Raw genomic sequence first — 55,523 nt, forward strand, 5'->3', positions numbered from 1 at the left:
CACCACATGCAGCAGCGGCGACAGCTGGCCATAGTGCTCCGGCATCCGGATCACGTGCAGGCCTTCGCTGCTCTTGATCTTCGTGTCGCCATCGGCCAGCACATACAGCACGCCGCCGCGCGCGCGCACTTCCTGCAGGTTGCTCTTGAGCTTTTCGAGCAGCGCATCGTTCGGCGCGACAGCGACGACCGGCATCTCGCTCGTCACGAGCGCGAGCGGGCCGTGCTTGAGTTCGCCGGCCGCGTATGCCTCGGCGTGGATGTAGGTCACTTCCTTGAGCTTGAGCGCGCCCTCGAGCGCGATCGGGTAGTGCAGCCCGCGGCCGAGGAAGAGCGCGTTGTCCTTGCGCGCGAAGTCCTCGGCCCAGCCGATGATCTGCGGCTCCAGCGCGAGCACCGACTGCAGCGCGACCGGCAGGTGGCGCATTTCCTTCAGGTAGCGCGCCTCGTCGGCTTCGGTGAGGCGCCCCTTGGTCTGCGCGATGGCCAGCGTCAAGAGGAACAGGCCCGCCAGCTGCGTGGTGAAGGCCTTGGTCGATGCCACGCCGATCTCCACGCCGGCGCGCGTGATGTACGCGAGCTTGCACTCGCGCACCATCGCGCTGGTGGCCACGTTGCAGATCGTGAGGGTCTGCTCCATGCCGAGCGAGCGCGCGTGCTTGAGCGCGGCGAGCGTGTCGGCCGTCTCGCCCGACTGGCTGATGGTGACCACCAGCGTCTTGGGGTCGGGCACCGATTCGCGGTAGCGGTATTCGCTCGCGATTTCCACCTGCGTCGAAATCTTCGCGATGCCCTCGAGCCAGTACTTGGCGGTGCAGCCGCTGTAGTAGCTGGTGCCGCAGGCCAGGATGAGGATCTTGTCGATGTCCTTGAACACGCGGTGCGCGCTCGCGCCTGTGGCGCCGTCCTGCCCGATGCCGTCGAACAGCTCGGGCACGATGCCCGCGACGCCCTCGAGCGTGTCGCCGATGGCGCGCGGCTGCTCGAAGATTTCCTTCTGCATGTAGTGGCGGTACGGGCCGAGTTCGGCCGCGCCGCTGTGGGCCTGCACGGTGCGCACCTGGCGCGTCACCGGCTTGTGGTTCTTGTCGACGATCCAGTACTTGCCCGGTTGCAGGTCGACCACGTCGCCTTCTTCGAGGTACACGATCTGGTCGGTCACGCCGGCGAGGGCCATCGCATCGCTCGCGAGGAAGTTCTCGTTGCCTTCCTTGCCCGCCCCGAGGATCAGCGGCGAGCCGGCGCGCGCGCCGACCACGCGCTGGGGCTCGTCGCGGCAGATGACGGCGATGGCGTAGGCGCCGTGCAGCTGCAGCACCGCGGCCTTCACGGCCTCGAACAGGTCGCCGTCGTAGAGGCTGTCCACCAGGTGGGCGATGACCTCGGTGTCGGTCTGGCTCTCGAACACGTAGCCCTTGGCTTCGAGCGCGGCGCGCAGCGTTTCGTGGTTTTCGATGATGCCGTTGTGCACGAGCGCGATGCGGCCGGGGCGCGTGCCTTGCGCGTCGGCGCCGGGGCCGTGACTGAAATGCGGATGGGCGTTGTGCACCGCCGGCGCGCCGTGCGTGGCCCAGCGCGTGTGGGCGATGCCGGTGAGGCCTTCGACCTTGTCGTCGCGCACCTGCGTGACGAGGTCCGCCACGCGCGAGGTGGTGCGCGCCCGCGTCAAGCCGCCTGCATGCACCGCCACGCCGCAGGAGTCATAGCCGCGGTATTCGAGCCGCTGGAGGCCCTGCACGAGGACCGGAACGATGTTGCGATGGGACGCTGCCCCGACGATGCCGCACATGGTGAGCTGCCTTTGGATGAAGAGGATCGGTCGATGGTAGGTAGGGGAAAGAAAAATATGCCATCGAAATTCGATAGATTTCGGAGTTTTATTTCACCATTTCTTTGATTTGGATTTTTATTCCATAATTTATAGATATATGGAATCAATCTCCCTCGATGCAATAGACCTCCGATTGCTCGACGCCCTCCAGCGCGACGCCTCGCAGACCAACCAGCGGCTGGCCGCCGACGTGGGCATCTCCCCGCCCACATGCCTGCGCCGCGTGCAGCGGCTGAAGGACGAAGGCCTCATCGAGCGCCAGGTCGCGCTGCTCTCGCCCGACCGGCTGGCCGCGGTGCTGGGCCACGGATTGCAGGCGGTGGTCGAGATTTCGCTGGACCGGCAGGACGCTGGCGCGCTCGACGCCTTCGAAGCGCGCGTGATCGCCGACGACGCGGTGCAGCAGTGCTGGCGCGTCTCGCCCGGCCCGGATTTCGTCCTCATCGTCGCGGCGCGCGACATGCCGGGCTACGGCGCGTTGACGCAGCGCCTCTTCACCGCCGACGCCAACGTGCGCAACGTCAAGGCCTTCTTCAGCCTCAAGCGCGCGAAATTCGAACCCGCGGTGCCGCTGGGCTGAGGCCCCGGTTTTCCGTCAGGCCTTGGGCTTTTTCTGTGGCCGCTTCCAGTTGGGAAAGCTCACCGGCTTGCTGCGCGCCACGGTCAGCGCGCCCGGCTCGGTCGACTTGTTCACGGTCGATCCGCCCCCGATGGTGCCGCCCGCGCCGATGGTGATCGGCGCCACCAGCACGCAGTTGCTGCCCACGTGCACGTCGGCTTCGATCACCGTGCGGTGCTTGTTCGCGCCGTCGTAGTTGGCGGTGATGCTGCCCGCGCCGTAGTTGACGCGCTCGCCCACCGTGGCATCGCCCAGGTAGGCCAGGTGGTTGGCCTTGGCACCGGCCGCGAGCGTCGAATTCTTCACCTCGACGAAGTTGCCGATGTGCACTTCGGCGCCGAGCTGCGCGCCGGGCCGCAGCCGCGCGAACGGGCCGATCAGCGCCCGCTCGCCCACCGTCACGCCGGCCTTTTCGCCTTCGATGTGGGTGAACGGATGGATCACCGCGCCGGCTTCGATGCGCGCATTGGCGATCACGCAGTTGGCGCCGATGCGCACGCCCTCGCCCAGCGACACCTGGCCTTCGAACACGCAGTTGACGTCGATCTCGACATCGGCCGCGCATTCGAGCGTGCCGCGCAGGTCGAAGCGCGCCGGATCCGCCAAGCGCACGCCCTGCTCCATGAGCGCGTTGGCCTGGCGCAGCTGCCAGGCACGCTCGAGCGCCGCGAGCTGCGCCGGGCTGTTGATGCCCGCCACCTGCAGCGCATCGGTCGTGATGTGCGCCACCACCGGCACGCCGTCGGCCGCGGCGAGCTTCACGACGTCGGTCAGGTAGTACTCGTTCTGCGCGTTGCGGTTGTCCAGCCGCGCGAGCCAGCCCTTGAGCAGGCGCGCGGGCACGGCCATCACGCCGCTGTAGATCTCGCGGATGGCGCGCTGCGCGTCGGTGGCATCCTTTTGCTCGACGACGGCGGTCACCGTGCCGCCGGCCGACGTGCGGATCACGCGGCCGTAGCCGGTCGGGTCGTCGAACTCGATGGTCAGCAGCGCGAGCCGCTGGCCCGCGCTCGCGGCCACGAGGGCGCGCAATGTGTCTTCGCCGATCAGCGGCACGTCGCCCGAGAGCACGAGCACCGTGCCGTCGTCCGGCAGCAGCGGCACGGCCTGCTGCACGGCGTGGCCGGTGCCCAGCTGCGGCTCCTGACGCGCAAAGCGCAACCTGGTGCCATCCATGGCCGCCTCGACTTCGGCCGCACCATGGCCGGTCACGACCACCACGTGGCGCGCGCCGATGCGCGCGGCGGTGTCGGCCACATGCGCGATCAGTGCGCGGCCGCTCAAACGATGCAACACTTTGGGCAGTCTGCTTTTCATGCGCGTGCCCTTGCCGGCCGCCATGATGACCACGTCGATCGGCCCCTGGATGTCTTGCTGCTGCGGAGTCTGATTCATGCTTTCTTCTTTCCGGATTCGTTGCGCGGAGCTCGCGCGGATTATCGGCGTGCTGACATTGGTCGCCGCGCTGGGCGCCTGCAGCGCGATCAAGCTGGCCTACAACAACCTGCCCGAGGTGAGCTACTGGTGGCTCGACGGCTATTTCGATTTCGACAGCACGCAGACGCCCAAGGTGCACGACGAACTGGCCCAGCTGCTGGCCTGGCACCGGCAGAACGAACTGCCCAAGGTCATCGCCCTGCTGCAGGACGCGCAAGGCCTGGCGCCTGGCGAGGTGACGCCCGCGCAGGCCTGCAGCTTCGCCGACGGCATTCGCGATCGCCTGCTGGCCGCGGTCGAGCACGCCGAGCCTGCAACCGCTGACCTCGCGCTGACCCTGAGCGAATCGCAGCTGCAGCAGCTCGAGCGCAAGTACACCAAGCTCAACAACGAGTACCGCAAGGACTGGCTCGACCGCACGCCCGCGCAGGTGCAGGACAAGCGCTACGACCAGTTCCTGGACCGCATGGAAGACTTCTACGGCCGCCTGACGGCCGAGCAGCGCGATCTGCTGAAGCTTCAGGTCGCGCAGTCGGCGTTCAACCCGCAGCTCGCGGACGCCGAGCGCCGCAAGCGCCAGCAGGAGGCGCTGGCGATGCTGCGCGGATTCAATGCGAAAAAGCCGTCGCCGGCCGAGGCGCGCGCGGCGCTGCACGCCTACCTGCTGCGCATCGCCGAACCGCCGCCCGGGCCCTGGCGCGACCAGCAGCAGGCGTTGCTGGAAGAAGGCTGCCGCAACCTCGCGGCCCTGCACAACGGCACCAGCGCCAGCCAGCGCGAGCAGGCGGTGCGACGGCTGCAGGCCTACCAGAGCGATCTGCGCCAGCTGGTGGCCGCGCGCTGAGGCCGCGGCGCGGGCACTTTTGCGTCAGATCAGGGGAACGGGCCGCAGGGGCCGTTCGAAGTAATCGCCCAGCGCTTCCAGCGCATGCGGCTCCAGGATGCGCAGCCACCCCGCATCGAGCTTGTAGAGCCCCAGGCGCTGCAGCCGCCGCAGCGTCTTGTTGGTGTGCACCAGCGAGAGCCCCAGCGCATCGGCGATGTGCTGCTGGTTGAATGGAAACTCCACCCAGCCGTCGCGCACCATGCCCACGCGCTCGGCGCGGCGGTACAGGTGCATGAGCAGCATGGCGATGCGCTCGCCCGCGTTGCGCCGGCCGGCGGTGACGAGGTTGTCGTCCACCATCTTTTCCTCGCGCGCGGCCAGCCAGGTGATGTCGTAGCCCAGCTTGGGCTGGGCGTGAAAGAGCGGCCAGAGCCGGTCGCGCGAGAAGGCGCAGAGCGTGGCGTCGGTGACGGCCTCGACGCCGTGCGTCTGGCCCTCGGCGAACTCGTCCTGCAGGCCGATGAAGTCGCCGGGCAGGAGGAAGCTCAGGATCTGCCGGCGCCCGTCGGTCAATGTCTTGTAGCGGAAAGCCCACCCCGAATAGAGGGTGAACAGCTGCGCGCTGGGCCGGTGCTCCTCGACGATGGCGCCGCCCGCCGCCACGCGCCGGGCTCCGACGCGGAACGACTGGATGGTCTTGAGTTCTTCCTGCGACGCGGGCAGGAACGCATCGAGCCGCCGCAGTGCGCAGTCGTCGCAGGGATTGGCACCTTGCGGCGGGGAAGCGGCTGCGGGGTAGTCGTCGAATCGCACGGCTCACTATAGGCGCTCCGGCCATGTCTTTTTACATTTCCCCGTACGTCGCGGCTGCCTAGACTGCGCACCGCTTTCCCCTTCCAGACGCATGACAGAACCACAGACGCTTCACGAGATTTTTTACTGCAGCGTGCTCGCGCAGGACCTGCCCGCCAACGCCGTGGGCGCCATCGTCAGCCAGGCGCGCGCGCGCAACGCGGCGCAGGGCATCACCGGCCTCCTGGTCTTCGACGGCCTGCGGTTCTGCCAGCACCTGGAGGGTCCGCGCGAAGCGGTGGCGGCATTGATGCAGCGCATCGAAGCGGACCCCCGGCACATCGACGTGCGGGTGGTCCATCAAGGCCCGCTGCAAGCGCGCCGCTACAGCGGCTTCGGCATGGGGCTGGCCGAGAGCGAAGGCCCCGACCTCATGGCCGGCGTGCATGCCCTGGAGGGCGAGGCGGCCCTCAAGCACTTCCTGGCGCTGCGCTCCAGCTTCGACATCAACGGCTGAAAAAGAAAAAACGGGGCGAAGGCCCCGCGCAAAAAGAAAAAGGCGGCCGAAGCCGCCTTTCCCGTCCATGGGAGCGCGTGGCCGTTCAGGCCTGGTCCCATGTGTAGGTGGCACCGTAGCCATCCCATGCTTCCATGACGATGCGCTGGCCGGCGGCCACCGCCATCGATTCGCCCGGTGCGAGCACCAGGTCTTCGCTGGGGTGGGCCAGCGTGGCGTCGGGCGTGATCCACACCCGGCCCTGCTTGACGCGCAGGACGCTGGCCGCGCGCGCCTTCAGGCTCATCGCCTCGCCGGGAGCGATCTGCCAGGCGCCGCGGCGCACGGCCGCAGGCACGGCGACGGCGGTGCGGGCGGGAATGGACAGGGAAGCGAGCGATTCAGTGGTGCAGACGGCGGTGGACATGATGGAGACTCCTTGGGCTGTGCCGAAGTGCGATGCCAGGACGGTGGCAATGGCGCAGTTCGGGAATGAATGATCGTTTCTATGGCGTTGTGGGTCCAATGAAAACGAAGTAGCCTACTGATGCTGATACCGCATCAATCGACCCGACCGCCGGGCCGCCCCCGGAAGCCCCATCCATGCAACATTCGCAAACCCACCTGCGCTCCCGCCCCATCTCGGCCGGGCACCTGCGCGCCTTCGAGGCTGTTGCCCGGCACCTGAATTTCCGCGCCGCGGCCGAGGAAATGGCGCTGACCCAGTCGGCCGTGAGCCGGCAGATCCAGTCGCTGGAAGAGGAAGTGGGCGTGTCGCTGTTCCTGCGCCACACGCGGGCGGTGGAGCTGACCAGCGCGGGGGCGCAGCTGCTGCTCTCGGTGCAGCAGTCGCTGCCGCGCATCGACATGGCGGTGCGCCAGATCCGCCAGAGCGCGGGGCGCAAGAGCGTGTCGCTCACCACGTTCGCGTCGTTCGCCTCGATGTGGCTGATCCCGCGGCTGGAGGTCTTCCAGCGCGACAACCCCGAGATCGACATCCGCATCGACGCGAGCGACGTGGCGGTGGACCTGGAAGTAGCCGACGTGGACATCGCCCTGCGCTACGGCCCGCGCGAGGCCATGCCGCCCACCGCCGTGCGCCTGTTCGGCGAAAATCTGACGCCGGTGGCCAGCCCCTGGCTCATCAAGAGCAGCCCGCCGATCAAGACGCCGGAAGACATCACCCGCTTCACGCTGATCGAGGCGGGCGACGCGCACCGCACGCACCTGGAATGGCTGACGTGGCGGCGCTGGTTCGAGGTGAACGGCCTGGAACGCGCGCAACCCAAGCGCTGGCTCTATTTCAACTACGCCTACCAGATGGTGCAGGCCGCGCTCACCGGCCAGGGCGTGGTGCTGGCGCGCAGCTCGCTGATCGCCGAGAGCCTGGCCAACGGCGACCTGATCGAGGTGCTGCCCCAGCACCGCATGGATTCACCGATGTCCTACTGGCTCATTGCCGGTCCGCGCAATGCGTTGCGGCCCGAGATCAAGGCCTTCTGGGACTGGCTGCTGCTGCAGGCCGGCACCACGCGCGGGACCATCGGCGAGGTGCCCGATCCGGACACGATCGACGATATCGATTGAGGTTTTTCAGCTCGTCGGCCAGACGACGCCGTTGTCGTTGAGGATCGCGTCCAGCGGCAGGTCGTGCGCTTCCGGCTCGAAATCGTCGAGGAAGCCGTGCGTGAATCCGAGCCCCACCGTGAACGGCCGCGGCTCCAGCGCCGCCAGCGTGCGGTCGTAGAAACCGCCGCCGTAGCCCAGCCGGTAGCCGCCGGCGCTGTAGCCCACGCAGGGCACGAACAGCAGGGTCGGCACGATCAGTTCGGTGTCCTTGGGCTTGGGAATGCCGTAGGCGTCTTCTTCCATCTGGCAGCCGGGGTACCACGCGTGGAAGGTGAGGGTCTTGTGGACCTTGTCGATCACGGGCAGTCCGATGCGGCGGCGCTGGGTTTCTTCCATCAGCTCGCCGTCTTCCTTCCAGCGGTGCAGCGCGGGCAGCGGATCGAACTCGCCCTTGATCGGCCAGTAGGCGCCGATCACGGTGTCGGGCCGGCCGACCAGCCAGATGCGCATGACGCGCTGCAGCAGGTCGGCGCGCGTCATCCGATCCGGCATGGCCAGGCGTTGTTCGATCAAGGCCTTGCGCAGTTGGTCCTTCAGAAAACTCGCCGTCGCCGAAGTGTCGGCACCCTTTGACTTGTCCATAATCCCCCGATGCAGTTCCCAAGCATTTTGGCATCCACGCGCAACCGCCCGCGCAACGCAACGCCAGCCGTTGCTTTTTCCCTCGTCCTGACTGCCGCCGCACTGCTCTTTCACCCCCCCGCCAGCGCACAGACCAACACCAACGACGACGTGCTGGTGCAGATGAAGCAGGCCTTCGGGCGCGGCGACAAGGCCCGCCTTACCGCCCTCCTGCCGCAAGCCCGCGGCCACGCGCTCGAGCCCTGGGCCGCCTACTGGGAACTGAAGGCCCGCCTGCAGGAAGCCCAGCCCAACGAAGTGCAGGACTTCTACGCCCGCTACCCCGGCACCTACCAGGAAGACCGCCTGCGCAACGACTGGCTGCTGCTGCTCGGCCAGCGCCGCGACTGGGACGGCTTTGCCGCCAACGTGGCCGGCTACCGCATGGGCGACGACGCGCAAGTGCGCTGCTACGCGATCCTGGCCGAGACGCTGCGCTCGGGCACCGCCACGCAGGCCCAGGCCGACGACGTGCGCCGCGCCTGGCTCGGCCAGAAAGAGGCCGACGACGGCTGCCTCACCGCGGCCGACCGCATGGTCGCCTCCCGCCTCATGTCGCCCAACGACGCCTGGAAGAAGGCGCGCCTGGCCATCGAGGCCAACCGCCCGCAGGCCGCGCGCGGTGCCGTCACCATCGCCGCGCCCGATGCGCTGCCGCTCTTCGAGGAACTGAACGCGAGCTCGGCCAAGTTCCTCACCGGCCGCGCCTTCGTGGCCGCCAAGTCGCGCAAGGAGCTGGTGGTGCTCGCGCTCATCAAGGTCGCGATCGCCGACCCCGACATGGCCGCCTCGCAACTGGACAGCAAATGGGGCCCGATGCTCTCGGCCGAGGAGCGCAACTGGCTCTGGGGCGCCATCGGCCGCGCGGCCGCCAACAAGCTCTCGCCGCAGGCCGTGGGCTATTTCGCCAACGTCACGAAGAACGGCGACCTCTCGGACGACATGCTCGGCTGGCGCGTGCGCGCCGCGCTGCGCGCCGGCCAGTGGAAGGACGTGGCGCCCGCGATCAACGCGATGAGCGAGACCGCCCAGCTCGATCCGACCTGGGTCTACTGGAAGGCCCGGGCGCTCGCCACCGAACGCAGCGACGAGCGCCGCGCCCAGGCCCGCGAGCTCTACACGAGCATTGCCGGCACGCGCGGCTTCTACGAAATGCTCGCGCTCGAAGAGCTGGGCGAGCGCGTCGTCACGGCCACCCGGCCCGCACCGCTCACGCCCGAGGAAAAGGCCGCCGCGCGCAGCAACCTCGCGCTCAACCGCGGCCTCTACGCGATCGCGATCGGCCTGCGCTCCGAAGGCACGCGCGAGTGGAACTACGCCACCAACCTGCACGACAAGGGCGGCATGGACGACCGCGCGCTGCTGGCCGCGGCCGACTTCGCCTGCCAGCGCGAGGTGTGGGACCGCTGCATCAACACCAGCGAGCGCACCAAGGGCGCGATCGACGTGGAGCAGCGCTTTCCGATGCCCTTCCACGACACGGTGCTGCGCAAGAGCCAGGACATCGGCCTCGATCCGGCCTACGTCTACGGCCTCATCCGCCAGGAGAGCCGCTTCATCATGGACGCGCGCTCGGGCGTCGGCGCCTCGGGCCTGATGCAGGTCATGCCCGCCACCGCGCGCTGGACGGCCCGCAAGATCGGCATGGCCGACTTCACGCCCGGCCAGATCAACGACCGCGAAACCAACATCACCATCGGCACCAACTACCTGAAGCTGGCGCTGGACGATTTCGACGGCTCCATGGCGCTGGCCGCCGCCGCCTACAACGCCGGCCCGGGGCGCCCCCGCAACTGGCGCAACGGCCCGGTGCTCGACGCGGCGATCTGGGCCGAGAACGTGCCCTTCACCGAGACCCGCGACTACGTGAAGAAGGTGCTGGCCAACACCACGAACTACGCGGCGATCATCAGCGGCCGGCCGCAGTCGCTGAAGGAACGCCTGGGCCGCATCGGCCCGCGCGACGCCGCCGAACCGGAACCAAACAAGGACCTTCCCTGAGATGAGTTGGCACGACGAGGTGCTCGACACCATCGCCTCCGAGTTCTCGGACGTGACGGACGTCGCGCAGCTCACGCGCATCGTCGTTCGCCTCATGCTCGCGGCCATCCTGGGCTTTGTGCTGGGGTTCGAGCGCGAGCAGCAGGGCAAGGCGGCCGGCGTGCGCACGCACATGCTGGTGGCCATCGGCTCGGCGATGTTCGTGCTGATCCCGCAGCAGACGGGCATCGTGCCGGCCGACATGAGCCGCGTGATCCAGGGGCTGGTGGCGGGCGTGGGCTTTCTCTGTGCGGGCACCATCCTCAAGCAGGGCAAGGACGAATCGCACGTGCAGGGCCTCACCACCGCCGCGGGGCTCTGGATGACGGCGGCCATCGGCATGGCCTGCGGGCTGGGCCGCGAGGCGACTGCGGTGCTCAGCGCGCTGCTGGCGCTGGCGGTGCTGTCGCTGGTGCCGCGGCTGGTGAGCCTGCTCGAGCGCACCGTCGCGAAGAGCGACGACGCGCAGGATGCGCCGCGCGTGATCGCATCGACGGACGACAAGCCGCGCGGCGGCTGACCGCGCCGGCCCGCATCAATTCGCGCCGCGTTCGGCATCAATGGCCGCGCGCCGCGCGGCTAGCATCGAAGGCTTTGCACCGAACCGAACCGAAGGAACCCCCATGCGCAAGCTCTACATCGGCAACAAGAACTACTCGTCGTGGTCCATGCGCCCCTGGGTGCTCATGAAGCAGGCCGGCATCGCCTTCGACGAAGTGATGGTGCGCTTCGATTCGTTCGAGGCGGAGTCGCAGTTCAAGCACACCATCGCGCCGCTCAACCCCGTGGCCAAGGTGCCGGTGCTGGTCGATGGCGACCTGGTGGTCTGGGACACGCTGGCCATCGCCGAATACCTGGCCGAGACCTTTCCCGAGAAGCAGCTGTGGCCCAAGGCCGCGGCCGACCGGGCGCGCGCGCGCAGCATCTGCGCCGAGATGCATTCGGGTTTCGGGGGCCTGCGCGGGCACTGCGGCATGAACATCGAGGCGTCGCTGCCGGAAGTCGGCGCGAAGCTGCTCGAGGATGAGCCCGCCGTGCGCAGCGACCTGGACCGCATCGTCCAGATGTGGAGCGACCTGCTCGGCACCCATGGCGGCCCGCTGCTGTTCGGTGAATTCACCATCGCCGATGCGTACTTCGCGCCCATCGGCACGCGCCTGAAGACCTACGGGTTGCCGGTGCCGCCGGCCATCTCGGCCTACATCGAACGCGTGCAGGCGCTGCCGGGCGTGAAGGCCTGGATCGACGAAGCGCTGGCGGAGAAGGATTTCCTGCAGTTCGAAGAGCCCTACCGCACGGGGCGGTAAGGCTTTCGGAGCAGGTGCCGGGGGCCGGTCAGAACCGGTAGGTTGCCGACAGGAAGGTGACGATCGGGTTGAGCTTCAGGCTCGCTTCGCTGCGAGCGACCGGCAGGCCGGTGATCGAGGTCGTCGTCAGCTTGGCCTTGGTCTTCAGCGGGATGTACGAGACCGAGAACGAGATGCCCCAGTGCTTGTCGAACTGGTACGAGACACCGGCATTGAGCACGGGCGCGAACGAGCTGTCGAGCTTGGCGGTGGTGTTCACCGAGTACGGCGACTGGCGGAACTGGCTGGCCAGCGCGCCCTGCAGGTTCGAGGTCAGCTTCACGTCGCTGTACCAGACGTAGGTGGCGCCCAAGCCGACGAACGGACGGAAGGCGTCGTTGCCTTCGTTGAAGTTGTACTTGACCAGCACCGTGGGGCTCCACTGGCGGGCTTCGCCCAGTTCCCCCACGCGGGCCAGCGTGCCGGTGCCCTCGAGCTTGAACTTCGGCGGAACGCCCAGCACGCCTTCCACGGCCCAGTGGCTGTCCAGGAAGTAGGCCAGGCTCAGGCCGAGCGTGTCCGAATCCTTGATGCTGGCGCCCGAACCCTGGAGCACGCTCTGCACCGGCGCCGTGACTGTGAGCGGCTTGCTCGAGTCCTGAGGCGCCAGGTGGAACCAGCCTGCCCCCGCGACCCAGTCGCCGGCGTTTTGCGCAAACGCACTGCCGGACGCCAAGGCACCCAGAGCCGCCAGCGCAAACATTGTTTTCTTCATGATGTGAATGCTCCTTTGGTTGAAAAATCCCCGCCAATGCAGTGCCGGCCCGTGGCGGGCGCTGCATTCGAGCAAATAAACGAACGTTCGTTCTGTTTGCAATTCGAATTATCGAACGCTCGTTCTATTTAGTGGGTGCGGGGTATCCCTATCCCGCATCCCGCGCTAATTCCGGGCTAATTCCTGGCTCATTCGCGATCGCCCCATCTCTCTTGCATCCCTACACTGCGGCCATGAAAATCTTTCTCGTCGGCGGCGCCGTCCGCGACCGGCTGCTCGGGCGACCGGTCTCGGACCACGACTGGCTGGTGGTCGGCGCCACGCCCGAAGACATGACCCGCCGCGGCTACCTGCCCGTAGGGCGCGACTTTCCGGTGTTCCTGCATCCGAAGACGCGCGAGGAGTACGCCCTCGCCCGCACCGAGCGCAAGAGCGCCCCCGGCTACCGCGGCTTCACCATCCACACCGCGCCCGACGTGACGCTGGACGAGGACCTCGCCCGGCGCGACCTCACCATCAACGCCATCGCGCTGCCCGCGGAACTGGTGGGTGCCGACGGCCAGTTCGAACCTGATGCCGAAAAGCTGGCAGACCCCTTCCACGGCCAGCGCGACCTCAAGGCCCGGCTGCTGCGCCACGTGACCGACGCCTTCCGCGAAGACCCGGTGCGCATCCTGCGGGTGGCACGCTTCGCCGCGCGCTTCGACGATTTCTCGGTCGCGCCCGAAACCATGCAACTGATGCGCGAGATGGTCCACGCCGGCGAGGCCGATGCGCTGGTGCCCGAGCGCGTCTGGCAGGAACTCGCGCGCGGCCTCGCGGAAACGCGCCCCTCGCGCATGTTCGAGGTGCTGCGCGAATGCGGCGCCCTCGCCGTGCTGTTGCCCGAAGTCGACCGCCTCTGGGGCGTGCCGCAGCCCGAGGCGCACCACCCCGAGATCGACACCGGCGTGCACCTGATGATGGTCATCGACACCAGCGCGCGGCTTGCGGCCACCTTGCCGGTGCGCTTCGCCTGCCTGATGCACGACCTGGGCAAGGGCACCACGCCCGCCGACGTGCTGCCGCGCCACATCGGCCACGAAAAGCGCAGCGTCGAGTTGCTGCACGCGGTGTGCGACCGCTGGCGCGTGCCGGTCGAGATCCGCGAGCTGGCCGAGGTGGTCGCGCGCGAGCACGGCAACGTGCACCGCAGCGGCGAGCTCGATGCGGCGCCGCTGGTGCGCCTCCTGGAGCGCTGCGACGCCTTCAGGAAGCCCGCGCGTTTTGCCGAGGTGCTGCTGGCCTGCGAATGCGATGCGCGCGGCCGGCTCGGTTTCGAGGACAGGCCCTATCCGCAGCGCGAGCGCCTGCTCGCCGTGCTGGCCACCGCCGCGGCCGTGCCCACCGACGTGGTCGCGCGCAAGGCACAGCAGTCCGGCGCCACCGGTCCGCGCATCGGCGAAGCGATCCACCGCGCGCGCATCGACGCGGTCGCCGCGTCGATGGCCTGAACAAGGCGACGGGAAGAGGCGAAAGGCGCTGCCCTGCCCCGCGCGGTGCATGGCCTTTTGATGAAGCACCGCACCGGAGGAGCGTCCGCGCGCTTCCGGTTTTGGCCGACACGCGGCGGCGGACGCCCGTGTTATGGTTTTTCCCAATGCCAAAGTCCTCCGACAGCAACGTGCAGTTGCCCCCTCCGCTGGGCCGGAACGCCGCCCTTTTCCTCGACTTCGACGGCACGCTGGTCGGCCTTGCGCCCACCCCCGAGGCCATCGAGATTCCCCCCGCGCTCGTCGCTCTCCTGAGCGACCTGCGCGACCAGCTGGGCGGCGCGCTGGCCGTGGTGTCGGGCCGCCAGATCGACTCGATCGACCGCTTCCTCGCGCCGCTGCGGCTGCCCGCGGCCGGCGAGCACGGCGTGCAGCGTCGCGATGCCAAGGGCCACATGCAGGAGCAGCACGCGCCCGATCTCGTGCCCATCCTGGACATCGCCAACGAACTCGCGCGCGTGCACGAAGGCCTGCTGGTGGAGCGCAAGCACGCCGCCATCGCCCTGCACTACCGGCTCGCGCCGCAGCTGGAGGCGGTGTGCCGCGATGCGATGTCGCGCGCCATCGAGGGCCGCCCGGCGCTCGAGCTGATGCACGGCAAGTTCGTCTTCGAAGTGAAGCCCGCGGGCGTCAACAAGGGCATCGCCATCGACGCCTTCATGACCGAGGCGCCCTTCGCGGGCCGCGTGCCAGTCTTCGCGGGCGACGACACCACCGACGAGAGCGGCTTCGCGGTCGTGCAGCCGCGCGGCGGCATCGCGATCAAGGTCGGCTCGGGGCCGAGTCTGGCGCTGCACCGGCTCGAATCGCCGCGCGCGGTGTACGAGTGGCTGGTGCAGGCGCGCGACATGCTCGTGGCGCCACCCGCGCCGCCGACGCCGCCCCCGCCGCCTGACTCCAGGGTCGAAGAAAACACCGAACAGAAAACCGAAGACCCCAGGAGCCCCGGATGAGCGAAGAACAATTGTCGAAGGCGCCCGAGGACCGCGCCGGCGAGGCGCTGGCCGACGCCGCCGGTCCCGACGACCGCGCGCCGGTCGACGTGAAGGCCGCCGCCGCACCCGGCCCGCGCGGCTTCGCGCCGCCGGCCGAGCCGTCGCTCAACGTCGGCGTGATCGGCAACTGCGCCTACAGCGCGCTCATCGATGCGCGCGGCCGCGCGGTCTGGTGCTGCCTGCCGCGCTTCGACGGCGATCCGGTGTTCAACGCGCTGCTGCATCCCGGCGACGGCGCGGGCGCTTGGAGCATCGACATCGAGGACTTCGCCGAGGCCAAGCAGTGGTACGAGCCGAACACGGCCGTGCTGCGCACCCAGCTCTTCGACAGCGCCGGCCAGGGCATCGAGATCACCGATTTCGCGCCGCGCTTCTACAGCCGCTCGCGCTACTTTCGCCCGCTCATGATGGTGCGCCGCGTGCGGCCGATCGCGGGCGCGCCGCGCATCCGCGTGTCGCTCGATCCGCGCTTCCAGTGGGGTGCTTCGGAACCCATCGAGGTCACGCGCGGCAGCAACCACATCCGCTACGTCGGCCCCGACGTGACGCTGCGCCTGAACACCGACGCATCGATCTCGCACATCCTCGCGCGCCAGCCCTTCGTGATCTCGCGCGAGTACAACTTCATGTTCGGCGTGGACGAAACGCTGCTGGACGGCATCGCCGACACCGCGCGCAAGTTCGAGCAGGAAACCATCGCCTATTGGCGCACCTGGAGCAAGCGCCTGGCGATCCCCTTCGAGTACCAGGACGCGGTGATCCGCGCGGCCATCACGCTCAAGCTCTCGCTGTACGAGGACACGGGCGCCATCGTCGCGGCCATGACCACCAGCATCCCCGAGGCGCCGGGCAGCCAGCGCAACTGGGACTACCGCTACTGCTGGCTGCGCGATGCCTTCTTCGTGGTGCGCGCGCTCAATTCGCTGAGCGAAGTGGGCACGATGGAGGACTACCTGCGCTGGCTGGGCAACGTGGTGATCGGCTCGCACGGCGAGCACATCCAGCCGCTCTACGGCATCGGGCTGGAGCGGGAGCTGCCCGAGTCGTTCGTCGAGGGCCTGCCCGGTTACCGCGGCATGGGCCCGGTGCGCGTGGGCAACCAGGCGCAGGAGCATTTCCAGCACGACGTGTACGGCAACATCGTGCTCGGCGCGGCGCAGGCCTTTCACGACCACCGGCTGCTCGCCCGCGCGGGGGTGGCGGAGTTTCCGCACCTGGAGGCGGTCGGCGAACAGGCGGTGCGCGTCTACGGCACGCCCGATGCCGGCATGTGGGAGCTGCGCACGCGCGCACGCGTGCACACCAGCTCGGCGCTGATGAGCTGGGCCGCCTGCGACCGGCTCTCCAAGATCGCGCGCACCCTGGAGTTGCCCGAGCGCGCCGCCTACTGGCACGGCCACGCCGCGCGCATGAAGGAAGAGATCCTCGCCAAGTCGTGGTGCGAAGAGCGCCAGGCCTTCGCCGAGAGCTTCGGCGGCCACGAGCTCGATGCGAGCATCCTGCTCATGGTCGAGGTGGGCCTGATCGACGCGCGCGACCCGCGCTTCATCTCCACCGTCGATGCGATGGAAAAATCGCTCTGCGACGGCCCCTACATGCGCCGCTACGAAGCGGCCGACGATTTCGGCAAGCCCGAGACCGCCTTCAACATCTGCACCTTCTGGCGCATCGACGCACTCGCCAAGATCGGCCGCAAGGCCGAGGCACGCCAGATCTTCGAGACCATGCTCGCCGCGCGCAATCCGCTGGGCCTGCTGTCGGAAGACACCCACCCGGTCACGGGCGAGATGTGGGGCAATTTTCCGCAGACCTATTCGATGGTCGGCATCATCAATGCGGCTGTGCGTCTGTCCGCCCCCTGGGATTCCTGCATATGACAACAACAGCCCCCCGGCTTTTCACTCGCTTCGCTCCTGTAACTCCACCCCCCGGGGGGAGGCGCGGCCCGCCTTGGGGCGGCCCGGCGGCGGCCGCAAGGAGGCGCCATGAGTCGCCTCGTCGTCGTTTCCAACCGCGTGGCAGACCCACGCAAGCCCGCCGCCGGCGGCCTGGCCGTCGCCCTGGGGGAGAGCCTGCAGCAAAGTGGCGGCCTCTGGTTCGGCTGGAGCGGGCAGATCGTGGAGGACGGCCCCACGGGCGAGGGCGAACTGCACAAGCAGCAGGCCGGCAAGGTCACGCTCGCCACCATCGACCTGAGCCGCGAGGACCACGACAGCTACTACCTGGGCTACAGCAACGACGTGCTCTGGCCGGTGTTCCACAACCGCCTGGACCTGGCGCACTTCGAGGCCGGCTTCATCGGCGGCTACCGGCGCGTGAACCAGCTGTTCGCACGCAAGCTGCTGCCGATGCTCAAGGACGACGACGTCATCTGGATCCACGACTACCACCTGATGCCGCTGGCCGCCGAGCTGCGCGCGATGGGCTGCAGGCAGCGCATCGGCTTCTTCCTGCACATTCCGCTGCCGCCGCAGATCATCGTGGCGGCCATTCCGCAGCACGAGTGGCTGATGCGCTCGCTGTTCTCCTACGACCTGATCGGCTTCCAGGCCCAGCAGGACGTGCAGCACTTCGAGCACTATGTGCGCAACGAAGCGCACGGCGAGTACCTGGGCAACGAGATGTACCGCGCCTACGGGCAGACGGTGCGCTGCAGCGCATTTCCGATCGGCATCGATGTCGACGAATTCGCCGCGCTCACGCACGCCAAGGAATCGCGCGACATGTACGAGACCATGAAGCGCGAGTATTCGAGCCGGCGTCTCTTGCTGGGCATCGACCGGCTCGACTACTCCAAGGGCATTCCGCAGCGCGTGCGCGCGTTCCGCGAGCTGCTCGCCAACTACCCCGAAAACCGCCGCAGCGCCACGCTGATCCAGATCGCCTCGCCCACGCGCGAGACGGTCGATGCGTACGGCGACATCCGGCGCGAGCTCGAATCGCTGTGCGGCGCGATCAACGGCGACTACGGCGAACTCGACTGGATGCCCGTGCGCTACATCCACCGCATGGTGGCGCGCAAGCGCGTGCCGGGCCTGTGCCGCGCTGCGGCGGTCGGACTGGTCACGCCGCTGCGCGACGGCATGAACCTCGTCGCGAAGGAGTACATCGCGGCGCAGGACCCGGCCGATCCGGGTGTGCTGGTGCTATCGCGCTTTGCCGGCGCGGCGGAGCAGTTGAAAGAGGCGCTGCTGGTGAATCCGTACGACACGCACGGCACGGCCGAGACCGTGCAGCAGGCGCTTCAGATGCCGCTGGAAGAGCGGCGCGAGCGGCACCAGAAATTGCTGTCGCGCATCCGCGAGCAGGACATCCACTGGTGGCGGCGGACCTTCCTCGACGCGTTGCGCGAGGCGGCCAGCGAACGCTGAGGTTTGCTGTTCGGGGCGGCGATCGCGCCGACGGGGCACCTTGCTCCGCGAATGTCCCCCGGGCTTCGCCCTCCTCCTTGATTTCGCTGCGCAAGGCACCCCATCGGCGCGCTCGCTTTCAGAGCACTGGTTGATCAGCGATACACCAGCAGCGCGTCCAAGTGCGCAGGGCATCGGGTGCTCCCCGCAGCGAAATCAAGGAGGAGGCCGCAGGCCGGGGGACATTCGCGGAGGGGAGTACCCGGTGGCCTGCGCACGCCGCCCTGAATGCCCCTTACCAGCCAGTGAGCAGCCGCACGAAGCGCATCACCGGGCGAGCCTCCGAATAAGCAGAAGCCGGCGACACCTTCGGCGCATGCACCCGCAGGTGTGCAGGGGTCAGCGCAGACACCTCGATCCACCCGCCGTGCGTCAGGCGATGCACGTCGCCTTCATCGAGCGCCGTCTCGCTCATGAACACCGTGCCGCCGAACCAGCCCGGCGGCGACACGAGCCGCACGCGCCCTTCGGCCACCTGCAGCCAGGTGCCCGCGTCGACGCAGGTGCGCAGGGACTGGCCGGCCTCCAGGACGATGGAGTCGGGTGCTTGGGACAGGGTGGTGATCATGGCGGGCCTCGAAGGTGAGTGAGTGAACGAGCGGATGAAGAAGCGGTTCGGCGAGTCCAGATCGTAGAAATTCCGGCGCTCAAAAAACAGGCACAAACATCGGCTATTCGCACCGGAACAGCCAGGCGCCGGCCCATCTGTTATGGTCGTTTTCCCGTTCAACTGCATCTGTTTTCGGATGCCCGTTTGGGGGAGCATCGACGCCATGGACTCGCTACCGCTCTACCGGCAACTCGCAGCGCACTACGTCGACGCGATCCACACCGGCTCGCTCAAGCAGGGCGACAAGCTGCCCTCGCTGCGCGGCCTCATGCGCCTGCACGACATCAGCCTCTCGACCGCGCTGCAGCTGTGCCGCGCGATGGAGAGCGACGGCTGGGTCGAGGCGCGCGACCGCTCGGGCTACTTCGTGCGCCGGCCGCAGCGCCTGGCCATCGCGCCGATGGAGGAGCCCGTGGCCGACGTGCCGCCGGACCCCGCGCAGTTCGTCAGCATGCGCACCCGCATGGCCAACTTCATGGCGCGCGGACGCCACGCGGGCGTGAAGCTCAACTTCGCCATCGCGCGCGCCGCGCCCGAGCTGTACCCGGCCGAGGCCCTTCGCAATTCGATGACGCGGGCGCTGCGCCAGCGGCCCGAGTTGCTGACCACCGCCTCGTCCCAGAAGGGCCACGAGCAATTCCGCGAGGCCGTGGCGCAGCGCAACCTGCGCGTGGGCATGACGGTGTCGCCCGACGAGGTGCTGGTCACCAACGGCTGCATCGAGGCGCTGAACCTCGCGCTGCGCGCGGTCGCCAAGCCCGGCGACACCGTGGCCGTGGAGTCGCCCACCTTCTACGGCCTGCTGCAGGTGCTCGAGAGCCTGGGCATGCGCGCGCTGGAGATTCCGACCAGCCCGCAGACCGGCATTTCCATCGAGGCGCTGGACCTGGCCATCCACACCTACGACGACATCAAGGCCGTGGTGGTGGTGCCGCACCTGCAGAACCCCATCGGCAGCGTGATGCCCGATGCGCACAAGCAGCGGCTCGTGCAGCTGTGCGAGAGCCACGGCATCGCGCTGGTCGAGGACGACACCTACAGCGACCTGGTGGAGACCGAGGTGCCGCTGCGCGCGGTGAAGTCGTGGGACCGCACGGGCAACGTGATCTATTGCGCCTCGCTGCACAAGGTGCTCGCGCCGGGCCTGCGCCTGGGCTGGATCACCGCCGGGCGCTGGCACGCGCAGGTGGAAATGCTCAAGTACGCGCAGACGCGCAACAACGAGGCGCTGGCGCAGATCGCCGCGGGCGAATTCATCGCGAGCGGCGCCTACGACCGGCACCTGCGGCGCCTGCGCGACCGGCTGCACGTGCAGCGCGACCAGACGGCGGACGCCATCGCGAAGTACTTTCCGCCGGGCACGCGGCTGAACCTGCCGCGCGGCGGCCTGCAGCTGTGGGTCGAGCTGCCCGAGCAGCGCTCGTCGGTCACCGTGTTCGAGGCCGCGTTGCGCGAGCACATGCTGGTGTCGCCGGGCGCGCAGTTCTCCAACTCAGGGCGCTTCGACAACTACCTGCGCATCAACTGCGGCTGGCCGTATTCGAAGGCGGTGGACGCGGGGCTGCAGCGGCTCGGCGAGATCGTGTCGGCCACGCGCAAGCTGCCGCGCGCGCCAGCTGCCTGACCTGCCAACCTGCCTAGACGATGTAGAAGACAACGGCGTCGCGCCGCGCGGCCGCCTCGGCGAAGAAACGCTTCACGCCTTCCAGGAAGTCCGCGAGGTCTTCGGTGCCGCTTTGCCAGGCTTTCGCCCAGTAGAGCTCGGCGAACTGCGCCGGCTCGCCGGTGAAGCGCGCCATAGCGTCCGGCACGCTACGCCGCGCGAGCCGCGCGGCCACGCGCTCGACGTGGCTGGCCGTGAGGTAGATGCAGCCCAGGCCTTCCGTGCCTTCGAGCTGCTCGCCGTCCACCGCCTCGGGCAGCAGCACACGCACCACGTCCCAGGCCTGCTCGACCGTCTGGGTGGCGTGCGGGCCGCCCTTGTTCGCTGGGGTGTGGAAGAGAAAGCCCGAGACGCTCGACGGATCGATGACCAGTTCGCGCAGCCGGTAGCGGTCGAAGGCGTAGAACGCGCCCCCGATGCTCACGTGCTCGGCTCCAGCCGCGCGGCCCGCGCGACCGCCGCCAGCGCGAGGCTCACGTTGTCGATGTTGCGCTGCGCATTCGCGAGGTTGCCCAAGTGGTCCGGCGCGCAGATCTGGTTGAGCAGCAGCGTGCGCTTGAAGTGCTTGAGCGCTTCGCGCAGGTCCCCCTCGTCCTGCGCGATCAGGCCCAGGTCGTTGTGCGCGGTCGCCGCGCTGGTGGAAATGCCCCGGCAGCTGCGCTCCTGGATGGCCAGCGCGCGCTCGAACAGGGGCTTGGCATGCTCGGACTCGTTGCGCGCCATGTGCAGCTGGGCGAAGTTGATCAGGAGGTCGGCGTGCAGGTCGGCATCGCCCTCCCCTTTGTCTTCCGACGCGAGCTTGTCCAGGTGCACCATGGCCCGCGCATAGCAGAGCTCGGCCTTCTGGTCCTGGTCGGTGTTGGCGTAGAGAAACGCGAGGTTGTTGAAGGCGCGCACCACTTCGTCGGTCGAGTTGCCCTTGCTCAGCGCGACGGCCATCGCAATGGTCTTCTTGTAGAGAACCTCCGCCTCGTCCGAGCGCCCCGCGCCGGCGTGCAGCAGCGCGAGCGTGTTGCTCGGGCCGAGCCGCCAGCTGTCGTCCAGGCCCAGCTGATCGATGATGGCCAGGCTCTCGTCCAGCAGGGAGACGGCCTTGTCGTGCCATTGCAGCTGCCGGCAGAACTCGGCATGGCTCACGAGGTGGAACACGACGGCTTCGCCGAGCCCGCCGCACAGCTGGCGGCTGGTGTGGACGGCCTCGGCGCAGAGCCGCTCGGCGAGCGCGAGGTCGCGCCGCTCGAAGGCCGCCTTGTAGCGCCGCTCCTGGTCTTCGAGCAGGCCCAGCAGCACGGTGTCGTCGCCGGTGCGGCCGTCCGTGGAAAGGTGTGCGGGGAGGTTCGCGGGCAGGTGCGCACGGCGCCGGCGCGCGGCGGCATGCTCGCCGATGCCGGCCAGGGTCATGGCCAATGCCTTGCGGACGATCTCCATGTCCTCGGCCGGCATGCCGATCTGGCGGCCGATGGCGAGGCTTTCTTCAAGGCTGGCCTTGGCCTCGTCGAAGGCCTTGAACTGGTAGCAGGCCTGGCCGTGCATGCACAGCGACATCGCCAGGTTCTGGTGCGGTCCCTTGAAGACCTTGCGCGCGTTGGCGACGATCAGCTCGCCCAGCGCCACGGCCCGGGCCCAGTCGTGCATTTCGGCGGCGGCGACGAAGCGCTCGCGCAACTCGTCGGCCTGGCCGAGCGCCTGGAGGTCGTAGGCCTTGGCGGCCCGGTGGCGGGCGGCGTCGAGCGCTTCCTGCCGCTTGAGCTGGACGTAGACCCAGTAGATGTCCACCAGCAGCCAGGACAGGAGCAGGGCCAGCCCGACGCGCGCGCCCGGCAGCCCGGTCGCTGCGAAGAGGCACAGCAGCAGTTGCGCCGCCGCGCCCAGGTAGCTGCGCAGGTAGAACCGATGCGCCCCGAGGAAGCCGCCCACCAGCAACAGCAGGTAGGCGAACGGCTTGCGGCGGGGCGTCGGGATGCGCATGGTTCGCCGAGGGTATTGCGGCGCGGCCGCTCAGTCCAGCAAAGCCAGCGCGGCGTAGTCGCCGACCTTCTCGCCGAGCCCCGCGGGCACGAGCAGCACGCCGCGGGTGAGCGGCATCAGCTTGCCGTCGATCTGCGCCTGCAGCCGGGGCAACAGGAAATCGCGGTGGTGCCAGAACACGCTGCCGCCCAGGCTGATGCGCTGCAGGTCCAGCGTGATGATCATGTTGTAGAGCATGCGGCCCATCACGCGGCACAGCGCATCGACGATTTCCAGCGCATGCGGCTCGCCGGCCGAGGCGGCCGAGAACAGGTCCGCAGCGGGTTGGCCGAAGCGGCGCGAGATCGAATTGCCGGCGACCAGCGCTTCGACATCGCCCAGGTTGCCGCAACCGCACAGGGCGCCGCTTGCATCGTCGGCCACGAAGCTGTGTCCCGCATGGCCCGCATTGCCGTTCTTGCCGCGCAGCGCACGGCCGTCCACGCACAGGCCCACGCCGACGCCGGTGCTCCAGGTGGCATAGGCGCAGTGATCGAATCCCTTGAGCGCGCCCCAGTGGCGCTCCGCCTCGAGCCCGGCCACCGCATCGTTCTCGACGCGCACCTGTCCGAAGCGCTGCGCCAACGGGGCTTCGATGATCGCGGTCATCCACTGGTTGGGCAGACCGCGAGCCGGGCCGGCGATGCCGCCGCAGATGTTGGGCGTGGCCAGTTCGACCATGCCGTCGCGCAACTCGAAGGGCCCGGTCGACGACACGCCCACGCGGTCGATCGCGGCCGGATCGACGCCCTGCTCGGCGCAGACCTCGTCGATCATCCGCATGATCTGCACCGCCACGGCGTCGTTGTCGCCGGTCTTGGCGGTCGGCTCGCTGCGGCGGCCGACCAGCGGCGCATCGCTCGAGGGGGAAAGGCTCACGGCGACCTTGGTGCCGCCGATGTCAACGCAGGCTCTCATTGCGGTTTGTCTTTTCTCTACAGGAGGCGCGCCACCAGCGCCGCGATCATGCTGAGCACCACGGTGCTCCCGATCGGCAACTGCCAGTCGCGGCCGAAGGCGCGAAACTCGAAATCGCCGGGCAACCGTCCGAAGCCGAAGCGGCGCAGCCAGGCGGTCAGCCCGCTCATGAGCAGCAGCGCAAGGACGACGACGATCAGCCAGCGGAACATGGGGAGAGTCTAGGCCGCGAGGATCGCCATGGCTTGTCGGTGAAGTTCGGGCGTTGCGGCCGCGATGACCCGGCCGTCGGACTTCAGGTTCAGCGGCTGCCCCTGCCAATCGGTGATGACGCCGCCCGCAGCTTCGATCAGCCCGGCGGGGCCGAGGTAATCGTAGGGCTGCAGGCCGGTTTCCACCACCAGGTCGATGGTGCCGCCGGCCAGTTGGGCGTAGCCGTAGCAGTCGCCACCGAAGCGGCGCATCGCGCACTGGCGGCTCAACCGGTCGAAGGCCTGCCAGTCGGCCGGCGCGAAGATGTCGGGCGAGGTGGTGACGATGCGGGCCTTGGCCACCTCGGTGCAGTTGCTCACGCGCACCGGCTGGCCGTCGCGCGTGGCGCCCTGGCCGGCCCGGCCGATCCAGCGTTCTTTCAGCACCGGCATGTCGATCATGCCCAGCACCACGCGCTCGCCCTGCAGCACGCCGATCAGCGTGCCCCAGAGCGGCGAGCCGGTGATGAAGCTGCGCGTGCCGTCGATCGGGTCGAGCACCCAGATGCGTCCGGCGTCCAGCCGCTCGGCGCCGTGCTCCTCGCCGTAGATGCCGTCCGCCGGCACGCGCGCGCCGAGGATCTCGCGCATCGCCGTCTCCGCCGCGCGATCGGCCAGCGTGACGGGGCTCTCGTCGGCCTTGGTGATGATGTCCAGTGGCGTGCGGAAATAGTGCAGCGCCTTTGCGGCGGCCGCATCGGCCAGCGCCTCTGCAATCGATGACAGATCGGGAGTGGGAGAGCTCATGGGAGAGAGTGAACGCGTGCCAAAACTGCGATTAGACCCGAGCCCACGCGGGTTTGACACGACAAGGGCTGTCGCCCTAGCATGGCGCGAAAATTGCCAGGGATAGAACCAATGGCCTCCTTAAGATTCCTGCGCGCCGCGCTCCTCACCCTGCTCCTTGGCGCCTTCGCCGCGCTGGCCCAGGCCACGCCCTCCGACGCCGAGGGAAAGCTGATCGACACGCTGATCCAGCGCGTCTCCAGGATGAGCGCCATGGTGTTCCTGCGCAACGGCAACGAATACAACGCCGCCGATGCCGCCAAGCACATGCAGGCGAAGTACGACTACTTCAAAAAGGAACTGGCCACGGCCGAAGACTTCATCGAGCGCTGCGCCTCGCGCTCCGAGATGACCGGGCAGGCCTACAAGGTGAAGCTCGACAACGGCGCGGTGCGCGACGCCAACGAGTTCCTCAACAGCGAGTTGCGCGCGCTGCGGCAGCAGGCGAAGAAATCGAGCGGTTGAGCCAGCAGCCGCTCTAGCGCTGCTGGCCCCAGCGCCGCACGGTCAGCCGCTCCAGCGTCTTGAAGCCCAGGCTTTCCACCAGGAGGCCGATCAGCACCACCATCGCGAGACCCGCGAACACGCGGTCGGTGTAGAGCTCGTTGCGGTTCTGGAAGATGTACCAGCCCAGCCCGCCCTTGCCCGAGGAGGCGCCGAACACCAGCTCGGCCGCGATCAGCGTGCGCCACGCAAAGGCCCAGCCGATCTTCAAGCCCGAAAGAATCGACGGCAGCGCGGCCGGCACCAGAATCTGCAGCACGTAGCGCAGGCCCTTGAGCCCGTAGTTGCGCCCGGCCATGCGCAGCGTCTCGGGCACGCCCTGGAAGCCCGCGTAGGTGTTGAGCGCGAGCGGCCACAGCACCGAATGGATCAGCACGAACACCAGGCTCCCGCGGCCCAGGCCAAACCACAGCAAGGCGAGCGGCAGCAGCGCGATGGCGGGCAGCGGGTTGAACATCGACGTGAGCGTGTCCAGCAAATCGCGGCCGATCTGCGTCGATACCGCCAGCGTGGTGAGCGCGAAGGCCAGCAGCACGCCGGCCAGGTACCCCTGCAGCAGCACGGCCAGCGAGATGCGCACCTTCTCGATCAGCTCGCCGCTCGCGAGCCCTTCGAACAGCGCCGATGCGGTGGCGGTGAAGGTGGGCAGCAGCAGGTCGTTGTTCTGCCAGCGCGCCGCGAGCTCCCAGAGCACGGCGATGACGGCGAGGATCAGGCCCTTGCGCAACCAGGCCTGCGACCAGATGCGCACGCCGAGTGGCAGCGTGCGCTCGACGGCCAGTTCGGTGAAGGGCTCGAGCGTGCGCTCGTACTCGGGGCGGATCGGCGGAACGACGGCGCTCATGCCGCCGCCTCCGCGTGTTCTTCCTCGAACAGCATGTCGTGGATACGCTGCGCCGTACCCTGAAACTCCGCACCGCCCAGGCTCGCGAGCGTGAAGCCATGGCTGTTGACCTCCGCGCGCATGCGCCCCGGATGCGGCGACAGCAGCGCCACGCGGTTGCCCACCACCAGCGCCTCTTCGATGGAATGCGTGACGAAGAGCAGCGTGAAGCGCACTTCGTCCCACAGCTCGAGCAGCTCCTGCTGCATCTTGCGGCGCGTGAGCGCATCGAGCGCGGCGAAGGGCTCGTCCATCAAGAGCACGCGCGGCTGCATCGCCAGCGCGCGGGCGATGGCCACGCGCTGCTTCATGCCGCCCGAGAGCTGGTGCGGATGCACGTCGGCGAACTTGGCCAGGCCCACCTTGTCCAGGTAGTGCAGCGCGCGTTCGGCGGCTTCCTTCTTGCCGAGCGTGCGGGAGGCGAGCAGCGGGAACATGACGTTCTGCTTCACGGTCTTCCACGGCGGCAGCTGGTCGAACTCCTGGAACACGACGATGCGGTCGGGGCCGGGCTGCGTCACGCGCTGGCCATCGAGGCGGATCTCGCCTTCGACCGGGGAAATGAACCCGCCCACGGCCTTCAGCAGCGTGGACTTGCCGCAGCCCGAGGGGCCGAGCAACACGAAGCGATCGGCCGCGTGCACGTCGAAGCTCACGCGGTGCGTGGCGCGCACGACGCGTTCGGGGGTGCGGTATTCGAGGCTCACGCCGTCGACCTGGAGCAGCGGCGCTTCCTGGTCTTGCCCCCTCTCCCGCTCGCGGGAGAGGGTTGGGCCGAGGGCCGGTGGCGATGCCGAAGGCTCGCCCCTCACCCCCGCCCTCTCCCGATGCGAGAGGGAGCCACCCCGCGAATCCAGGACGGCCGCGTTGCTCACTCAGTTCCCCGAAGCGTTCTGCGCATCGTCGAAGAAATAGTCCTTCACCGACGCCGGCTTGTTCTTGATCGCGCCCACGCGGTGCATGAACTCCGCCAGCGCGTAGGTGTTCTGCGGCGTGGTCTTGAACTGCACTTCGGGGTTCTTGATGATCTTCAGAAGCAGCTCGCGATCAAGCTTGGCGTTGCTCACCTTCAGGTAGATGTCGGCGGCCTTCTCGGGGTTGGCCGTGACGAACTTCGCCGCCTCGTCGAGCGCATCGACGAAGGCCTTGTAGGTCTTGGGGTTCTCGTTGCGGAATTTCTCGGTGGCATAGAGCACCGTGGCCGAGGCCGGACCGCCGAGCACCTGGTACGAATTGAGCACGATGTGCGCATTCGGATTGCCCGCCAGCTCCTGCTCCTGGAACGGCGGATTGCCGAAGTGGCCGGTGATCTCGGTGCCGCCCTTGATGATGGCCGCGGCCGCGTCGGGGTGCGGAATGGCCACGCTGATCTTGTCCAGCCGGTTGAACTCCTTGTCGCCCCAGAGCTTGGCCGAGGCGAACTGCAGCACGCGCGACTGCACCGACACGCCCACCGCGGGCAGCGCGATGCGGTCCTTCTCGGTGAAGTCGGCGATCGTCTTCACGTTCGGGTTGTTGCTCACCAGGTAGTACGGGAAGTTGCCCAGCGACGCCACGCCCTTGACGTTCTGCTTGCCCTTGGTGCGGTCCCACAGCGTAAGCAGCGGACCGACGCCCGCGCCCGCGATCTCGATGTTGCCGGACAGCAGCGCATCGTTCACCGCCGAGCCGCCCGAGAGCTTGATCCATTCGACCTTGGCATCGACGCCCGCTGCCTTGGCGTGCTTCTCGATGAGCTTCTGCTCCTGCGCGACGTTGAGCAGCAGGTAGACGATGCCGAACTGCTCGGCGATGCGGATCTGCCCTTCGGCGTGCGCGGCGAAGCTGCCCGCGAAAAGGCTGAGGCCGGCGGCCAATGCAGCGGCCTTGCGTGTGAAGCGGTTCATGAGAAACGGTCCCGGAAAAAGAGAAATCAGAAAGGCGTGTCGCCCACGATGGTGGTGCGGTTCAGGCGCCGGCGCAGGTGGTCGGGCGTGCCTGCGGCCAGGTGCATCAGCGAGCGGTTGTCCCAGAACACCAGATCGTGCGGCGCCCAGGTGTGGCGGTACACGAACTCGGGCTTCACGCTGTGCGCGAACAGCTCGGCCAGCAGCGCATCGCTCTCGTCCTGCGGCAGGCCGACGATGCGCGTCGTGAAGTGCTCGCTCACGAAGAGCGCCTTGCGGCCGGTCTCCGGATGCGTGCGCACCACCGGCTGCACGGCGGGCGCGACCTGGTCGATCTGCGCCTGCGAGAGCTTGGGCCGCCACGGGTTCTTCGCGCGCAGCTCGTCGTACTTGGCGAGGTAGCTGTGCTCGGCCTTCAGGGGGAGGATGCGTTGCTGCAGATCTGCCGGCAGCGATTCCCATGCGAGATGCTGGTCGGCAAAAAGCGTGTCGCCGCCTTCGCTCGGCAGTTCCTGCGCATGCAGCAGGGAGCCGAGGCTCGGCTTGGGCTTGTACGAGATGTCGGAGTGCCAGTAGACGCCCGCATCGCCCAGGCCGATGGGCTCGCCGTTCTCCTTGATGTTGGAGACGATCAGGATCTCGGGGTGGTTCTGGAGCTGGAACTGATGCAGCACATGGATTTCGAGCGGGCCGAAACGGCGGCTGAAATCGATGTGCTCGGCGGGGGTGACCTGCTGGTCGCGGAACACCACGACGTGGTGGTCGAGATGAGCGCGGTGGATGCGGGCGAAGTCTTCGGCGTTGATCGGCTTGGAGATATCGAGGCCGACGATTTCGGCGCCGACCGGGGCGGCGAAGGGGCGCACTTCGAAGTGCTGCGCGGCGGCCTCGGGTTCGTGGGAGAGAGCGGCAGTCATGCCGGGAATGTAGGGGCCGGCCTTTCGTTTCCCAACGAACTCTTCGTTGCTAGCTTATGACTTGTTTTTTGTTTTTGAATCGAAAGCCGGGTCGGGGAAGCCAACGAAGCAGCAAAGAGAACTTCACAGCGTATGGCTGCGATCCCCTTCAACAAACCCCATCGCGTCCCACGGCGCGCCGACTGCGAAACCAATCACCTTGAAGAGCTCCCCCATCTCATGCTCATGGATGAGGCGCGCCGCCATCGCCCGCTCCGCAGTCGTCCCCTGCTCCATCTTCGACAGCAACCCGCAGTTCAGCAGAAACCGCGCCTGGCTCGTGTACCCCAGCACCTCGAGCCCCGCATCCTGCCCCGCCAGCGCGATCCCGGTGAAATCCACGTGCGCGGTGATGTCCTTGTAGCCCACGTCGGCCAGCGGATCGCCATCGGCCTGGTGCGCCCGGTGGCACATCACCGTTCCCATGTGCCGCTGCGGGTGGTAGTACTCGCTCTCGGGAAAGCCGTAGTCGATGAGAAAGGCCGCGCCCTTGTCCAGCCGGTCTGCCAGCGTGGCGATGAAGGCCTGCGCCTGCGGGTGGATTTCGGTGAGGTAGTCGTACTCGCCGGGCACATCGACCGGCGGACGCAGGTCGGTCGCGCGATCGGCCCAGGTCCATCCGTCGTTGCCCGCATTGCGCACCACGCCGCGCTCGAACCACTGGCCTTTCACGCGCGCCAGCAGTTGCACGGGCATCGCATCGAGCACCTCGTTGCCGACCACCACGCCTTGCATCTTCTCGGGCAGCTCGCCGAGCCATTCGACGCGGTCCGCATAGCGCACCAGCGCCTGCTGCTGGCGCTCGCGCAAGGTGCCCGAGAGATCGACGATGCGGTAGCGCACGTCGCTGCGGCCCATCTCGTCGAGCGCGTGCAGCAACTGCACCGCCAGCGCGCCGGAACCCGCGCCGAATTCCCAGACGGTGTCGGTGCCGGTTTTCTCCAGCGCTTCGGCCACCTGCGCCGCCAGCGTCTGGCCGAACATCGGCGTGAGCTCGGGGGCGGTCACGAAGTCGCTGCCCGATGAAGGCATGTGGCCGAACTTGGCCGAGGTGTTGGCGTAGTAGCCCAGGCCCGGCGCGTACAGGGCGAGCGCCATGAAGCGATCGAAGCCGATCCAGCCGCCCGCGCGCTCGACGGAGCGGGCGATCAGGTGGTCCAGGGCGGTGGGTAAACTGTTCGGGGTCTTGGTCGTCACCCCCCCATTCTCCCTCTGTCTTTCTCTCTCCTCGCCTCTCCTCGCATGAGTACCGCCCCCCTCCCCTCCGTCCGCCGCACCGTCCTCGTCACGGGTGCGGGCCGACGGCTGGGCCGCGAGATCGCGCTGGCGCTCGCGGCGGGCGGCTGGCAGGTGGCGGTGCACTACCGCAGCTCGCGCGCCGAAGCCGAGAAGACGGCCGCCGATTGCGCCGCGCGCTCGGGCGATTCGGCGCTCTTCGAAGCCGACCTCGAGGACGAGCACGCCACGCGCGCGCTGCTGCCCCGCGTGGCGGCGCGTTTTCGCACCGTCGATGCCGTGGTCCACAGCGCGGCCCTCTTCGAGCACGACGACACCGCCAGCTTCGGCTACGCGCTCATGGAGCGCCATGCCCGCAGCAACACGGGCGCGGCCATCCTCCTCGCGCAAGCGCTGCACGACCACCTCGCACGGCGCGATGCGCAGGGCGCGGTCGTGCACCTGCTCGACCAGAAGCTGTGGAACCCGAACCCCGATTTCCTGAGCTACACGCTCTCCAAGGCCGCGCTGGAAGCCGCCACGCCGATGCTCGCGCTGGCCCTGGCGCCGCGCGTGCGGGTGGTGGGCGTCGCGCCCGGCCTCACGCTGCCCAGCCACATGCTGGACGACGACAAGTTCGCGCAGTTGCACAAGCTGTCGCCGCTGGGCCGCTCCTCCACGCCGGCCGACGTGGTCGCCACGGTGAAGTTCGCGCTGGAGAACGGCTCGATCACCGGCACCACGCTGCTGGTGGACGGCGGCCAGCACCTGATGAAATTCGAGCGCGATTTCTCGCTCATGTGAAGAACGACTGCGAGCAACCACCATGTCCTCCGCCCACACCCCCCACACCCACGGCCGCCAGACCCTCACCCTGCTGGGCCTGCGCTTCAACGCCAACCTGGGCATCCTGGACCACGAGAAGGTCGCGCCGCAGCCGATCCAGGTCGATGCCGAACTGAGCATGGGCCAGCAGCCGCTGCTGCCGCAGGACGACAACATCTTCCACGTGCTGGACTACGGCAAGGTGCGCCTGATCATCATCGACGAGTGCACGGCCGAGCACGTCAACCTGCTGGAGAGCCTGATCGGCAAGGTGGTGCACCGCCTCTTGCAACTGCCCGGCGTGCTGGGCGTGCGGGTGAAGATCGCCAAGCTCGAAATCTTCGACGACTGCGAAGTGGCGATCCGCATGGAAGCCGGGGAATGGTGATCCAAGGCAAAATTGGGGGTCTTTCCCCCGAATTGCCTGAAGTAGCCCACCAATGAATGCCGTCTGGATCGACGAAGCGCCTGCCGACGCCGCGACCGTCGCCGCGCCCACCAACTCGCTGAAGATCGAGCGCGAAACGCACAAGCTGGAGAAGCGCCTGTGCCGCGAAGTCGGCCGCGCCATCGTCGACTACAACATGATCGAGGAGGGCGACAAGGTCATGGTGTGCGTCTCGGGCGGGAAGGACAGCTACGCGATGCTGGACATCCTGCTCAAGCTCAAGGCGCGCGCACCGATCCACTTCGACATCGTCGCGGTCAACCTCGACCAGAAGCAGCCCGGTTTTCCCGAAGAGGTGCTGCCCAAGTACCTGAGCGAACTCGGCGTGGCCTTCCACATCGAGAACCAGGACACCTACAGCATCGTCAAGCGCGTCATTCCCGAGGGCAAAACGACCTGTGGCCTCTGCAGCCGCCTGCGCCGCGGCATCCTGTACCGCGTGGCTGACGAGCTGGGCGCGACCAAGGTGGCGCTGGGCCACCACCGCGACGACATGCTGCAGACCTTCTTCCTCAACATGTTCTTCGCGGGCAAGTTGAAGAGCATGCCGCCCAAGCTGGTGAGCGACGACGGCAGGCACATCGTGATCCGCCCGCTCGCCTACGTGGCCGAGAAAGACCTGGTGCGCTGGGCGCAGCACCGCGAATTCCCGATCATTCCCTGCACCCTGTGCGGCAGCCAGGAAAACCTGCAGCGAAAGCAGGTCGGCGAAATGCTGCGCGAGTGGGACAAGAAGCACCCCGGCCGCGTGGAGAACATGTTCACCGCGCTGCAGAACGTGGTGCCATCGCACCTTCTGGACGGAACGCGGCACGACTTCAAGGGTCTGAAGGCGACGGGCGTGGCCGACGACGACGGCGACAAGGCCTTCGACACGCCCTCCTACGACTTGCTCTCCCAGGCACCCGCAGCCCTTCGCATCGTCCAGGGCTGATCCGGCTACCCAGGGGAATTTGGGGCATCGCTGCCCGGAGACCCTTCATGAAACGTGCATTCCCAGCTCTTCTTTTAGTAGCAACAGTCGCCCTCGGCGGCTGCGCCACCTCCTGGGTGGTCGACAGCGACGTGAAGAGTTTCTCTTCGCTCTCCACCGTGCCGCCCGGCGCCACCTACCGCTTCGAGCGCCTGCCCTCGCAGCAGGCCGACACCGCCCGGCAGGACTCGCTCGAGGCGATGGCCGCCGCGGCGCTCGACAAAGTGGGCCTGCGCCGCGACGACGCCAAGCCGCAGTACAGCGCGCAGATCGGCGCCCGCGTGACCGCCGGCCTCTCGCCCTGGGCCGATCCGTGGCTCTTTAATGGCCCCTGGGGCTATGGCTACGGCGGCGGATACGGCTACGGCCGCCGCTTCTACGGCGGCGGCTGGTACGGCGGCCCGGCCTACTTTCCGCCGGCGGCCAACCCCTGGTACGAACGCGAAGTGAGCATCGTGCTGCGCGAGGCGGGCTCCAACCGCGTGGTCTACGAAACCCGGGCCCGCAACGACGGCCCCTACAACGCGAGCGCGGCCATCCTGCCGGTGATGTTCCAGGCCGCGCTGCAGGGCTTTCCGAACCCGCCACAAGGCGAGCGCCGCGTGAACATCGACCTGGCCACGGCGAACAAGCCGGCGGCGAAGTGACGCGCTACCGGCCGCAAATGACGCACTTCTAGAATCGAGCGGATGCAAGAAGCCACCCGTTTGATCGCCGTTCGCCACGGCGAGACCGCCTGGAACGTCGACACCCGCATCCAGGGTCAGATCGACATCGGCCTGAACGCCACCGGGCTCTGGCAGGCGCAGCGCGCGGGCCGGGCGCTGGCCGACGAGGACATCGGCGTCATCTATGCGAGCGACCTCTCCCGCGCTTGGCAGACCGCCGAGGAAATTGCCAGGCCGCACGGGCTCGTCGTGCAGCCCGAGCCGCGCCTGCGCGAGCGCGCCTTCGGCCACCTGGAGGGCATGAGCTTCGCGGAGATCGAATCGACGCTGCCCGAAGACGCCCGTCGCTGGCGCGAGCGCGACCCTGAATTCGAACCCGTCGGCGGCGAGAGCCTGCTGACCTTCCGCGACCGCGTCACGCACGTGGCGGCCGAGCTGGCGGCGCGCCATCCGGGCCAGCTGGTCACGCTGGTGGCGCACGGCGGGGTGATGGACGTGCTCTACCGCGCCGCCACCCGCCAGGCGCTGCAGGCGCCGCGCACCTGGCAATTGGGCAATGCGGCCATCAACCGGATGCTGTGGACGCCCGAGGGCTTCAGCCTCGTGGGCTGGAGCGACATCGCCCACCTGGTGGCGGACACGCCGCTCGACGAGACCACGACCTAGCGACGGCACGATGGGCCGCTTGCCTTTCTCCGACCCGGGCAAGACGCTCCCATGAAAAGAACACATTCGCGCCCCTCGCCGTACGCCAGCTGGGATGCATCCCAGACGCTGTCTGCGCCGTGGACCGACGCCACGCATCTGGGAAGCTTCGTCACGCTGGAGGCCGGCGACACCATTGCGCGCGAAGGCGAACGGCACGACTACTTCTATCTTTTGCGATCGGGGTTCGTTCACTCCACGATCCAGCGAAGCAACGGCTCGGAGTTCCTGCTCGAGATCTTCGGACCGGGTGCGATTTTTGGCGAAGGCCCGGCGTTTGCCGACAGTCCTCGGCCCACGACGACCCGGGCGGTCGCGCCGGCCGTTCTCAGCCGCTATCGCCCGGCGGATGTCGCGCAGCAATTTTCTGGGCGTCCCGCGCTCGCGACCTCGTTGATCCAGCTGCTCGGCTTCAAGAATCACATGATCGTCGCCAAGCTTGCCAGGGTGGCCTCGGCGGCGCCCAGGGAGCGGATCATCGATCTGCTGCTGCGCGTGGCGCGCCTGCCATCGGCGCAGTCATCGCAACAACTCACCGTCGATCTGACGCACGAGCAGATCGGCGCCATGACGGCATTGAGCCGCGTCACCGTCACCCGCACGTTGAATGCGCTGGTGGGACAGGGGCTCATCGAAACGCGGGCCCGGCAGGTCAGCATCCCGAATGCGCCGGCCTTGCGGTGTTTCCGCGACGCGTCACCGTAAGGAAAAAGCCCACTTCCTGTATCGCTGGATACCGTCGAGACCTTCACCCGTCGCCATCATTCATTCCGTCACACACATGGATGCGAAGAGCGGAGGAGGGAACGGGAGGAGCCGTTGAAGAAGAGGCCCGCCTTCAGTTGGCGACGGCCCGGGTGTGACGTTTCGCAGGACTGCCAAAGTCCTTTCTGACCGGATGGCTCACGCTCATGGCCATCCGGCATCTTTTGGATCGCCCTCAGGCGTGCGAGGCGGCGGGGCCGCCCGCTGAGGTCGCGGCCTTCGCCTCGCCGGGCAGCTCGACCATCGGGCCGGTGCCGCTGTAGCGCGGCGCTTATCTGCGGGTCCGGATCTGCATCGCGCCCGCCTTGGCCGTGGGTGGCGCTTCGCCTTTATTTCCCAACGTAAGCAGGCTGAACGCGCGCCTGACGCTTCCCGGCGACCGAGCCGACGCCGCCGCAGCGCGCGCGTCCGCAAATCCTCGCGTTCGGTGCGATCCGCCACATCCGCGCTCCCTTTGATCGGCACAGAGCCGCCGGCCGCGCCCCGCAGCTCCCGACAATCGCTCGCCGTTTTTCAATCGATCAACGGCGCTCGATAGATCATCGTTATCAATGGGAGATTATTGTGAATACAAATTCAAGAAGGTCACCGAAGTTGTTCGCAACCGGGGCGCTCGCGCTGATCGTGGGCGCGCTGTGCGTGGCATGCGGCGGCGGCGGATCGGACGGGCCGACGTTTCCGGTCGTGATGGTGCCGCCGCCGGGCGCCACGGCGCCGGCTGAGACGGTTGCGGCAGCGCAGCCAACGCCGCCCGAAGCAGTGACTTCGACGCCGCCGAGGGTTCCCGTCGAGAGGCCACCGATCGCACCACTGGCCACGCCACCCGCCGCGCTGCCGGCCAGGCCGCATGAGGAAGGAGCGGCCGCACCCATCACTGCAGCGGCCACCGCGCCACCGACAGCAGCACCGGCGACTCCAGCACCAGCTCCAGCACCAGCTCCAGCTCCAGCTCCAGCTCCAGCTCCAGCACCAGCACCAGCTCCAGCACCAGCACCAGCACCAGCACCAGCACCAGCAGCAGCAGCAGCACCAGCAGCAGCAGCAGCACCAGCAGCATCAACGGCACCGGTGGCACCGATAGCACCCGCAACGCCATCCACTCCTGCGCCGGCGACACAACCAGCAGCACCGATCGTCGCACCGGTACCGCCACCCGCCACGTCCTCCACCGACCTGCCCCGAAACGCCTTTGAACAAGAGGCGCTCGATGCGCACAACAAGGCGCGGGCCGAGCAGCACCCAGTGCTTTCGAGTCTGACGTGGTCCGCGGCACTGCAAGCGGACGCGCAGGCTTGGGCGGACCAGTGCAAGTTCTCTCACTCGGTTCCCGCCGGCCAGGGGCAGAACCTGTACATGGCGACGGGCTTGTCCGCAAGCGCCACCAGCGCCGTGGATAGCTGGATGCTCGAGAAAAACTTTTACGATCCCGGCGCCAACCGTCCCGAAAACATGAGGTGCTATCCCGGCCAGGTCTGCGGGCACTACACGCAGGTCGTCTGGCACAGCACCACGGCCGTCGGTTGCGCAAAGAAGGCATGCACCGGCATCACCGACCAGGACGGCAAGGACCTCGGCGCCGGCACCATCCTCGTGTGCAACTACAGCCCCGCCGGCAACATCGCCGGCCAATCGCCGTTCCCACCGAAGTAAGGGTGGCCTGATCAGGCCTGCGCGTGCGAGGCCGCGTGCCCCGCGGCACCGGCCTCTGCCTGGGCCTTCGCCTCCCCGGGCAGCTCGACCATCGGCCCGGTGCCGCTGTAGCGGTCCAGCGCGAGATAGATCGCGGGCGTGATGTAGAGCGTGATCACCTGCGAGAAGATCAGCCCGCCCACCACCGCCACGCCCAGCGGCTGGCGCAGTTCGGCGCCGGCGCCCAGGCCGAGCGCGAGCGGCAGGGCGCCCATCAGCGCGGCCAGCGTGGTCATGAGGATGGGGCGAAAGCGCAGCCGGCAGGCTTCGCGGATCGCATCGACCGGCTTCATGCCTTCGGTGCGCTGCGCATCGAGGGCGAAGTCGATCATCATGATCGCGTTCTTCTTCACGATGCCGATCAGGAGCAGGATGCCGATGGTGGCGATCAGCGTGAGGTCGAAGCCGAAGATCTTCAATGACAGCAGCGCGCCCACGGCCGCCGAGGGCAGGCCCGCCAGGATCGTCAGCGGGTGGATGTAGCTCTCGTACAGCACGCCCAGCAGCACGTAGATGACCAGCACCGCGAGCACCAGCAGCACCGCCTGGCTCGATTGCGAACTCTGGAACACCGCCGCATCGCCGCCGTAGGTGGTGATGATCGACTGCGGCATGTTCAGCTCGCTCTTGAACTGGTCGATCTTGGCGGTCGCGTTGCCCAGCGGCACGTCGGGTGCGAGGTTGAACGACACCGTCACCGCCTGCAACTGGCCCTGGTGGTTGACCGAGGTCGGCCCCACGGTGCGGTTGATGGTGGAGAAGGCCGACAGCGGCACCAGCTTGCCCGAGGTGCTGCGCACCGACAGGCGCGAGACGTCGTCCTCGAACTGGCGGTCGTTGTCGGCCGCCGAAAGAATCACCTGGTAGGTGTTGCTGGCCGCGTAGATGCTGCCGATCTGCCGGTCGCCATAGGCGTTGTAGAGCGCGGTGCGCAGGTCCCCCACCGCCACGCCGAGCACGCCGGCCTTGTCGCGGTCGATTTCCAGCGTGGCCTGAAGGCCCCGGTTCTGCGAATCGCTGGTCACGTCGCGAAAGGCCGCATCGGCGCGCATGCGCTCCATGAGCTTCGTGGCCCAGGGCACCATTTCGCCGGCGTTCACGCTCTGCAGCGTGTACTGGAAGCGCGCCTTGCTCTGGCGACCGCCCAGGCGCAGGTTCTGCACCGGCTGCATGTAGACGGCGATGCCCGGGATCTCGCGAAAGCGCTGGCGCAGCGACTCGAGCACCTTGGCCATCTGCGGGCGCTCGCTGCGCGGCTTGAGCACGGCGAAGAGGCGCCCCGAGTTCTGCGTGGCGGTCGGGCCGCCGACGCCGACGAAGGAGCTCACGTAATCGACGCTCGGATCGTCCTTCAGCGTCGCGGCCACGCGGTCCTGCAGCACCTTCATGGCGGTGAACGAAATGTCTTCGGCCGCCTCGGTGGTGATCTGGATCTGGCCGATGTCTTCCTCAGGGAAGAAGCCCTTGGGAATGGTGACGAAGAGCCAGGCGGTGACCACGAAGGTGAGGCCCGCGGCCGTGAGCATCACCCAGCGGTGCGCGAGGGTCCAGTCGAGCGTGCGCATGTAGTTGCTGTGCACCCAGCGGTAGCCGCGCTCGAAGGCGCGGCCGATGGCGGTGCCGGGCTCGGGGTGTTCCTCTTCGTGATCGAGCGCGCCCTCTTCGCGCGGCACGTGCTTCAGAAGCCGACTCGCGAGCATCGGCACCAGCGTGAGCGACACGATGGCCGACACCAGCACCGCCAGCGCCACCACCACTGCGAACTCGTGGAACAGGAGGCCGATGACGCCCGGCATGAAGAAGATCGGAATGAACACCGCCACCAGCGAGATCGAAATCGACACGATGGTGAAGCCCACTTCGCGCGCGCCGCGCAGCGCGGCGGCGAAGGGCTCCATGCCCTTCTCGACGTAGCGCATGATGTTTTCGAGCACCACGATCGCGTCGTCCACCACCAGCCCCACGGCCAGCGTGATGCCCAGGAGCGAGACGTTGTCCAGGCTGTAGCCGAAGGCGTAGAGCAGCGCCACCGCGCCGATGAGCGAAATCGGAATGGTCGCCGCCGGAATCAGCGTGGCCACCAGCCGGTGCAGGAAGAGAAAGATCACCAGCACCACCAGCGCGATGGTGCCCAGGAGCGTGAGCTGCACGTCGTGCACCGCCTCGCGGATGGAGAGCGAGCGGTCGTTCACCATCTGGATCTCGACCGACTGCGGCAGCTCCGCCCTGAAGCGCGGGATGAGCGCGCGCACCGCGTCCACCACCTGCACGGTGTTGGCATTGGGCTGGCGCTGCACGGCCAGCGAAATGGAGTCCTGGCCGTTGAAGCTGCTGGCGGTTTTCACCGATTCGAAGCTGTCCTCGATGGTGGCCACTTCGTCCAGCCGCACCGGCGCGCCGTTGCGCTGGCCGACGATGAGCTTGGCGAAATCGGCCGCCTTCACCAGCTGGCGGTTGGCCTGGATGGTGAGCGTCTGGCGCGGGCCGTCGAGCACGCCAACGGGCGTGTTGGCATTGGCCGAATTCACCGCCTTGGCCAGTTCGTCGAGCGTGATGTTGCGGGCGTTGAGGAGGTCGGCGTTCGCCTTGATGCGCACCGCGAAGGCCTTGCGGCCGTACACGCCCACCTGCGCCACGCCGTCGATGGTCGAGAGCGTGGGGGAGATGAGGTTCTCGGCGTAGTCGTTGAGCTCGGCCGGGTTCATCGACGGCGAGATCAGCGCGATGAAGAGCACCGGCGCATCGGCCGGGTTCACCTTGCGGTACGAGGGAAGCTGCGTCAACTCCTGCGGCAGCTGGCGCTGGGCGCGCAGCAGCGCGGCCTGCACGTCGACGGCGGCGGCGTCGATGTCGCGGCTGCTGACGAATTCGAGCGTGAGCGAGGTCACGCCCTGGGTGTTGACCGAGCTGATGGTCTGCAGGCCCGGGATGGTGGAGAACTGCTTCTCCAGCGGCAGCGCGACCGATGACGCCATCGTGTCCGGACTGGCGCCGGGCAGCTGCGCGTTGACGTTGATGACCGGCGTGTTGTAGCTGGGCAGCGCCGCCACGGGGATGCTGAAGTACGCAAAGATGCCGACCACCACCACCGCGGCAGACAGCAGCACCGTCATCGCGGGACGACGGATGCAGAGCTCCGAGATGTTCATGCGCGTTCCCGCTGCGCCGGCTTGACGTCGGTGCCGTCGGACGAGGCCGCGCTACCGGGCGTCACGCCCGTGGTGCCGTTGGGGGCGGTGCCCGGGCCGCCCGCCCCACCGGTCTTCGCATCGACGCGGACCTTGCCACCCGGGCGCACGTTCTGGCTACCCTCGATCACGACCTGCTCGCCGGGCTCCACGCCGCTCACGGCCACCTTGGTGCCGAAGGTGTGCAGCGTCTTCACCTTGCGGCGGGTGGCGGTCTTGGCCTGGTCGACCACGTAGAGCGAGGTGCCGTCGGACAGCATCATCAGCGCCGCGGCGGGCACCACGGTGGCGCCGCTCAGCGTGCGCACGGTGATGCGGGTGCCGACGAACTGGCCCGGCCACAGGCCCTGGTCGGCATTGGCGAACACAGCCTTGGCGCGCACGGTGCCGATCTGCGGATCGACGGTGTTGTCGACGAAATCGAGCGAGCCGATGAGCGGCGTCTTGCGCCCGGTGACGAGCGCCTCGACCGGCGAGCGGCTGCGCGCGGCTTCCAGCAGGTCCTGCAGGTTGCCTTCGGGCACCGGGAAGCTCACTGCGATCGGGTCGAGCTGCGTGACGGTGACCAGCGAGAGCGTCGGCTGCACCAGCGTGCCCGGGTAGATGTTGACGGCGCCGATGCGCCCGGCGATCGGCGCGCGAAGGGTTGCGTAGCCAAGCGCCACCTGCGCCGATTGCACGGCGGCGCGGTCGGCCGCCACGGCGGCGCGCTGCGCCTCGAGCTGCGAGAGCGTGGCGTCGGCGGCGCTCTTGGCGATGAAGTTCTGGGCGACGAGGTCCTGGCTGCGCTTGTACTGGCGCTCCAGGTCGGCCATGGTGGCCTCGTCCTTTTGCTGCTGGGCGCGGGCGCGGGCCAGGTTGGCCTGGTCGTTGCGGTCGTCCAGCGAGAAGAGCAGTTGGCCCGCCTTGACGAACTGGCCTTCCTTCACATGCACGGCGCTGACGGTGTTGGTGACCTGCGGGCGCAGGTCGACGCTGTTCAGGGACACCACGCTGCCGTTGACCTGCACCGTGACCGGCACGTCCTGCTTTTCGGCGGTGGCCAGGGTCACCAGGGCGGGGGCGCCGCCGCCGCCCGGGGCGCCATTGCCTGCGGCAGCGGTCGTCTTCGCGTTCTTTGACCCGAGCTTGTCTCCGGACATGCTCCACCACCCGCCTGCGACGGCTACGATCAACACACCCGCAAGGGCAATGGCAGCATTTTTCTTCATGGGGTTCTTGTGCACTTTGGGCTGACACTGGCTATTGAATCAGCGCCCGACTCACGGCGTTCATGGTTCCCGTAAAGAAATGTAAAGCAGGTCAACCGACAAGCCCGCGCTCAACCTGCTGTGACGGCAAAAGGGGACCATCGACCCCTCGTTAAAATCGCCGCTCCACAGCCTCTGGATATACCCCATGAACCGCTGCAAGAAAACCACGAATGCCCTCGCTTTGACCGCGTTTTGCGCCCTCGCCGCAAGCGCCGCCCTTTTCCCCCTGCAAGCCAGCGCGCAGGACGAAGTGCCCCGTCCCCAGACCCAGAACGAATCGCTCAACGGCGGGCGCAACTTCCCGATCGGCACGCTGCGCGGCAAGTTCATGGTGACCAGCGCGCCCGACGTCGAACTCGACGGCAATGCCGACCGCCTGGGCGCCGGCGCCCGCATCCGCAACCCGCAGAACATGCTGGTGATGCCCGGCGCGATCATTGGCCAGAAGTACCTGGTGAACTACACGCGCGATGCCGCCGGCTTGCTGCGCGAGATCTGGATCCTCACGCCCGAGGAAGCCGTGGCCAGCCGTGAATCGCTGAACAAGCCGTTCCTGAACATCTGGCCGTTCACCACGAACGACACCCTCAATACGCAGTAATCCGCTGCAGGAAAAAGAGGCGGCGCGGTCCTTCCGCGCCCGCCGCGCCTTCCGTTCCCGGAGGGCACAGAGAGCACCCCATGAAAAAAGTATTCATCAAGACCTTCGGCTGCCAGATGAACGAGTACGACTCGGACAAGATGGCCGACGTGCTGAACGCCGCGCAGGGCTACGAGCCGACGCAGAACGTGGACGAGGCCGACCTCATCCTGTTCAACACCTGCTCGGTGCGCGAGAAGGCGCAGGAAAAGGTGTTCTCCGACCTCGGCCGCGTGAAGCACCTGAAAGCCAAGGGCGTGAAGATCGGCGTGGGCGGCTGCGTGGCGAGCCAGGAGGGCGCGGCCATCATCGCGCGCGCGCCTTACGTCGATATCGTGTTCGGCCCGCAGACGCTGCACCGCCTGCCCGAGATGCTGAACGACCGCGAGCGCCTGAACCGCCCGCAGGTGGACATCAGCTTTCCCGAGATCGAGAAGTTCGACCACCTGCCGCCCGCGCGCGTGGAGGGCGCGACCGCCTTCGTGTCGATCATGGAAGGCTGCTCCAAGTACTGCAGCTATTGCGTGGTGCCCTACACCCGCGGCGAGGAAGTAAACCGTCCGCTGGACGACGTGCTGGTGGAAATCGCGGGCCTCGCGGACCAGGGCGTGCGCGAGATCACGCTGCTCGGCCAGAACGTGAACGCCTACCGCGGCCGCATGGGCGACACCGCGGAAATCGCCGACTTCGCGCTCCTCATCGAATACGTCGCCGAGATCCCCGGCATCGAGCGCATCCGCTACACCACGAGCCATCCGAACGAGTTCACGCCGCGGCTCATCGAGGCCTACGCCAAGGTGCCGCAGCTGGTGAGCCACCTGCACCTGCCGGTGCAGCACGGCAGCGACCGCATCTTGATGGCCATGAAGCGCGGCTACACCGCCATGGAATACAAGAGCACGGTGCGCAAACTCCGCGCCATCCGCCCCGACCTCGCGCTCTCCAGCGACTTCATCGTCGGCTTCCCCGGCGAGACCGACGACGACTTCGCCAAGATGATGAAGCTCATCGACGACTGCCAGTTCGACAACAGCTTCAGCTTCATCTTCAGCCCGCGCCCCGGCACGCCGGCCGCGGCGCTCAAGGACGACACGCCGCACGAAGTGAAGCTCGCGCGCCTGCAGACGCTGCAGCGCGTGATCGACGGCAACGTGCGCCGCTTCGGCGATGCGCTCGTGGGCAGCACGCAGCGCGTGCTGGTCGAGGGCGCTTCGCGCAAGGACGCCAACGAACTGATGGGCCGCACCGCCTGCAACCGCGTCGTGAACTTCGAGGGCGACGCGCGCCTGGTCGGCCAGATGACCGACCTGCGCATCACGCGCTCGCTGGCCTACACGTTGCGCGGCGAAGTGGTGACGCGCGAATCGTCGCCGGTGCTGCAGCAGCCCGCCGTGGCGCTCGCCCACTGATGGCGAAGCGACCGTCGATCCGGGGCTCTTTCCAGCAGCTCCTGCTTTTTGCCTTTCTGTTGATCACCGCGCTCCTGGTGGGCGTGGCGCTGCGCTCGGTGTTCCAGTACGACGCGCTCATGACCCAGAGCCGCGATGCCGCGGCACGCGCGCTTCGGCTTTCGGGCGCGTCCCAGTCGCTGGCCGAACGCAGCGCGGCCATGGAACGCGCCGGGCGCCAGTCGCTGGTGCTCAACGACGCGGTGCTGCGCCGCCGCTTCGACGAGGCCGCGCGCGAATCGCACCAGGTGCTCGAGCGGCTCGAGAAGAACGGCCTCATGCCCGCCAGCATCGAGATGTGGCGCGCGCAGCTGGGCGTGATCGAGGGGCTCATGAGCGGCAGCGCCGACAGCGCCCTCACGCGCGAGAGCAACATGGCCATGCAGTTCCGCGAACTCGACACGCTCAACACCAACCTCGCGCAGCAGGCCCAGTTCCTCATCGAAACGCAGAACGACGCGCTCGCCAAGCGCATCGAGAACGCGCGCCGCCGGCTGATGCGCGAAGTGGTGGCCGCGAGCGTGCTGGCCGTGGTGCTGGCGCTGGCCTTCGGCATCTGGCTCGCGCGCCCGTTCAAGCGCATGGAGCACGCCATCGTCGGCCTCGGCCAGAACCGGCTGGACGTGCCCATCGACATCCGCGGCCCGGCCGACGTGCGGCGCGTGTCGCAGCAGCTCGAATGGCTGCGGCTACGCCTGACCGAACTGGACGCCGACAAGGCGCGGTTCCTGCGGCACGTGTCGCATGAACTCAAGACGCCGCTGGCCGCGTTGCGCGAGGGCGTTTCGCTGCTCGAAGACGGCGTGACGGGTCCGCTGAATCCGGCGCAGCTCGAGGTGGCGCAGATCCTGAACCAGAACACCGTCTCGCTGCAAAGCCAGATCGAGGCGCTGCTGCGCTTCAACGCCGCCGCCTTCGAGGCGCGCGAACTGCGCCGCGAGCGCATCGAGCTGCTGCCGCTCATCGAGGAGCAGATCGAAGCCCAGCGGCTGCAATGGCAGGCCCATGGCTTGCGGGTGCGCGCCGAGGGCGAGCCGCTCGCGCTCACGGTCGATCGCACCAAGCTGGGCACGGCGATTGCCAACCTGCTGTCCAATGCGATCCGCTTTTCGGTAACGGGGGGTGTCATCACGCTGGCGGTATCGGCCACGCCCGAAGCCGTCTATATCGACGTGAACGACGCCGGGCCGGGCATTGCCGAGGGAGATCGCGACCGGATCTTCGAGCCGTTCTTTCGCGGCGAGCGCCAGCCCGAGCACACGGTCAAAGGCACCGGCATCGGACTTTCCATCGTGCAGGAGTACATTGCAGCCCACGGGGGCCGCATCACGCTGCAGCCTGGCGGGCCCGGTGCACGTTTTCGCATCGAGTTGCCGCGCACGGCCTGACCGCTGCCCCACCTTTGCCGGCACGCCCCGCTCTGATTCACCGCTTCGCACCCCTTCGCCCCTTTTTTCGACCCATGTCTTTTTCGTTCGTCCGCAGTCCCACCCTCGCAGCGGCGTTGGCCATGCCTTTCGCCCTGTTGCTGGCCGCCTGCGCCACAAGCCCCAAGCCTCCCGCCGAGGCCGATGCGCTGCCCCCGCCGGCCGTCGTGCCGCGCGTCATGCCGGTCGAGGCCGAGCCCCGCGCGCCCGCCACGCAGCCCGCGTCGCTCTTCACGCTGATGACCCAGGGGCCGCAGGCGGCCATGCTGTCGTATGCCGACAAGGTGCGGCCGCTCGGCGGCGGCGAGCTGAGCGGGGAGATCGCGCGCATCGGCGACCCCGGCGATTCGCCCACCACGCAGATGCAGCTGGCGATCTTGTTGTCGCAGACGCGCGTGCCGGCCGACCTGGCGCGTGCGCTCGGCCTGCTGCAGCGCGTGATCGCCAACCCGTCGCCCGAGGCGCAGCCCCTGCATCCGCTCGCACGCGCGCTGGCCGCCCGCTACCTGGAGCAGCGCCGCGTCGAGGACGACCGCGACAAGCAGGTGCAGCAGCTGCGCGACAGCCAGCGCCGCATCGACCAGCTCAACGACCGCATCGAAGCGCTGCGCGCCATCGAGCGCAGCTTCGCGCGGCCCGCCGCCACGCCGGCACCCGCAGCCGCGCCTGCACCGGCGACCAACGGAACCAGGACAAGTCCATGAGTACCGCCCGGCCGCCTGAAGGTACGCGCGCCGCAGTGCGCAGCGCGGAGGTTTTCCGATGAGTACCTCCGGCGCCCGCCTCCTGGTGGTCGACGACGATCCGGACATGCTGCGCCTGATCTCGATGCGGCTGGTGTCGGCGGGCTACCAGGTCACGGCGGTGACCTCGGCCGAAACCGCGCTCACCCAACTGGAGATCGAGCACCCGCAGCTGGTTCTGAGCGACGTGCGCCTGCCGGGGCGCGACGGCCTCGCGCTCTTCGATGAGATTCGCAAGCGCCACCCCTCGCTGCCGGTGATCCTGCTCACCGCGCACGGCACGATTCCCGACGCGGTAGAGGCCACGGCGCGCGGCGTGTTCACCTATCTCACCAAGCCCTACGACGCTCGCGAGCTGCTCGACAAGATCGGGCAGGCGCTGGCACTCGGCGCCCCCGCCAGCACGCCGGCCAAGGGCGGCGACGAAAGCTGGCGCGCCGAGATCGTGAGCCGCAGCAACCGCATGGCAGAGCTGCTGGCCGAGGCGCGCATGGTTGCCAAGTCGGACGCCTCGGTGCTGCTGCGCGGCGACTCGGGCGCCGGCAAGGAACTGCTCGCGCGCGCCATCCACAAGGCCAGCGCACGCGCCGACAAGCCGTTCGTGGCGGTCAATTGCGGGGCCATTCCCGAGGCGCTGCTCGAGTCGGAACTGTTCGGCCACATGAAGGGCGCCTTCACGGACGCCCACGCCAACCACAAGGGCCTGTTCCAACAGGCCGACGGCGGCACGCTGCTGCTGGACGAAATCGGGGACATGCCGCCCGCGCTGCAAGTGAAGCTGCTGCGCGTGCTGCAGGAGCGCGCCGTGCGGCCGCTGGGCGCGAGCCAGTCGATCGAGGTCGACGTGCGCATCGTCTCGGCCACCCACCGCGACCTGGACGCCGCGATGGAGGCGGGCCAGTTCCGCGAAGACCTCTATTACCGCCTGAACGTGGTGACGCTCACGCTGCCGCCGCTGTCGGCGCGGCGCGAAGACATTCCGCTTTTGGCCAACCACTTCCTGCAGCGCCTGTCGACGAAATACGGCAAGCGGCTCTCCGGCTTCGCGCCCGAGGCGCTGAAGGCGCTGACCACGGCCGCCTGGCCGGGCAATGTGCGCCAGCTGTTCAACGTGGTCGAGCAGGTGTGCGCGCTGTCGAGCTCGCCGCTGATTCCACTGGCGCTGGTGCAGCGCGCGCTGCGGGTGCCGACGGTCGAGGTCCAGACCTACGCCGACGCCAAGCAGCGTTTCGAGCGCGATTACCTGGTCGGCCTGCTCAAGCTGACCGACGGCAACGTCGCCGATGCGGCCCGTCTGGCCGACCGCAACCGGACCGAGTTCTACCGTCTTTTGCAGAAGCACGAGCTCACGCCGGGCCACTTCAAGGCCGACGCTGTCGCTCCTGGGTCGGACCCTGTCGCCGAGTAGCGACGCCCCTAAGTCGTTGATTTCAAAAGACATATCCCACCGGCCTCCAAGGCTTGTCGGGATTCGGCGACAAAAACAGGGGTTTTGAGGGCCTGCGGCAGGCCTCCTCACCGAAAACCGCACCCAGATCGCTCCAAGTCGTTGATCTGAAAGCGTTTTTCCAGGCTGGCACAGGGTTTGCCCCTGTACTAGCATGACAGCACTTACCAGCCCATCTTTCGCACTGCGCCCGCAGCGCGACGGCCTGCGTCAAAAGCAGTTTTCCCTCTCGCGGCCCCGCGCCGCGGGCTATTCCCAAGCGGCGCTCGCCAGCGCCGGCGGCGCCGAGCCGGATTGCGTCATCAAGCGCTTTCCTGCCATTGGCGACACCCCTTCCCTCGACAAGCAACGTTGGTAAATCACATGAAGCCCACTGACTTCTCCCAACTGAACGTGCTGACCGAAGCCGATTTCTCGCACCGCAGCCCGGTCCGCGAAGAACGCCATCCCAATTCGGTCACCGCACCGCCCGTCAACCGCGGTTCGATGACGCCCCGCCCCTGGCGCGGTTTCTGGAACAGCATCGGCACCGCCCTCCTGGTCAAGCTCGGCGCAGGCCGTGCGGCTGAAGACGGTGAAGGCGCTGAATCCGCCGAATCGGCCCAGCAGGTCAAGCAGCCGTGGCAGCGCGCCGCGGCCCGCCGCCGCAACGCCTTCATGCTGCTCACCGTGCTGAGCACCGTGATCGCCTCGACGCTTTTTGCCGGCGTGCAACCCGACTACGACAACGTCTGGCTCGAATACGGCCAGATCGGCCTCTACGGCCTGCTCTCGGGCTGGGTCGTGACCGGTTTCGTGACCGCCCTCATGGGCTTCTACGTCTCGGTGCGCGGTGACAAGCACGCGCTGTCGGCCAAGCAGGTCGCCAACCACCCGATGAACCCCGAGGCACGCACCGCGATCATCATGCCGATCTGCAACGAAGACGTTGCCACGGTGTTCGCGGGCCTCCGCGCCACGTGCGAATCGGTCGCCTCCACCGGCCACGCCAGGCAGTTCGACGTGTTCGTGCTGTCCGACAGCTACAACCCCGAGACCGCCGCCGCCGAGCGCGCCGCCTGGGAAGACCTGCGCGCCGCGCTCGCCGACAGCCCGAACCAGCCGCAAGTGGAGGTGTACTACCGCCTGCGCACCCGCCGCACGCACCGCAAGGCCGGCAATGTGGCCGACTTCTGCCGCCGCTGGGGCAAGGACTACCGCTACATGGTCGTGCTCGACGCCGACTCCGTGATGAGCGGCGACTGCCTGACCTCGATGGTCAAGCTGATGGAAGCCAACCCCACCGCCGGCATCATCCAGACCGCGACGCAGGCCATCGGCCACGTCACGCTGCACGCCCGCGCACAGCAGTTCGCCTCGCGCGTGACGGGTCGCCTGTTCACGCTGGGCATGCAGTTCTGGCAGCTGGGCGAATCGCACTACTGGGGCCACAACGCGATCATCCGCGTCGAGCCCTTCATGAAGCATTGCGCGCTGGCCTCCATCAAGGGCACCGGCGGGATGTCGGGCGGCATCATGTCGCATGACTTCGTCGAAGCCGCGCTGATGCGCCGTGCCGGCTACAACGTGTGGCTGGTGTCCGACCTGGTCGGCAGCTACGAGCAGCAACCGCCGGACCTCCTGGCCGAGCTGCAGCGCGATCGCCGCTGGTGCCAGGGCAACCTGCAGAACGCCCGCCTGATGGCCGAGCCCGGCATCCACCCGGTGCACCGCGCGATGTTCGTGACCGGCACCATGGCCTATGTGTCCGCGCCGCTGTGGCTCGCGTTCCTCACGCTGGGCACGGCCCTGTGGCTGAGCGGCTCGAGCCTCGTGTCGAGCTGGAGCGTGCTGCCCGCCGAACTGGCCGGCCTCTGGGTCTGGACCCTGTGCCTGTTGTTCCTGCCGCGCGTGCTGGGCATCGCTGCCGTGCTGATGCGCGGCGAGCAACGCCAGTACGGCGGCACCTGGGGCCTGGTGAAGAGCTCGGTGCTCGAAAGCGCCCTGGCCATCGTGCAGGCGCCGGTCCGCATGCTGGCCCACTCGCTGTTCGTGCTGGTCGCCCTCACCGGCATCAAGCTCGACTGGAAGTCGCCCCCGCGTGAAGCCAACGCCGTGCCCTGGAAGATCGCTGCCACGCAACTGGCCCCGATGACGCTGGTGATCGGCATGCTGGCCGTCGGCGTCGCGATGATCGACCCGAGCGCGCTGATCTGGCTCATGCCTGTCGGCCTGCCGCTGCTCCTGGCGATCCCGCTGACCGTGCTGACCAGCCAGATCGCGCTGGGCACCACGCTTCGCGACCGCGGCTTCTTGCTGATTCCCGAGGAATCGCGTTCGCCGGCCGTGCTGCGCCGCGCCTGGATGCATGCGCTGCGCCTGGCTCGCCCCGCATTGGCTGCGGCCTGAAATGGCCTGATGCGCTGAAGACACAGCACCCACGAAAAGCCGGCCTCAGGGCCGGCTTTTTTCATGGATCGAGGGAGCGGATGCTGCATCGCTGGGCGCTGCGCGCAGTCCATCGAGGCGCACGCGAGACTGCATGAGGTGCACTGGCCTGAAAACGAAGAAGCCCGCCGGGGCAGTCCCCGGCGGGCTTCTGTCTATTTGCGTCTGGCTGTCCAGCGATGTGCGCGGCTCAGAACGGCAGCTTGGGACCGCCGGGGCCACCCATGCCGCCCATGCCCTTCATGCCGCCCATCTTCTTCATCATCTTCATGAGGCCGCCGCCCTTCATCTTCTTCATCATCCCCTGCATCTGCTCGAACTCGTTGAGCAGGCGGTTCACTTCCTGAACCTGCACGCCCGCGCCGGCCGCGATGCGGCGCTTGCGCGTGGCCTTGAGTAGCTCGGGCTTGCGGCGCTCCAGCGGCGTCATGCTCTGGATGATTCCTTCCTTGCGGCGGATGTCGCGCTCGGCGCGCGTCATGTCGGCTTCGCTCGCCTTGGCGGCCATCTGCGTGGGGAGCTTGTCCATAAGGCTGGAAAGGCCCCCCATCTGCTTCATCTGCTGCAGCTGGCCGAGGAAGTCGTTCAAATCGAAGCCCGCGCCGCTCTTGACCTTGGCCGCGAGCTTCTGCGCCGCCACCACGTCGACGCCGGCCGTGACCTGCTCGACCAGCGCGACGATGTCGCCCATGCCCAGGATGCGGCCCGCATGGCGCTCGGCGTCGAACACCTCCAGGCCGTCGATCTTCTCGCTCGTGCCCGCGAACTTGATCGGCACGCCCGTGACTTGCCGCACCGACAGCGCCGCGCCGCCGCGCGAATCGCCGTCGGTCTTGGTCAGGATGATGCCGGTGAGCGGCAGCGCCTCCTTGAAGGCACGGGCGGTGTTGATCGCGTCCTGGCCCTGCATGGCATCGACCACGAAGAGCGTCTCGACCGGATCAAGGGCGGCGTGCAGCTGCTTGATTTCGGTCATCAGCACTTCGTCGATCGCGAGGCGGCCGGCCGTGTCGACCAGCAGCACGTCGAAGTAGTGGCGCTTGGCGTGGTCGAGCGCGGCGCGCGCGATGTCCAGCGGCTTCTGGTCGGGCGTGCTCGGGAACCACTCGGCGCCGGCCTGCCTGGTCACGGTCTTGAGCTGCTCGATGGCGGCCGGGCGGTACACGTCGCCCGACACCGTGAGCACCTTCTTCTTGCGCTTCTCGATCAGGTGCTTGGCCAGCTTGGCGGTGGTGGTGGTCTTGCCCGCGCCCTGCAGGCCCGCCATCAGGATCACCGCGGGCGGCTGCGCCGCGAGGTTGATGTCGGAAATGCCCTCGCCCATGGTGGCCGCGAGCTCGCGGTTCACGATGCCCACCAGCGCCTGGCCCGGCTTGAGCGAGCCCAGCACTTCCTGGCCCAGCGACTTCTCCTTCACCCGGGCGACGAAATCGCGCACCACGGGCAGCGCCACGTCGGCCTCCAGCAGCGCCATGCGCACCTCGCGCAGCATGTCCTGCACGTTGCTTTCGGTGATGCGGGCCTGGCCGCTCATCGTCTTGACGAGGCGGGAAAACTTTTCTGTAAGGGCGGTGGCCATGAGCGGGGATGCCTTGCTGCCCGCTGCGGCGGGCCGGATGGAAAGTCTGAAAGACGAGGGGAGAACGTGAAGTCGGGCGCGGGGAACGCAAGGTCCAGCCGGTACACTCCGGCCGATGATTTTAGCGATCCCCTCCCCACTCGGCGTGGCGCTGGGCATCGCCACCGCGGCGGCCTACGGTTTTGCCGCTGCTGCGGGTGCCCGGCTCAGCCGTCAAACCGTCCAGTGGGCCCTCGGAATTGCGTGGCTTCTGCATGCGACCGTGCTGGCGCATGGACTGATCGGCAGCGAGCCGCGCTTCGGCTTTGCCCCCGCGCTCTCGGTCACGGCCTGGCTGGTGCTCACGGTCTACGCGATCGAAAGCCGCATGTATCCCCAATTGAAGGTGCGGCGGGCGCTCGCCTGGCTGGGAGCGGCCGCGGTGCTGCTGGCCATCCTGTTTCCGGGCACGCCGCTGCATGTCACCGCCTCGCCGTGGCTGCCGTTGCATCTCGCGCTGGGGATCGCCTCCTATGGCCTCTTCGGCGCGGCCGTGGTGCATGCCTGGCTGATCACGCGTGCCGAAAAGCAGATCCGCCTGACCACCGGCACGGCCCCCGAAGGCGGCGTGCCGCTGCTCACGCTGGAGCGCCTGACCTTCCGCTTCGTGACCGCCGGTTTCGTGCTGCTGTCGGCCACCCTGCTGGCCGGCCTGCTGTTCACAGAACAGCTCTACGGCGCCGCGGGCCGCGCCTGGAAGTGGGACCACAAGACGACTTTCTCCGTGCTCGCCTGGGTCACCTTCGCGGTCCTCCTGATCGGCCGCGCGCGCTTCGGCTGGCGCGGCCGCACGGCCCGCCGCGTGCTGTACGCCGGCTCCGCCCTGTTGCTGCTGGCCTATGTGGGTTCCCGCTTCGTGCTCGAAGTGGTGCTGGCACGTCCTCCCGTATGAAATACCTCCTCGTCCTCGCCGTGCTCTGGATCGCCATCTGGCTCTGGCGCAAGAACCGGCGCGAAGAAATGCGCGACGCGCAGCGCGAGCGCATGGCCAAGGCGCAACAACGGCCGGCCGCGCCGACCGCCGTCGGCGCCCCGCAGGCCATGGTGCGCTGCGCCCATTGCGGCCTGCACCTGCCTGCCAGCGATGCCATCGCCGGGCCCGACGACGCGGTCTACTGCAGCACCGCGCACCGTCAGGCCGCCGTCGCGGCGCGCGGCTGAGCACGCCTTCCGCTCCATGAGCACCCCCCTCTGGTCGCGCGGCGAGCCGGTCACCGACTGGGACGTGCTCGAGCAAGGCGGCAGCGAGAGCACCGCGCTCTTGCGCCTGTGGCGCGGCTTCATGGCCGCGCGCTGCTTCGTCGCGCTGGTGCTGGTGGTGCTGCAGGGCGTGGCCTTCGCGCTCGGGCAGACGATGCAGGCGGCGGCCATCGCCATCTCGGCCAGCTACCTGGTGGCCACCTGGCTGGAGATGCGCTATGCGCACTTCGAGCCGCCGATCCGCAGCTTCTCCACGATGTGGCTCGTGACCATCGGCGTCGACCTGGCCACCTTCACCGCGCTGCAGGTGCTGCAGGGCGGCAACGTCAACTACACGCCGCTGTTTGCATTGCCGGTGCTCATGAGCGCGGTGCTCGGCACGGTGATCGTGAGCCTGGGCACCACGGCCACCGTCACGCTGCTGCTGCTGGCCGATGCGGGATGGCACTGGCTGCAGCAGCCGGGCGATTCGTCGGCCCGCTTCGTGCAGGCGGCGCTCACCGGCACCGGCCTCTTCGTGGTGGCGCTGCTCGCGCACGAGTTGGCGCGCCGGCTCGCGCGCGAAGAGGCGGTGGCGCAGCGCAACCGCAGCAGCGCGCAGATGCAGGCGGAGGTCAACGACCTGGTGATCGAGACGCTCGCCGAAGGCGTGCTGGTGATCGATGCCGAAGGCATGGTGCATGCGGCCAATCCGGCGGCCGACGCGATCCTCGGCCAGGGCCTGGCGAAACTCTCGCTGCCATTCGCGCTGCACGCGCAACCCGCCTGGCATGCGCTGGCCGCGCTCTCGCGCCAGACCTTCGCACGCCGCGCGCCGCAGTCCGAAGAAATTCCCGTCGCGCAGGCCCGCGGCGCCGCGCGCGAAGTGCGCGTGCGCACCCGGCTCACGCCCACCAGCGACAAGCGCGCCGACAGCCTCTGCGTGATGTTCCTGCAGGACCTGCGCGAGCTCGAGGCCCGCATCCGCACCGAGAAGCTGGCCGCGATGGGCCGCATGTCCGCCGCCGTGGCGCACGAAATCCGCAACCCGCTGGCCGCCATCGCGCAGGCCAGCGCGCTGCTCAGCGAAGACTTGACCGACCCCGCGCACCGCAAGCTCACCGACATGGTCCAGCACAACGCGCAGCGCCTGGCCCGCATCGTGGACGACGTGCTCGACGTTTCGCGCGCGCGCCAGCAACGCGTGCTCTCGCTGGGCGAACAGGTGGTGCTCGACCCCGCGGTGCAGGTGCTGGCCGACGAATGGGTGCGCCAGACGCAGCGCAAGGGCGTTCTCATCGCGCTCGATGCGCCCGGCATCGACGTGCGCTTCGACGCCGAGCACCTGCGCCGCCTCCTGGTGAACCTGCTGGACAACGCATCGCGCTATGCGGGCAAGGGCGAGGGCGCGATCCAGGTCATCACCACGCTGCAGCGCGCGGGCACCAACCGCCCGGCCCTGCAGGTGTGGAGCGACGGCGCGCCGCTGGAGCCGGCGGTCCAGCGTCATCTGTTCGAGCCCTTCTTCTCGTCCGAGAGCCGCTCCAGTGGCCTGGGCCTGTTCCTGTGCCGCGAGCTGTGCCGGCGCCATGGCGCCACCATCGGCTATGAGCGGCGGGCGCTCGCGGCGGGCGGCCCCGAGGGCAATGAATTCTTCGTGAGCTTTGCCGCCAGCGAGAACCGGCTGACACAATAGCGTCGTGAGCACCCCACTGTCTTCCGCCCCGCGTCCTGCGCAGATCCTTGTCATCGACGACGAGCCCGACCTGCGCACGCTGTATGAACTGACGCTGCTGCGCGAGGGCTATCACGTCGAGGCCGCGGGCAGCGTGTCCGAGGCCTGGCAGCACCTGGAGGCCGGGCGCTTCGACGCGGTGATCACCGACATGCGGCTGCCCGACGGACAGGGCATGGAGATCATCCACCGCATCCAGAAGAACCAGCGCAGCGAGCGCTGCGTGGTAATGACGGCCTACGGCTCGGCGGAAAACGCGGTCGAGGCGCTCAAGGCCGGTGCGTTCGACTACCTCACGAAGCCGGTCGACCTGAAGCAGTTTCGCGCCGTGGTCGCTTCCGCGGTGCAGGCCACGCGGGCGCCCGCCGTGCAGGTCAAGCCGGAGAAGGCAACAGCCGCTGCAAGCACCAGCGAACGCGCCGAGTCCGCATCGGGCACCGGCAGCAGCGGCGTTGCGGCGCTCGATCGCCTGGTCGGCGATTCGGACCCGATGCGCCTGGTCAAGTCGCGCATCGCCAAGGTGGCGCGCGGCATGGCGCCGGTGCTGGTACGCGGCGAGTCGGGCACCGGCAAGGAGCTGGTTGCGCGCGCGGTGCACGCCTGCAGCCAGCGCAGCGACGGCCCGTTCGTCGCGGTCAATTGCGGCGCGATTCCCGAGAACCTGCTCGAAGCCGAATTCTTCGGCGCGAAGAAGGGCTCGTACACCGGCTCCTCGCAAGACCGCGACGGCTACTTCCAGGCCGCGCGCAGCGGCACGCTGTTCCTCGACGAAATCGGCGACCTGCCGCTGGCCATGCAATCGAAGCTCCTGCGCGCGATCCAGGAGCGCAGCGTGCGCTCGATCGGCTCGACGCAGGAAGAAGCGGTCGACGTGCGCATCGTGAGCGCCACCCATAAAGACCTGCACGCCGAGGTGCAGGCCGGCCGCTTCCGGCAAGACCTTTTCTACCGCCTCAACGTGATCGAGATCGCAGTGCCCGCGCTGCGCGATCGCCGCGAAGACCTGCCCGCGCTGTGCGCCGCGCTGCTCGCGCGCATCGCGCAGGACGGCGGGCTGCCGGTGCCGCACCTGTCGGCCGAGCTGCTGCGCCGCCTTGCGCTCCATCCGCTCGACGGCAACGTGCGCGAGCTCGAGAACCTGCTGCACCGCGCAGTCGCGCTCAACGACGGCGACGAACTGCACCTCGATCTGATGGGCGGCAATGTCGCGACGACGATGGCGGCTGCCGACGTGGCTTCGGTCACGCCCTCGCAGCTTGCGCCGCGCGGCGACGCGCCGGTTGTCGTTGCCCCGGCACCGGCATCGGTGGCCGAACTCAAGTCGGCGCCACCGCCCCTGCCCTCCGACCTGCAGGCCTACCTCGACCAGCAGGAGCGCGAGATCCTCGTGCGCGCGCTGCACGAGAGCGGCTTCAACCGCACTGCGGCCGCCGCGCGCCTGGGCATGAGCCTGCGCCAGATCCGCTACCGCATCGCGCGGCTGGGCATTACCACGCCCAACGGCGACGATGGCGCCGCGAGCCATGTCGACGACTGAACTCTCCGCGCACGACACGCCGCCCGCCGACGACGGGCTCTGGCGGGCCGGCTGGTACCGCTTCGCGAAAGCCCTGCCCTCGCCGAACTTCGGCCCGCGCCCCGCCGGCGCACAGACCGATCTGATCGTGTTGCATTCGATCAGCCTGCCGCCCGGCGAATACGGCGGCGATGCGGTGCAGCGGCTCTTCACCAACCAGCTCGACTGGGATGCGCATCCCTACTTCCAGTCGATCCGCGGCATCGAGGTGTCCTCGCATTTCTACGTGCGCCGCAATGGCGACCTTTGGCAGTTCGTGAGTTGCGACGAACGCGCCTGGCATGCGGGCGTGTCGTCATGGCGCGGCCGCGGCAACTGCAACGACGACTCGATCGGCATCGAACTCGAAGGCCTCGAAGGCCAGACCTTCGAAGCCGCGCAGTACGAAACGCTCGCCAGCCTCTGCCCCGCGATCGCGCAGCACTACGCCATCGCCCACATCGCCGGTCACGAGCACATCGCGCCGGGCCGAAAACAGGACCCCGGCACGGGCTTCGATTGGCATTTGCTGCACGCGCAACTGGGGTGGAAATCACAGATGTTTCCCCCATCTGTGATGGAGCGCTAATTTTTTCAATCGCGTGACGCCCCGCGATGCCCTGCCCTCCGGCCGCATCGCTTTCGAATACGCAAATGTGAACCGCAGCAACCATGCGGCTTGCAGGCTCAAATCAGCTCGCAAGCCACGTCCCATGCGGGTTGCGCAACCATAGGCCAGTATTCACGCGGCATCGCCAGCCATGGCCTATGCCTAGAGAGATACCCGCAGTAGGTGAATCACTCACAAAACACTACCTGTAGT

At 68.1% G+C, this 55,523-nt stretch carries 53 protein-coding genes (1 of these 53 only partly in view); 32 read left to right on the forward strand and 21 right to left on the reverse strand.

Features of this window, described 5'->3' with window-relative positions:
- Window positions 1-1,788 carry the 5' portion of a glutamine--fructose-6-phosphate transaminase (isomerizing) gene (gene glmS / locus ACZYRS_RS27885; RefSeq protein WP_198787951.1) on the reverse strand. Its footprint begins 93 nt before the window's first position, so the window shows 1,788 of its 1,881 coding nt (coding positions 1-1,788); its start codon is at window positions 1,786-1,788; its stop codon lies off the left edge, out of view.
- Window positions 1,789-1,927: 139 nt separating this feature from the next.
- Here glmS and ACZYRS_RS27890 point away from each other — a divergent pair, with 139 nt between their 5' ends.
- A complete protein-coding gene (locus tag ACZYRS_RS27890; protein ID WP_463421802.1) occupies window positions 1,928-2,410 on the forward strand; it encodes an Lrp/AsnC family transcriptional regulator in 483 nt (160 codons plus the stop codon).
- Between the two features lie 15 nt (window positions 2,411-2,425).
- Here the strand turns inward: ACZYRS_RS27890 and glmU are convergent, their stop codons facing one another.
- Complete coding sequence (gene glmU, locus ACZYRS_RS27895; protein ID WP_463421803.1) at window positions 2,426-3,844, reverse strand: bifunctional UDP-N-acetylglucosamine diphosphorylase/glucosamine-1-phosphate N-acetyltransferase GlmU; 1,419 nt, start codon at window positions 3,842-3,844, stop codon at window positions 2,426-2,428.
- Window positions 3,845-3,893: 49 nt separating this feature from the next.
- Here glmU and ACZYRS_RS27900 point away from each other — a divergent pair, with 49 nt between their 5' ends.
- Window positions 3,894-4,730 carry a DUF6279 family lipoprotein gene (locus ACZYRS_RS27900; RefSeq protein ID WP_463421804.1) on the forward strand — a complete coding sequence of 279 codons (837 nt, stop codon included), beginning with the start codon at window positions 3,894-3,896 and terminating at the stop codon, window positions 4,728-4,730.
- A gap of 24 nt (window positions 4,731-4,754) precedes the next feature.
- Here the strand turns inward: ACZYRS_RS27900 and ACZYRS_RS27905 are convergent, their stop codons facing one another.
- Entirely contained in the window at window positions 4,755-5,525 is a 771-nt protein-coding gene (locus ACZYRS_RS27905) for a Crp/Fnr family transcriptional regulator (RefSeq protein WP_198787954.1), read from the reverse strand.
- Between the two features lie 91 nt (window positions 5,526-5,616).
- Here ACZYRS_RS27905 and ACZYRS_RS27910 point away from each other — a divergent pair, with 91 nt between their 5' ends.
- Window positions 5,617-6,021 carry a BLUF domain-containing protein gene (locus tag ACZYRS_RS27910; RefSeq protein WP_463421805.1) on the forward strand — a complete coding sequence of 135 codons (405 nt, stop codon included), beginning with the start codon at window positions 5,617-5,619 and terminating at the stop codon, window positions 6,019-6,021.
- An 85-nt stretch (window positions 6,022-6,106) separates the two neighbouring features.
- Here the strand turns inward: ACZYRS_RS27910 and ACZYRS_RS27915 are convergent, their stop codons facing one another.
- A complete protein-coding gene (locus tag ACZYRS_RS27915; protein ID WP_463421806.1) occupies window positions 6,107-6,427 on the reverse strand; it encodes a DUF2917 domain-containing protein in 321 nt (106 codons plus the stop codon).
- Window positions 6,428-6,603: 176 nt separating this feature from the next.
- On the opposite strand from ACZYRS_RS27915, the gene ACZYRS_RS27920 reads away from it, so the two are divergent.
- Window positions 6,604-7,587, forward strand: a complete 984-nt coding sequence (locus ACZYRS_RS27920; RefSeq protein ID WP_463421807.1) for a LysR substrate-binding domain-containing protein — start codon at window positions 6,604-6,606, stop codon at window positions 7,585-7,587.
- Window positions 7,588-7,593: 6 nt separating this feature from the next.
- Here the strand turns inward: ACZYRS_RS27920 and ACZYRS_RS27925 are convergent, their stop codons facing one another.
- Window positions 7,594-8,211, reverse strand: a complete 618-nt coding sequence (locus ACZYRS_RS27925) for a 5-formyltetrahydrofolate cyclo-ligase (RefSeq protein ID WP_198787958.1) — start codon at window positions 8,209-8,211, stop codon at window positions 7,594-7,596.
- Between the two features lie 9 nt (window positions 8,212-8,220).
- On the opposite strand from ACZYRS_RS27925, the gene ACZYRS_RS27930 reads away from it, so the two are divergent.
- The 3 genes from ACZYRS_RS27930 (at window position 8,221) to ACZYRS_RS27940 (ending at window position 11,597) form a co-directional block, all read left to right on the forward strand.
- The gene (locus ACZYRS_RS27930) at window positions 8,221-10,251 is read left to right on the forward strand and encodes a lytic transglycosylase domain-containing protein (RefSeq protein ID WP_463421808.1); all 2,031 of its coding nucleotides are present in this window, start codon (window positions 8,221-8,223) and stop codon (window positions 10,249-10,251) included.
- Between the two features lies 1 nt (window position 10,252).
- The gene (locus tag ACZYRS_RS27935; RefSeq protein ID WP_463421809.1) at window positions 10,253-10,810 is read left to right on the forward strand and encodes an MgtC/SapB family protein; all 558 of its coding nucleotides are present in this window, start codon (window positions 10,253-10,255) and stop codon (window positions 10,808-10,810) included.
- 103 nt (window positions 10,811-10,913) lie between these two features.
- Window positions 10,914-11,597, forward strand: coding sequence for a glutathione S-transferase family protein (locus ACZYRS_RS27940; protein ID WP_463421810.1), 684 nt, complete (start codon window positions 10,914-10,916; stop codon window positions 11,595-11,597).
- A gap of 28 nt (window positions 11,598-11,625) precedes the next feature.
- Here ACZYRS_RS27940 and ACZYRS_RS27945 read toward each other — a convergent pair whose 3' ends face one another.
- A complete protein-coding gene (locus ACZYRS_RS27945; protein ID WP_463421811.1) occupies window positions 11,626-12,351 on the reverse strand; it encodes an OmpW/AlkL family protein in 726 nt (241 codons plus the stop codon).
- Between the two features lie 233 nt (window positions 12,352-12,584).
- Between ACZYRS_RS27945 and ACZYRS_RS27950 the strand changes: the two genes are divergently transcribed.
- From ACZYRS_RS27950 to otsA, 4 genes are all read left to right on the forward strand, one after another.
- On the forward strand, window positions 12,585-13,844 hold the full coding sequence (locus ACZYRS_RS27950; protein ID WP_463421812.1) for a multifunctional CCA addition/repair protein: 1,260 nt from the start codon (window positions 12,585-12,587) through the stop codon (window positions 13,842-13,844).
- 146 nt (window positions 13,845-13,990) lie between these two features.
- Window positions 13,991-14,836, forward strand: coding sequence for a trehalose-phosphatase (otsB, locus tag ACZYRS_RS27955; RefSeq protein WP_463421813.1), 846 nt, complete (start codon window positions 13,991-13,993; stop codon window positions 14,834-14,836).
- Entirely contained in the window at window positions 14,833-16,755 is a 1,923-nt protein-coding gene (locus tag ACZYRS_RS27960) for a glycoside hydrolase family 15 protein (protein ID WP_198787965.1), read from the forward strand. The genes otsB and ACZYRS_RS27960 overlap by 4 nt, the downstream gene beginning before the upstream one ends.
- 108 nt (window positions 16,756-16,863) lie before the next feature.
- The gene (gene otsA / locus ACZYRS_RS27965; protein WP_463421814.1) at window positions 16,864-18,249 is read left to right on the forward strand and encodes an alpha,alpha-trehalose-phosphate synthase (UDP-forming); all 1,386 of its coding nucleotides are present in this window, start codon (window positions 16,864-16,866) and stop codon (window positions 18,247-18,249) included.
- A gap of 274 nt (window positions 18,250-18,523) precedes the next feature.
- On the opposite strand, the gene ACZYRS_RS27970 is transcribed toward otsA, so the two are convergent.
- Window positions 18,524-18,856, reverse strand: coding sequence for a hypothetical protein (locus tag ACZYRS_RS27970; RefSeq protein ID WP_463421815.1), 333 nt, complete (start codon window positions 18,854-18,856; stop codon window positions 18,524-18,526).
- A 205-nt stretch (window positions 18,857-19,061) separates the two neighbouring features.
- On the opposite strand from ACZYRS_RS27970, the gene ACZYRS_RS27975 reads away from it, so the two are divergent.
- Window positions 19,062-20,522: an aminotransferase-like domain-containing protein gene (locus ACZYRS_RS27975; protein WP_463421816.1), complete on the forward strand. Its 1,461-nt coding sequence runs from the start codon at window positions 19,062-19,064 to the stop codon at window positions 20,520-20,522.
- Window positions 20,523-20,535: 13 nt separating this feature from the next.
- On the opposite strand, the gene ACZYRS_RS27980 is transcribed toward ACZYRS_RS27975, so the two are convergent.
- From ACZYRS_RS27980 to hisN, 5 genes are read right to left on the reverse strand one after another with little or no spacing between them, the layout of a single operon-like run.
- Window positions 20,536-20,985 carry a DUF1877 family protein gene (locus ACZYRS_RS27980; RefSeq protein WP_463421817.1) on the reverse strand — a complete coding sequence of 150 codons (450 nt, stop codon included), beginning with the start codon at window positions 20,983-20,985 and terminating at the stop codon, window positions 20,536-20,538.
- On the reverse strand, window positions 20,982-22,529 hold the full coding sequence (locus ACZYRS_RS27985; protein ID WP_463421818.1) for a tetratricopeptide repeat protein: 1,548 nt from the start codon (window positions 22,527-22,529) through the stop codon (window positions 20,982-20,984). Before ACZYRS_RS27985 ends, ACZYRS_RS27980 begins: the two co-directional genes overlap by 4 nt.
- Window positions 22,530-22,559: 30 nt before the next feature.
- Complete coding sequence (locus ACZYRS_RS27990; protein WP_198787971.1) at window positions 22,560-23,486, reverse strand: ROK family protein; 927 nt, start codon at window positions 23,484-23,486, stop codon at window positions 22,560-22,562.
- A gap of 17 nt (window positions 23,487-23,503) precedes the next feature.
- Window positions 23,504-23,698: a DUF2905 domain-containing protein gene (locus tag ACZYRS_RS27995; protein ID WP_198787972.1), complete on the reverse strand. Its 195-nt coding sequence runs from the start codon at window positions 23,696-23,698 to the stop codon at window positions 23,504-23,506.
- A gap of 9 nt (window positions 23,699-23,707) precedes the next feature.
- Window positions 23,708-24,484, reverse strand: a complete 777-nt coding sequence (gene hisN / locus ACZYRS_RS28000; RefSeq protein WP_198787973.1) for a histidinol-phosphatase — start codon at window positions 24,482-24,484, stop codon at window positions 23,708-23,710.
- Window positions 24,485-24,595: 111 nt separating this feature from the next.
- Between hisN and ACZYRS_RS28005 the strand changes: the two genes are divergently transcribed.
- Complete coding sequence (locus tag ACZYRS_RS28005; RefSeq protein ID WP_198787974.1) at window positions 24,596-24,988, forward strand: DUF5329 family protein; 393 nt, start codon at window positions 24,596-24,598, stop codon at window positions 24,986-24,988.
- 13 nt (window positions 24,989-25,001) lie between these two features.
- Here ACZYRS_RS28005 and ACZYRS_RS28010 read toward each other — a convergent pair whose 3' ends face one another.
- The 5 genes from ACZYRS_RS28010 to ACZYRS_RS28030 form a co-directional block, all read right to left on the reverse strand.
- On the reverse strand, window positions 25,002-25,871 hold the full coding sequence (locus ACZYRS_RS28010) for an ABC transporter permease (RefSeq protein ID WP_463421819.1): 870 nt from the start codon (window positions 25,869-25,871) through the stop codon (window positions 25,002-25,004).
- Complete coding sequence (locus ACZYRS_RS28015) at window positions 25,868-26,635, reverse strand: ABC transporter ATP-binding protein (RefSeq protein ID WP_463422550.1); 768 nt, start codon at window positions 26,633-26,635, stop codon at window positions 25,868-25,870. The genes ACZYRS_RS28010 and ACZYRS_RS28015 overlap by 4 nt, the downstream gene beginning before the upstream one ends.
- 150 nt (window positions 26,636-26,785) lie before the next feature.
- Window positions 26,786-27,796 carry an ABC transporter substrate-binding protein gene (locus tag ACZYRS_RS28020; RefSeq protein ID WP_463421820.1) on the reverse strand — a complete coding sequence of 337 codons (1,011 nt, stop codon included), beginning with the start codon at window positions 27,794-27,796 and terminating at the stop codon, window positions 26,786-26,788.
- 26 nt (window positions 27,797-27,822) lie between these two features.
- Window positions 27,823-28,713, reverse strand: coding sequence for a TauD/TfdA dioxygenase family protein (locus ACZYRS_RS28025; RefSeq protein WP_463421821.1), 891 nt, complete (start codon window positions 28,711-28,713; stop codon window positions 27,823-27,825).
- A 123-nt stretch (window positions 28,714-28,836) separates the two neighbouring features.
- Window positions 28,837-29,949 (reverse strand): class I SAM-dependent methyltransferase, encoded by a 1,113-nt coding sequence (locus ACZYRS_RS28030; protein WP_463421822.1) that lies wholly within the window; start codon window positions 29,947-29,949, stop codon window positions 28,837-28,839.
- Window positions 29,950-29,994: 45 nt separating this feature from the next.
- Between ACZYRS_RS28030 and ACZYRS_RS28035 the strand changes: the two genes are divergently transcribed.
- The 6 genes from ACZYRS_RS28035 to ACZYRS_RS28060 are packed head-to-tail and all read left to right on the forward strand — an operon-like array spanning window position 29,995 to window position 34,291.
- Complete coding sequence (locus ACZYRS_RS28035) at window positions 29,995-30,771, forward strand: SDR family oxidoreductase (protein ID WP_463421823.1); 777 nt, start codon at window positions 29,995-29,997, stop codon at window positions 30,769-30,771.
- A 22-nt stretch (window positions 30,772-30,793) separates the two neighbouring features.
- The gene (locus ACZYRS_RS28040; protein ID WP_463421824.1) at window positions 30,794-31,180 is read left to right on the forward strand and encodes a dihydroneopterin aldolase; all 387 of its coding nucleotides are present in this window, start codon (window positions 30,794-30,796) and stop codon (window positions 31,178-31,180) included.
- A gap of 52 nt (window positions 31,181-31,232) precedes the next feature.
- The gene (gene ttcA / locus ACZYRS_RS28045) at window positions 31,233-32,174 is read left to right on the forward strand and encodes a tRNA 2-thiocytidine(32) synthetase TtcA (RefSeq protein WP_463421825.1); all 942 of its coding nucleotides are present in this window, start codon (window positions 31,233-31,235) and stop codon (window positions 32,172-32,174) included.
- Window positions 32,175-32,221: 47 nt separating this feature from the next.
- A complete protein-coding gene (locus ACZYRS_RS28050; protein ID WP_463421826.1) occupies window positions 32,222-32,860 on the forward strand; it encodes a DUF4136 domain-containing protein in 639 nt (212 codons plus the stop codon).
- A 42-nt stretch (window positions 32,861-32,902) separates the two neighbouring features.
- Entirely contained in the window at window positions 32,903-33,547 is a 645-nt protein-coding gene (locus ACZYRS_RS28055) for a histidine phosphatase family protein (RefSeq protein WP_463421827.1), read from the forward strand.
- Window positions 33,548-33,598: 51 nt separating this feature from the next.
- Window positions 33,599-34,291 (forward strand): Crp/Fnr family transcriptional regulator, encoded by a 693-nt coding sequence (locus ACZYRS_RS28060; protein ID WP_463421828.1) that lies wholly within the window; start codon window positions 33,599-33,601, stop codon window positions 34,289-34,291.
- A gap of 931 nt (window positions 34,292-35,222) precedes the next feature.
- Here the strand turns inward: ACZYRS_RS28060 and ACZYRS_RS28065 are convergent.
- Entirely contained in the window at window positions 35,223-35,480 is a 258-nt protein-coding gene (locus ACZYRS_RS28065; protein WP_463422566.1) for a hypothetical protein, read from the reverse strand.
- Between ACZYRS_RS28065 and ACZYRS_RS28070 the strand changes: the two genes are divergently transcribed.
- Window positions 35,420-36,001 (forward strand): CAP domain-containing protein, encoded by a 582-nt coding sequence (locus ACZYRS_RS28070; protein ID WP_463421829.1) that lies wholly within the window; start codon window positions 35,420-35,422, stop codon window positions 35,999-36,001. The genes ACZYRS_RS28065 and ACZYRS_RS28070 overlap by 61 nt on opposite strands.
- Window positions 36,002-36,012: 11 nt before the next feature.
- Here the strand turns inward: ACZYRS_RS28070 and ACZYRS_RS28075 are convergent, their stop codons facing one another.
- Together ACZYRS_RS28075 and ACZYRS_RS28080 are read right to left on the reverse strand one after the other, a co-directional pair.
- A complete protein-coding gene (locus ACZYRS_RS28075) occupies window positions 36,013-39,189 on the reverse strand; it encodes an efflux RND transporter permease subunit (RefSeq protein WP_463421830.1) in 3,177 nt (1,058 codons plus the stop codon).
- A complete protein-coding gene (locus ACZYRS_RS28080; protein WP_463421831.1) occupies window positions 39,186-40,370 on the reverse strand; it encodes an efflux RND transporter periplasmic adaptor subunit in 1,185 nt (394 codons plus the stop codon). Before ACZYRS_RS28080 ends, ACZYRS_RS28075 begins: the two co-directional genes overlap by 4 nt.
- 361 nt (window positions 40,371-40,731) lie before the next feature.
- Here ACZYRS_RS28080 and ACZYRS_RS28085 point away from each other — a divergent pair, with 361 nt between their 5' ends.
- The 7 genes from ACZYRS_RS28085 to mdoH all read left to right on the forward strand — a co-directional run bounded on the left by ACZYRS_RS28085 (window position 40,732) and on the right by mdoH (window position 48,574).
- Entirely contained in the window at window positions 40,732-41,082 is a 351-nt protein-coding gene (locus ACZYRS_RS28085; RefSeq protein ID WP_233101981.1) for a hypothetical protein, read from the forward strand.
- A gap of 80 nt (window positions 41,083-41,162) precedes the next feature.
- Window positions 41,163-42,530, forward strand: coding sequence for a tRNA (N6-isopentenyl adenosine(37)-C2)-methylthiotransferase MiaB (miaB, locus tag ACZYRS_RS28090; RefSeq protein ID WP_463421832.1), 1,368 nt, complete (start codon window positions 41,163-41,165; stop codon window positions 42,528-42,530).
- Entirely contained in the window at window positions 42,530-43,957 is a 1,428-nt protein-coding gene (locus tag ACZYRS_RS28095) for a sensor histidine kinase (RefSeq protein WP_463421833.1), read from the forward strand. The genes miaB and ACZYRS_RS28095 overlap by 1 nt, the downstream gene beginning before the upstream one ends.
- Before the next feature lie 74 nt (window positions 43,958-44,031).
- A complete protein-coding gene (locus ACZYRS_RS28100) occupies window positions 44,032-44,700 on the forward strand; it encodes a hypothetical protein (RefSeq protein ID WP_463421834.1) in 669 nt (222 codons plus the stop codon).
- A gap of 58 nt (window positions 44,701-44,758) precedes the next feature.
- Window positions 44,759-46,147, forward strand: coding sequence for a sigma 54-interacting transcriptional regulator (locus ACZYRS_RS28105; protein WP_463421835.1), 1,389 nt, complete (start codon window positions 44,759-44,761; stop codon window positions 46,145-46,147).
- A gap of 193 nt (window positions 46,148-46,340) precedes the next feature.
- Window positions 46,341-46,544 (forward strand): hypothetical protein, encoded by a 204-nt coding sequence (locus ACZYRS_RS28110; RefSeq protein WP_198787993.1) that lies wholly within the window; start codon window positions 46,341-46,343, stop codon window positions 46,542-46,544.
- A gap of 5 nt (window positions 46,545-46,549) precedes the next feature.
- The gene (gene mdoH / locus ACZYRS_RS28115) at window positions 46,550-48,574 is read left to right on the forward strand and encodes a glucans biosynthesis glucosyltransferase MdoH (RefSeq protein WP_463421836.1); all 2,025 of its coding nucleotides are present in this window, start codon (window positions 46,550-46,552) and stop codon (window positions 48,572-48,574) included.
- A gap of 229 nt (window positions 48,575-48,803) precedes the next feature.
- Here mdoH and ffh read toward each other — a convergent pair whose 3' ends face one another.
- Entirely contained in the window at window positions 48,804-50,192 is a 1,389-nt protein-coding gene (gene ffh / locus ACZYRS_RS28120) for a signal recognition particle protein (RefSeq protein ID WP_198787995.1), read from the reverse strand.
- 115 nt (window positions 50,193-50,307) lie between these two features.
- On the opposite strand from ffh, the gene ACZYRS_RS28125 reads away from it, so the two are divergent.
- The 5 genes from ACZYRS_RS28125 to ampD are packed head-to-tail and all read left to right on the forward strand — an operon-like array spanning window position 50,308 to window position 55,289.
- Entirely contained in the window at window positions 50,308-51,123 is an 816-nt protein-coding gene (locus tag ACZYRS_RS28125; protein ID WP_463421837.1) for a cytochrome C assembly family protein, read from the forward strand.
- A complete protein-coding gene (locus tag ACZYRS_RS28130) occupies window positions 51,120-51,392 on the forward strand; it encodes a PP0621 family protein (protein ID WP_013539480.1) in 273 nt (90 codons plus the stop codon). Before ACZYRS_RS28125 ends, ACZYRS_RS28130 begins: the two co-directional genes overlap by 4 nt.
- A 16-nt stretch (window positions 51,393-51,408) precedes the next feature.
- The gene (locus ACZYRS_RS28135) at window positions 51,409-53,106 is read left to right on the forward strand and encodes a two-component system sensor histidine kinase NtrB (RefSeq protein WP_463421838.1); all 1,698 of its coding nucleotides are present in this window, start codon (window positions 51,409-51,411) and stop codon (window positions 53,104-53,106) included.
- 4 nt (window positions 53,107-53,110) lie between these two features.
- Window positions 53,111-54,682, forward strand: a complete 1,572-nt coding sequence (locus ACZYRS_RS28140; protein WP_463421839.1) for a sigma-54-dependent transcriptional regulator — start codon at window positions 53,111-53,113, stop codon at window positions 54,680-54,682.
- Window positions 54,669-55,289: a 1,6-anhydro-N-acetylmuramyl-L-alanine amidase AmpD gene (ampD, locus tag ACZYRS_RS28145; RefSeq protein WP_463421840.1), complete on the forward strand. Its 621-nt coding sequence runs from the start codon at window positions 54,669-54,671 to the stop codon at window positions 55,287-55,289. The genes ACZYRS_RS28140 and ampD overlap by 14 nt, the downstream gene beginning before the upstream one ends.
- Window positions 55,290-55,523: the final 234 nt, after the last annotated feature.

It is taken from the genome of Variovorax sp. AC194 (assembly GCF_979257995.1).

Bases quoted from the DNA above. Each gene is read 5' to 3' on its own strand.
- ACZYRS_RS28050 (WP_463421826.1), top strand. From the start codon at position 32,222: ATGAAACGTGCATTCCCAGCTCTTCTTTTAGTAGCAACAGTCGCCCTC.
- ACZYRS_RS28005 (WP_198787974.1), top strand. From the start codon at position 24,596: ATGGCCTCCTTAAGATTCCTGCGCGCCGCGCTCCTCACCCTGCTCCTT.
- ACZYRS_RS28035 (WP_463421823.1), top strand. From the start codon at position 29,995: ATGAGTACCGCCCCCCTCCCCTCCGTCCGCCGCACCGTCCTCGTCACG.
- ACZYRS_RS27925 (WP_198787958.1), bottom strand. From the start codon at position 8,211: ATGGACAAGTCAAAGGGTGCCGACACTTCGGCGACGGCGAGTTTTCTG.
- ampD (WP_463421840.1), top strand. From the start codon at position 54,669: ATGTCGACGACTGAACTCTCCGCGCACGACACGCCGCCCGCCGACGAC.
- ACZYRS_RS28060 (WP_463421828.1), top strand. From the start codon at position 33,599: ATGAAAAGAACACATTCGCGCCCCTCGCCGTACGCCAGCTGGGATGCA.
- hisN (WP_198787973.1), bottom strand. From the start codon at position 24,484: ATGAGCTCTCCCACTCCCGATCTGTCATCGATTGCAGAGGCGCTGGCC.
- glmU (WP_463421803.1), bottom strand. From the start codon at position 3,844: ATGAATCAGACTCCGCAGCAGCAAGACATCCAGGGGCCGATCGACGTG.
- ACZYRS_RS27890 (WP_463421802.1), top strand. From the start codon at position 1,928: ATGGAATCAATCTCCCTCGATGCAATAGACCTCCGATTGCTCGACGCC.
- otsB (WP_463421813.1), top strand. From the start codon at position 13,991: ATGCCAAAGTCCTCCGACAGCAACGTGCAGTTGCCCCCTCCGCTGGGC.
- ffh (WP_198787995.1), bottom strand. From the start codon at position 50,192: ATGGCCACCGCCCTTACAGAAAAGTTTTCCCGCCTCGTCAAGACGATG.
- ACZYRS_RS27945 (WP_463421811.1), bottom strand. From the start codon at position 12,351: ATGAAGAAAACAATGTTTGCGCTGGCGGCTCTGGGTGCCTTGGCGTCC.
- miaB (WP_463421832.1), top strand. From the start codon at position 41,163: ATGAAAAAAGTATTCATCAAGACCTTCGGCTGCCAGATGAACGAGTAC.
- mdoH (WP_463421836.1), top strand. From the start codon at position 46,550: ATGAAGCCCACTGACTTCTCCCAACTGAACGTGCTGACCGAAGCCGAT.
- ACZYRS_RS28100 (WP_463421834.1), top strand. From the start codon at position 44,032: ATGTCTTTTTCGTTCGTCCGCAGTCCCACCCTCGCAGCGGCGTTGGCC.
- ACZYRS_RS27935 (WP_463421809.1), top strand. From the start codon at position 10,253: ATGAGTTGGCACGACGAGGTGCTCGACACCATCGCCTCCGAGTTCTCG.
- ACZYRS_RS28095 (WP_463421833.1), top strand. From the start codon at position 42,530: ATGGCGAAGCGACCGTCGATCCGGGGCTCTTTCCAGCAGCTCCTGCTT.
- ACZYRS_RS27915 (WP_463421806.1), bottom strand. From the start codon at position 6,427: ATGTCCACCGCCGTCTGCACCACTGAATCGCTCGCTTCCCTGTCCATT.
- ACZYRS_RS27930 (WP_463421808.1), top strand. From the start codon at position 8,221: ATGCAGTTCCCAAGCATTTTGGCATCCACGCGCAACCGCCCGCGCAAC.
- ACZYRS_RS27920 (WP_463421807.1), top strand. From the start codon at position 6,604: ATGCAACATTCGCAAACCCACCTGCGCTCCCGCCCCATCTCGGCCGGG.
- ACZYRS_RS28055 (WP_463421827.1), top strand. From the start codon at position 32,903: ATGCAAGAAGCCACCCGTTTGATCGCCGTTCGCCACGGCGAGACCGCC.
- ACZYRS_RS28105 (WP_463421835.1), top strand. From the start codon at position 44,759: ATGAGTACCTCCGGCGCCCGCCTCCTGGTGGTCGACGACGATCCGGAC.
- ACZYRS_RS28010 (WP_463421819.1), bottom strand. From the start codon at position 25,871: ATGAGCGCCGTCGTTCCGCCGATCCGCCCCGAGTACGAGCGCACGCTC.
- otsA (WP_463421814.1), top strand. From the start codon at position 16,864: ATGAGTCGCCTCGTCGTCGTTTCCAACCGCGTGGCAGACCCACGCAAG.
- ttcA (WP_463421825.1), top strand. From the start codon at position 31,233: ATGAATGCCGTCTGGATCGACGAAGCGCCTGCCGACGCCGCGACCGTC.
- ACZYRS_RS27985 (WP_463421818.1), bottom strand. From the start codon at position 22,529: ATGCGCATCCCGACGCCCCGCCGCAAGCCGTTCGCCTACCTGCTGTTG.
- ACZYRS_RS27940 (WP_463421810.1), top strand. From the start codon at position 10,914: ATGCGCAAGCTCTACATCGGCAACAAGAACTACTCGTCGTGGTCCATG.
- ACZYRS_RS28040 (WP_463421824.1), top strand. From the start codon at position 30,794: ATGTCCTCCGCCCACACCCCCCACACCCACGGCCGCCAGACCCTCACC.
- ACZYRS_RS27995 (WP_198787972.1), bottom strand. From the start codon at position 23,698: ATGTTCCGCTGGCTGATCGTCGTCGTCCTTGCGCTGCTGCTCATGAGC.
- ACZYRS_RS28110 (WP_198787993.1), top strand. From the start codon at position 46,341: ATGACAGCACTTACCAGCCCATCTTTCGCACTGCGCCCGCAGCGCGAC.
- ACZYRS_RS27975 (WP_463421816.1), top strand. From the start codon at position 19,062: ATGGACTCGCTACCGCTCTACCGGCAACTCGCAGCGCACTACGTCGAC.
- ACZYRS_RS28130 (WP_013539480.1), top strand. From the start codon at position 51,120: ATGAAATACCTCCTCGTCCTCGCCGTGCTCTGGATCGCCATCTGGCTC.
- ACZYRS_RS27950 (WP_463421812.1), top strand. From the start codon at position 12,585: ATGAAAATCTTTCTCGTCGGCGGCGCCGTCCGCGACCGGCTGCTCGGG.
- ACZYRS_RS27970 (WP_463421815.1), bottom strand. From the start codon at position 18,856: ATGATCACCACCCTGTCCCAAGCACCCGACTCCATCGTCCTGGAGGCC.
- ACZYRS_RS27960 (WP_198787965.1), top strand. From the start codon at position 14,833: ATGAGCGAAGAACAATTGTCGAAGGCGCCCGAGGACCGCGCCGGCGAG.
- ACZYRS_RS28075 (WP_463421830.1), bottom strand. From the start codon at position 39,189: ATGAACATCTCGGAGCTCTGCATCCGTCGTCCCGCGATGACGGTGCTG.
- ACZYRS_RS28025 (WP_463421821.1), bottom strand. From the start codon at position 28,713: ATGACTGCCGCTCTCTCCCACGAACCCGAGGCCGCCGCGCAGCACTTC.
- ACZYRS_RS28020 (WP_463421820.1), bottom strand. From the start codon at position 27,796: ATGAACCGCTTCACACGCAAGGCCGCTGCATTGGCCGCCGGCCTCAGC.
- ACZYRS_RS27910 (WP_463421805.1), top strand. From the start codon at position 5,617: ATGACAGAACCACAGACGCTTCACGAGATTTTTTACTGCAGCGTGCTC.
- ACZYRS_RS28135 (WP_463421838.1), top strand. From the start codon at position 51,409: ATGAGCACCCCCCTCTGGTCGCGCGGCGAGCCGGTCACCGACTGGGAC.
- ACZYRS_RS27990 (WP_198787971.1), bottom strand. From the start codon at position 23,486: ATGAGAGCCTGCGTTGACATCGGCGGCACCAAGGTCGCCGTGAGCCTT.
- ACZYRS_RS28125 (WP_463421837.1), top strand. From the start codon at position 50,308: ATGATTTTAGCGATCCCCTCCCCACTCGGCGTGGCGCTGGGCATCGCC.
- ACZYRS_RS28080 (WP_463421831.1), bottom strand. From the start codon at position 40,370: ATGTCCGGAGACAAGCTCGGGTCAAAGAACGCGAAGACGACCGCTGCC.